55 protein-coding genes (1 of these 55 only partly in view) are annotated in these 56,076 nt (G+C 67.3%); 36 read left to right on the top strand and 19 right to left on the bottom strand.

Annotation, left to right across the window (positions count from 1 at the left end; translation table 11 throughout):
• Together miaA and dapF are read left to right on the top strand one after the other, a co-directional pair.
• Positions 1 to 729, top strand: the 3' portion of a protein-coding gene (gene miaA, locus WKB88_RS17715) for a tRNA (adenosine(37)-N6)-dimethylallyltransferase MiaA (protein ID WP_341395882.1). The gene continues 240 nt to the left of window position 1, outside the view; 729 of the gene's 969 nt are visible here — the last part of the coding sequence; its start codon lies off the left edge, out of view; it ends in the stop codon at positions 727 to 729.
• Between the two features lie 20 nt (positions 730 to 749).
• The gene (dapF, locus tag WKB88_RS17710; protein ID WP_341395892.1) at positions 750 to 1,691 is read left to right on the top strand and encodes a diaminopimelate epimerase; all 942 of its coding nucleotides are present in this window, start codon (positions 750 to 752) and stop codon (positions 1,689 to 1,691) included.
• Between the two features lie 138 nt (positions 1,692 to 1,829).
• Here dapF and WKB88_RS17705 read toward each other — a convergent pair whose 3' ends face one another.
• On the bottom strand, positions 1,830 to 2,450 hold the full coding sequence (locus WKB88_RS17705; protein ID WP_341395881.1) for a class I SAM-dependent methyltransferase: 621 nt from the start codon (positions 2,448 to 2,450) through the stop codon (positions 1,830 to 1,832).
• Between the two features lie 120 nt (positions 2,451 to 2,570).
• Between WKB88_RS17705 and hflX the strand changes: the two genes are divergently transcribed.
• Positions 2,571 to 4,139, top strand: coding sequence for a GTPase HflX (gene hflX / locus WKB88_RS17700; RefSeq protein WP_341395880.1), 1,569 nt, complete (start codon positions 2,571 to 2,573; stop codon positions 4,137 to 4,139).
• Positions 4,132 to 6,183 carry an ATP-dependent DNA helicase gene (locus tag WKB88_RS17695; protein WP_341395879.1) on the top strand — a complete coding sequence of 684 codons (2,052 nt, stop codon included), beginning with the start codon at positions 4,132 to 4,134 and terminating at the stop codon, positions 6,181 to 6,183. The genes hflX and WKB88_RS17695 overlap by 8 nt, the downstream gene beginning before the upstream one ends.
• A gap of 75 nt (positions 6,184 to 6,258) precedes the next feature.
• Here the strand turns inward: WKB88_RS17695 and lexA are convergent, their stop codons facing one another.
• Positions 6,259 to 7,095 (bottom strand): transcriptional repressor LexA, encoded by an 837-nt coding sequence (lexA, locus tag WKB88_RS17690; protein ID WP_341395878.1) that lies wholly within the window; start codon positions 7,093 to 7,095, stop codon positions 6,259 to 6,261.
• Between the two features lie 387 nt (positions 7,096 to 7,482).
• On the opposite strand from lexA, the gene WKB88_RS17685 reads away from it, so the two are divergent.
• The 8 genes from WKB88_RS17685 (at position 7,483) to WKB88_RS17650 (ending at position 13,620) form a co-directional block, all read left to right on the top strand.
• Positions 7,483 to 7,917, top strand: coding sequence for a LysM peptidoglycan-binding domain-containing protein (locus WKB88_RS17685; RefSeq protein ID WP_341395877.1), 435 nt, complete (start codon positions 7,483 to 7,485; stop codon positions 7,915 to 7,917).
• Positions 7,918 to 8,014: 97 nt separating this feature from the next.
• Positions 8,015 to 9,124, top strand: coding sequence for a histidinol-phosphate transaminase (locus WKB88_RS17680; protein ID WP_341395876.1), 1,110 nt, complete (start codon positions 8,015 to 8,017; stop codon positions 9,122 to 9,124).
• A gap of 59 nt (positions 9,125 to 9,183) precedes the next feature.
• Positions 9,184 to 9,801: an imidazoleglycerol-phosphate dehydratase HisB gene (gene hisB, locus WKB88_RS17675; RefSeq protein WP_341395875.1), complete on the top strand. Its 618-nt coding sequence runs from the start codon at positions 9,184 to 9,186 to the stop codon at positions 9,799 to 9,801.
• Positions 9,798 to 10,436 carry an imidazole glycerol phosphate synthase subunit HisH gene (gene hisH / locus WKB88_RS17670; protein WP_341395874.1) on the top strand — a complete coding sequence of 213 codons (639 nt, stop codon included), beginning with the start codon at positions 9,798 to 9,800 and terminating at the stop codon, positions 10,434 to 10,436. The genes hisB and hisH overlap by 4 nt, the downstream gene beginning before the upstream one ends.
• A gap of 4 nt (positions 10,437 to 10,440) precedes the next feature.
• Positions 10,441 to 10,599, top strand: a complete 159-nt coding sequence (locus WKB88_RS17665) for a hypothetical protein (RefSeq protein WP_341395873.1) — start codon at positions 10,441 to 10,443, stop codon at positions 10,597 to 10,599.
• 85 nt (positions 10,600 to 10,684) lie between these two features.
• Positions 10,685 to 11,434, top strand: coding sequence for a bifunctional 1-(5-phosphoribosyl)-5-((5-phosphoribosylamino)methylideneamino)imidazole-4-carboxamide isomerase/phosphoribosylanthranilate isomerase PriA (gene priA / locus WKB88_RS17660; RefSeq protein ID WP_341395872.1), 750 nt, complete (start codon positions 10,685 to 10,687; stop codon positions 11,432 to 11,434).
• 5 nt (positions 11,435 to 11,439) lie between these two features.
• Positions 11,440 to 12,288, top strand: coding sequence for an SseB family protein (locus tag WKB88_RS17655; RefSeq protein WP_341395871.1), 849 nt, complete (start codon positions 11,440 to 11,442; stop codon positions 12,286 to 12,288).
• Positions 12,289 to 12,324: 36 nt separating this feature from the next.
• Complete coding sequence (locus WKB88_RS17650; protein ID WP_341395870.1) at positions 12,325 to 13,620, top strand: MFS transporter; 1,296 nt, start codon at positions 12,325 to 12,327, stop codon at positions 13,618 to 13,620.
• Here WKB88_RS17650 and WKB88_RS17645 read toward each other — a convergent pair.
• Entirely contained in the window at positions 13,606 to 14,256 is a 651-nt protein-coding gene (locus WKB88_RS17645) for a DnaJ family domain-containing protein (protein ID WP_341395869.1), read from the bottom strand. The genes WKB88_RS17650 and WKB88_RS17645 overlap by 15 nt on opposite strands.
• A gap of 119 nt (positions 14,257 to 14,375) precedes the next feature.
• Positions 14,376 to 14,804 (bottom strand): DUF1844 domain-containing protein, encoded by a 429-nt coding sequence (locus WKB88_RS17640; protein WP_341395868.1) that lies wholly within the window; start codon positions 14,802 to 14,804, stop codon positions 14,376 to 14,378.
• A gap of 386 nt (positions 14,805 to 15,190) precedes the next feature.
• Between WKB88_RS17640 and infC the strand changes: the two genes are divergently transcribed.
• The 4 genes from infC (at position 15,191) to WKB88_RS17620 (ending at position 18,221) form a co-directional block, all read left to right on the top strand.
• On the top strand, positions 15,191 to 16,189 hold the full coding sequence (gene infC, locus WKB88_RS17635; RefSeq protein ID WP_445818955.1) for a translation initiation factor IF-3: 999 nt from the start codon (positions 15,191 to 15,193) through the stop codon (positions 16,187 to 16,189).
• A 113-nt stretch (positions 16,190 to 16,302) separates the two neighbouring features.
• The gene (gene rpmI / locus WKB88_RS17630) at positions 16,303 to 16,497 is read left to right on the top strand and encodes a 50S ribosomal protein L35 (protein ID WP_104055427.1); all 195 of its coding nucleotides are present in this window, start codon (positions 16,303 to 16,305) and stop codon (positions 16,495 to 16,497) included.
• A gap of 123 nt (positions 16,498 to 16,620) precedes the next feature.
• Positions 16,621 to 17,268 carry a 50S ribosomal protein L20, sunset domain variant gene (rplT, locus tag WKB88_RS17625; protein WP_341395867.1) on the top strand — a complete coding sequence of 216 codons (648 nt, stop codon included), beginning with the start codon at positions 16,621 to 16,623 and terminating at the stop codon, positions 17,266 to 17,268.
• A gap of 20 nt (positions 17,269 to 17,288) precedes the next feature.
• Entirely contained in the window at positions 17,289 to 18,221 is a 933-nt protein-coding gene (locus WKB88_RS17620) for a TrmH family RNA methyltransferase (protein WP_341395866.1), read from the top strand.
• Between the two features lie 102 nt (positions 18,222 to 18,323).
• Here WKB88_RS17620 and WKB88_RS17615 read toward each other — a convergent pair whose 3' ends face one another.
• Entirely contained in the window at positions 18,324 to 19,565 is a 1,242-nt protein-coding gene (locus WKB88_RS17615) for an MFS transporter (RefSeq protein WP_341395865.1), read from the bottom strand.
• A 419-nt stretch (positions 19,566 to 19,984) separates the two neighbouring features.
• Between WKB88_RS17615 and WKB88_RS17610 the strand changes: the two genes are divergently transcribed.
• Positions 19,985 to 20,413, top strand: coding sequence for a (deoxy)nucleoside triphosphate pyrophosphohydrolase (locus tag WKB88_RS17610; RefSeq protein ID WP_341395890.1), 429 nt, complete (start codon positions 19,985 to 19,987; stop codon positions 20,411 to 20,413).
• Between the two features lie 96 nt (positions 20,414 to 20,509).
• Here WKB88_RS17610 and WKB88_RS17605 read toward each other — a convergent pair whose 3' ends face one another.
• A complete protein-coding gene (locus WKB88_RS17605) occupies positions 20,510 to 21,571 on the bottom strand; it encodes an Rv2578c family radical SAM protein (protein WP_341395864.1) in 1,062 nt (353 codons plus the stop codon).
• Positions 21,572 to 21,748: 177 nt separating this feature from the next.
• Positions 21,749 to 22,252, bottom strand: a complete 504-nt coding sequence (locus WKB88_RS17600; protein WP_341395863.1) for a hypothetical protein — start codon at positions 22,250 to 22,252, stop codon at positions 21,749 to 21,751.
• 190 nt (positions 22,253 to 22,442) lie between these two features.
• Between WKB88_RS17600 and pheS the strand changes: the two genes are divergently transcribed.
• Together pheS and pheT are read left to right on the top strand one after the other, a co-directional pair.
• Complete coding sequence (pheS, locus tag WKB88_RS17595) at positions 22,443 to 23,525, top strand: phenylalanine--tRNA ligase subunit alpha (RefSeq protein WP_341395862.1); 1,083 nt, start codon at positions 22,443 to 22,445, stop codon at positions 23,523 to 23,525.
• Positions 23,526 to 26,069 carry a phenylalanine--tRNA ligase subunit beta gene (pheT, locus tag WKB88_RS17590; protein WP_341395861.1) on the top strand — a complete coding sequence of 848 codons (2,544 nt, stop codon included), beginning with the start codon at positions 23,526 to 23,528 and terminating at the stop codon, positions 26,067 to 26,069.
• Between the two features lie 75 nt (positions 26,070 to 26,144).
• Here pheT and WKB88_RS17585 read toward each other — a convergent pair whose 3' ends face one another.
• Together WKB88_RS17585 and WKB88_RS17580 are read right to left on the bottom strand one after the other, a co-directional pair.
• Positions 26,145 to 27,818, bottom strand: coding sequence for a thiamine pyrophosphate-binding protein (locus WKB88_RS17585; protein WP_341395860.1), 1,674 nt, complete (start codon positions 27,816 to 27,818; stop codon positions 26,145 to 26,147).
• Positions 27,815 to 28,591, bottom strand: coding sequence for a cyclase family protein (locus WKB88_RS17580; protein ID WP_341395859.1), 777 nt, complete (start codon positions 28,589 to 28,591; stop codon positions 27,815 to 27,817). Before WKB88_RS17580 ends, WKB88_RS17585 begins: the two co-directional genes overlap by 4 nt.
• 198 nt (positions 28,592 to 28,789) lie before the next feature.
• On the opposite strand from WKB88_RS17580, the gene WKB88_RS17575 reads away from it, so the two are divergent.
• The gene (locus WKB88_RS17575; protein ID WP_341395858.1) at positions 28,790 to 29,545 is read left to right on the top strand and encodes a class I SAM-dependent DNA methyltransferase; all 756 of its coding nucleotides are present in this window, start codon (positions 28,790 to 28,792) and stop codon (positions 29,543 to 29,545) included.
• Between the two features lie 53 nt (positions 29,546 to 29,598).
• Positions 29,599 to 30,180, top strand: coding sequence for a shikimate kinase (locus WKB88_RS17570; protein ID WP_341395857.1), 582 nt, complete (start codon positions 29,599 to 29,601; stop codon positions 30,178 to 30,180).
• A 52-nt stretch (positions 30,181 to 30,232) separates the two neighbouring features.
• On the opposite strand, the gene WKB88_RS17565 is transcribed toward WKB88_RS17570, so the two are convergent.
• The 9 genes from WKB88_RS17565 to WKB88_RS17525 form a co-directional block, all read right to left on the bottom strand.
• Entirely contained in the window at positions 30,233 to 30,706 is a 474-nt protein-coding gene (locus WKB88_RS17565) for a DUF6176 family protein (protein WP_341395856.1), read from the bottom strand.
• A gap of 52 nt (positions 30,707 to 30,758) precedes the next feature.
• Positions 30,759 to 31,559 (bottom strand): MerR family transcriptional regulator, encoded by an 801-nt coding sequence (locus WKB88_RS17560; protein ID WP_341395855.1) that lies wholly within the window; start codon positions 31,557 to 31,559, stop codon positions 30,759 to 30,761.
• Positions 31,559 to 31,903, bottom strand: a complete 345-nt coding sequence (locus WKB88_RS17555; protein WP_341395854.1) for a transcriptional regulator — start codon at positions 31,901 to 31,903, stop codon at positions 31,559 to 31,561. The genes WKB88_RS17560 and WKB88_RS17555 overlap by 1 nt, the downstream gene beginning before the upstream one ends.
• Positions 31,903 to 32,358, bottom strand: a complete 456-nt coding sequence (locus WKB88_RS17550) for a hypothetical protein (protein ID WP_341395853.1) — start codon at positions 32,356 to 32,358, stop codon at positions 31,903 to 31,905. Before WKB88_RS17550 ends, WKB88_RS17555 begins: the two co-directional genes overlap by 1 nt.
• Before the next feature lie 76 nt (positions 32,359 to 32,434).
• Positions 32,435 to 33,262: an endo alpha-1,4 polygalactosaminidase gene (locus tag WKB88_RS17545; RefSeq protein ID WP_341395852.1), complete on the bottom strand. Its 828-nt coding sequence runs from the start codon at positions 33,260 to 33,262 to the stop codon at positions 32,435 to 32,437.
• Positions 33,259 to 33,945, bottom strand: coding sequence for a spherulation-specific family 4 protein (locus tag WKB88_RS17540; RefSeq protein WP_341395851.1), 687 nt, complete (start codon positions 33,943 to 33,945; stop codon positions 33,259 to 33,261). The genes WKB88_RS17545 and WKB88_RS17540 overlap by 4 nt, the downstream gene beginning before the upstream one ends.
• On the bottom strand, positions 33,942 to 35,273 hold the full coding sequence (locus WKB88_RS17535; protein WP_341395850.1) for a hypothetical protein: 1,332 nt from the start codon (positions 35,271 to 35,273) through the stop codon (positions 33,942 to 33,944). Before WKB88_RS17535 ends, WKB88_RS17540 begins: the two co-directional genes overlap by 4 nt.
• Positions 35,270 to 36,793: a GT4 family glycosyltransferase PelF gene (gene pelF, locus WKB88_RS17530; protein ID WP_341395849.1), complete on the bottom strand. Its 1,524-nt coding sequence runs from the start codon at positions 36,791 to 36,793 to the stop codon at positions 35,270 to 35,272. Before pelF ends, WKB88_RS17535 begins: the two co-directional genes overlap by 4 nt.
• A gap of 202 nt (positions 36,794 to 36,995) precedes the next feature.
• On the bottom strand, positions 36,996 to 37,961 hold the full coding sequence (locus tag WKB88_RS17525) for a quinone oxidoreductase family protein (RefSeq protein WP_341395848.1): 966 nt from the start codon (positions 37,959 to 37,961) through the stop codon (positions 36,996 to 36,998).
• Between the two features lie 168 nt (positions 37,962 to 38,129).
• Here WKB88_RS17525 and argC point away from each other — a divergent pair, with 168 nt between their 5' ends.
• The 12 genes from argC (at position 38,130) to WKB88_RS17465 (ending at position 50,170) form a co-directional block, all read left to right on the top strand.
• Complete coding sequence (argC, locus tag WKB88_RS17520; protein ID WP_341395847.1) at positions 38,130 to 39,161, top strand: N-acetyl-gamma-glutamyl-phosphate reductase; 1,032 nt, start codon at positions 38,130 to 38,132, stop codon at positions 39,159 to 39,161.
• Entirely contained in the window at positions 39,161 to 40,378 is a 1,218-nt protein-coding gene (argJ, locus tag WKB88_RS17515; RefSeq protein WP_341395846.1) for a bifunctional glutamate N-acetyltransferase/amino-acid acetyltransferase ArgJ, read from the top strand. Before argC ends, argJ begins: the two co-directional genes overlap by 1 nt.
• Positions 40,379 to 40,389: 11 nt before the next feature.
• Entirely contained in the window at positions 40,390 to 41,313 is a 924-nt protein-coding gene (argB, locus tag WKB88_RS17510; RefSeq protein ID WP_341395845.1) for an acetylglutamate kinase, read from the top strand.
• Complete coding sequence (locus tag WKB88_RS17505) at positions 41,310 to 42,593, top strand: acetylornithine transaminase (RefSeq protein ID WP_445818954.1); 1,284 nt, start codon at positions 41,310 to 41,312, stop codon at positions 42,591 to 42,593. Before argB ends, WKB88_RS17505 begins: the two co-directional genes overlap by 4 nt.
• Entirely contained in the window at positions 42,590 to 43,555 is a 966-nt protein-coding gene (gene argF, locus WKB88_RS17500; RefSeq protein WP_341395844.1) for an ornithine carbamoyltransferase, read from the top strand. The genes WKB88_RS17505 and argF overlap by 4 nt, the downstream gene beginning before the upstream one ends.
• Positions 43,552 to 44,088, top strand: coding sequence for an arginine repressor (locus WKB88_RS17495; RefSeq protein ID WP_341395843.1), 537 nt, complete (start codon positions 43,552 to 43,554; stop codon positions 44,086 to 44,088). Before argF ends, WKB88_RS17495 begins: the two co-directional genes overlap by 4 nt.
• A 79-nt stretch (positions 44,089 to 44,167) precedes the next feature.
• Positions 44,168 to 45,376, top strand: a complete 1,209-nt coding sequence (locus tag WKB88_RS17490; protein ID WP_341395842.1) for an argininosuccinate synthase — start codon at positions 44,168 to 44,170, stop codon at positions 45,374 to 45,376.
• A gap of 2 nt (positions 45,377 to 45,378) precedes the next feature.
• Complete coding sequence (gene argH / locus WKB88_RS17485) at positions 45,379 to 46,836, top strand: argininosuccinate lyase (protein WP_341395841.1); 1,458 nt, start codon at positions 45,379 to 45,381, stop codon at positions 46,834 to 46,836.
• A gap of 235 nt (positions 46,837 to 47,071) precedes the next feature.
• Positions 47,072 to 47,590, top strand: a complete 519-nt coding sequence (locus WKB88_RS17480) for a pyridoxine/pyridoxamine 5'-phosphate oxidase (protein ID WP_341395840.1) — start codon at positions 47,072 to 47,074, stop codon at positions 47,588 to 47,590.
• Positions 47,591 to 47,762: 172 nt separating this feature from the next.
• Positions 47,763 to 48,488 (top strand): maleylpyruvate isomerase family mycothiol-dependent enzyme, encoded by a 726-nt coding sequence (locus WKB88_RS17475; protein ID WP_341395888.1) that lies wholly within the window; start codon positions 47,763 to 47,765, stop codon positions 48,486 to 48,488.
• 111 nt (positions 48,489 to 48,599) lie between these two features.
• Positions 48,600 to 49,448 carry an SRPBCC domain-containing protein gene (locus WKB88_RS17470; RefSeq protein ID WP_341395839.1) on the top strand — a complete coding sequence of 283 codons (849 nt, stop codon included), beginning with the start codon at positions 48,600 to 48,602 and terminating at the stop codon, positions 49,446 to 49,448.
• 71 nt (positions 49,449 to 49,519) lie between these two features.
• The gene (locus WKB88_RS17465) at positions 49,520 to 50,170 is read left to right on the top strand and encodes a DNA-3-methyladenine glycosylase (RefSeq protein WP_341395838.1); all 651 of its coding nucleotides are present in this window, start codon (positions 49,520 to 49,522) and stop codon (positions 50,168 to 50,170) included.
• Positions 50,171 to 50,227: 57 nt separating this feature from the next.
• Here WKB88_RS17465 and WKB88_RS17460 read toward each other — a convergent pair whose 3' ends face one another.
• Complete coding sequence (locus WKB88_RS17460) at positions 50,228 to 51,220, bottom strand: aldo/keto reductase (protein ID WP_341395837.1); 993 nt, start codon at positions 51,218 to 51,220, stop codon at positions 50,228 to 50,230.
• A gap of 261 nt (positions 51,221 to 51,481) precedes the next feature.
• On the opposite strand from WKB88_RS17460, the gene WKB88_RS17455 reads away from it, so the two are divergent.
• The 3 genes from WKB88_RS17455 to tyrS all read left to right on the top strand — a co-directional run bounded on the left by WKB88_RS17455 (position 51,482) and on the right by tyrS (position 55,813).
• Entirely contained in the window at positions 51,482 to 52,039 is a 558-nt protein-coding gene (locus WKB88_RS17455) for an adenine phosphoribosyltransferase (RefSeq protein ID WP_445818953.1), read from the top strand.
• A gap of 173 nt (positions 52,040 to 52,212) precedes the next feature.
• Positions 52,213 to 54,480, top strand: coding sequence for a HelD family protein (locus WKB88_RS17450; protein WP_341395836.1), 2,268 nt, complete (start codon positions 52,213 to 52,215; stop codon positions 54,478 to 54,480).
• Positions 54,481 to 54,493: 13 nt separating this feature from the next.
• The gene (tyrS, locus tag WKB88_RS17445) at positions 54,494 to 55,813 is read left to right on the top strand and encodes a tyrosine--tRNA ligase (RefSeq protein WP_341395835.1); all 1,320 of its coding nucleotides are present in this window, start codon (positions 54,494 to 54,496) and stop codon (positions 55,811 to 55,813) included.
• The last annotated feature ends 263 nt before the right edge of the window (positions 55,814 to 56,076 follow it).

Genomic DNA, 56,076 nt, shown 5'->3' with positions numbered 1-56,076 from the left:
GTTCCGCACCACCTGCTGGACATCATGGACGTCACCGAGGAAGCCAGCGTCTCCCGGTTTCAGGAGCAGGCGCGCGCCCTGATCGCCGAGATCCGTTCACGCGGCCGCTATCCGATCCTCGTGGGCGGTTCCGGCCTGTACGTCCGGGCTGCACTGGATGTTCTCGAGTTCCCCGGCACCGACCCGGTGCTGCGGGCCGAACTTGAACGCGAACTCGAAAAGACGGGTCTGGAGGCGCTGCGGCTGCGGCTGCGCGAGGTGGATCCGGTGTCAGCGGACCGGCTTGGCGACGGACGCCGGGTAGTTCGGGCCCTTGAAGTCCACCGGCTCACCGGACGCCCCTTCAGCTCCTTCATGCCCACCCGCGAGTACTTCCAGCCCGCTGTCCAGCTCGGCCTGACCGTGGAGCGCAGCCTGCTGCACCGGCGCCTGGCCGCCCGGGTGGACAGGATGGTGGAGCAGGGCCTGCCGGCGGAAGTGGAAGCGCTGGCGGACCGCGGCCTGCGCGAGGGCCGGACGGCCGGCCGCGCCCTGGGGTATGCCCAGTTCCTGCGCGTGCTCGACGGCGAGTCGACGGTGCCCGCGGCGGTGGAGGAGACCGTGGTGGCCACCCGGCAGTTCGCCCGCCGCCAGCTGACCTGGTTCCGGGCCGACCCGAGAATCACCTGGTTCGACTGGGACGATCCCGAACTGACCGCCCGTGCCGCCGCCGCTATCCTTGAACAGTGAACACAAGACTCTCCGCCCCCTTGTCCGATTCCGGATTCTCCGCATCCGGCCTGCCCGCCTCCCTGGCCGGTCTTTCCTTCGCCAAAGGCCACGGCACCGGAAATGACTTCGTGCTGGTCGCCGATCCCGACGGAGACCGCGTGCTCGCTCCGGCCGAGGTAGCCGCCGTATGCGACCGGCACCGCGGGATCGGCGCAGACGGTTTCATCCGTGCAGTCCGCTCAGCCCGTCTTCCCGAGGGCCGGGCCCTGCTGCAGAGCGACCCGGGGGCCGAATGGTTCATGGACTACTACAACTCCGACGGAAGCGTCTCGGAGATGTGCGGCAACGGCGTGCGCGTCTTTGCCCATTTCCTGCTCGCCGAAGGCCTCGTGCAGCTGACCGAGGGCGAAACCCTGACCGTCGGCACGCGGGCCGGGACCAAGACAGTCACCCGCGTGGACAGCGGCTACGCCGTGGACATGGGCCCCTGGGAGTTCATCCATCCGGACCATGCTGCCGCCAAGGCCATGGACGCAGTGGTCAACGCCGACGGGCTGGAGGTTCCGCGCCCCGGCCTCTCGGTCAGCATGGGCAACCCGCACACCGTGGTTGCGCTGGCGGAGCTCTCGGAACTGGCCGCCACCAATCTCACGGCCGCACCGTCCGTGCAGCCCGAACCGGAGAACGGCACCAACGTTGAATTCGTGGTGCCCGCCGATCCGCTGGTGGTTGACGGGGTGGGGCTGCTGACGATGCGCGTGCACGAGCGCGGCGTGGGGGAGACCCTCTCCTGCGGCACCGGCGCGTGCGCGGCTGCCGCCGCCACCCGTTTCTGGGCCGGACGTGAGGCCCCGAACGAATGGGCTGTCACGGTGCCGGGCGGCGTCGTTGGCGTGCGTTTCCTGACCGCCGAAGACGGCCGCGAACACGTTGAGCTCAGCGGCCCTGCCGTCCTCGTGGCGCGCGGCACGCTCCTCTAGCGTCTAACCTCCAAGCCTCTGGCCCCGGCCCCGCCGCCGGAGTCCCGGAACACGGAAAACCGCCTCCCCGGAACGGAATAATCAGCCCGGGGAGGCGGTTGAACCAAGCATGGAAAGAACCACTGACAGTTTCGGCGGCTAGCTCACGCGGGCTTTGCGCTCGACCTTGATGATCCGGAAAGACTTGGCAGTGCTGTGGCGGGACACGGAGAAACCGTCGCCGAGCTGCTCGGCCATCCACTTCTGCAGCGAGTCCGCCCCCAGATTCTTCTGGACAACCAGCCACGCGGTTCCTTCGGGAGCCAGGCGCGGCAGCCACAGCAGCAGCAGGGCATGCAGTTCGTCCTTGCCGATGCGGATGGGCGGATTGGACCAGATGGTGTCGAAGCGCAGGTCGGGGTCCACCTCATCGGGCCGCGACGCCGTGACATTGCCCAGGCCCAGGGCGGCGGCGTTGTCGCGGGTCAGGCCCAGGCAGCGCTCATTGACGTCCACGGCGAACACCCGGGCGTCCGGGGACTTGAGTGCCATGGTGAGGGCGACCGGCCCCCAGCCGCAGCCAATGTCAAGGAGGTTGCCGGCAGGGGCGGGCGCAGGAACTTCGTCCAGCAGGACCACGGTTCCCTTGTCTATGGCGTCGGGGCTGAAAATCCCGCCGGACGTGACGAGTGTGCGCTCCCGGCCGTCAAGAGTGACATGAAGCGGCCGGCGGACCTCGGGGCCCGAGGGCTGTGAACTGAAGTAATGGTCTGAACCCATAACAAACCAGAATAGTGGGTCTGTGGCAGGCTGCAGAAACCGGATGGAACGGCGGGAAGATCACGCCCCCAAATGTCCGTGCACTGACTTACCATGGAGAACACGGCTTATAAGGAGATTATGACGATCAACAATTCCCGCCCTGGCACATCCGGTTCCGCCCAGCCCAATACGGAGCTGAGCCCGGAGGACATCCAGGGGGTCATTGACAGGATCCTCGCCAAGGAGAGCGCCGCGGAGGCCAAAGCCCCCGGCGGCAACGCCCCGCGCGGCAGGGCCCAGGCCCTTTCTGACGACGTCGGGCATTCATCGCACGACGGCGACCAGGAAGACCTGGCCGACCGCCACGCACTGCGTCGCGTGGCCGGCCTGTCAACCGAGCTGGAAGACGTTACCGAAGTTGAATACCGCCAGCTGCGCCTGGAGCGCGTAGTGCTGGCCGGCCTGTGGAGCGAAGGAACGGCGGCCGACGCCGAGAACTCCCTGCAGGAGCTTGCTGCCCTCGCCGAGACGGCGGGCTCGGAGGTGCTTGACGGCATCATCCAGCGGCGCCTGAAGCCGGACCCCGGGACGTTCCTGGGCTCGGGCAAGGCCCAGGAACTCAAGGACATCGTGATGGCCACCGGTGCCGACACGGTCATTGTGGACAGCGAACTGGCCCCGTCACAGCGGCGCGGCCTGGAAGACATTGTCAAGGTCAAGGTCATCGACCGGACTGCGCTGATCCTTGACATCTTTGCCCAGCACGCCAAGTCCCGCGAGGGCAAGGCCCAGGTGGAACTGGCACAGCTGGAATACCTGCTTCCGCGCCTGCGCGGCTGGGGCGAATCCATGTCCCGCCAGGCCGGCGGCCAGGTCGGCAGCGCCAGCGCAGGCATGGGCTCGCGCGGCCCCGGTGAAACCAAGATCGAACTGGACCGCCGGAAGATCCGCACCCGCATGGCGAAGCTGCGCCGCGAAATCGCAGGAATGAAACCAGCCCGGGAAACGAAGCGCGCCAACCGGCAGCGCAACGAGGTTCCGTCGGTGGCCATTGCCGGCTATACCAACGCCGGCAAGTCTTCGCTGCTGAACCGGCTCACGGATGCCGGCGTCCTGGTGGAGAACGCACTGTTCGCCACCCTGGACCCCACCATTCGCAAGGCCCAGACCGAAGACGGCATCGGCTACACGCTGGCGGACACGGTTGGCTTTGTCCGTTCGCTGCCCACCCAGCTTGTGGAGGCGTTCCGCTCAACGCTTGAGGAAGTTGCCGACGCGGATTTGATCCTGCACGTGGTGGATGCCTCGCATCCGGACCCCGAGGGCCAGATCGCCGCTGTCCGCACTGTCCTCACGGATGTGGATGCCCGCAACATTCCGGAGATCATCGTCCTGAACAAGGCCGACGCCGCTGATCCGTTTGTCCTGGAACGGCTGCGCCAGAAGGAACGCCGCCACGTTGTGGTCTCCGCCCGGACCGGCCAGGGCGTCGACGAGCTGCTGCAAGCCATCTCCGAAGGCATTCCCCGCCCCGGCGTGGACCTGCACCTGCTGGTGCCCTATGACCGCGGTGAGATTGTCTCCCGGCTGCACAGCTCGGACACGGAAATCCTTTCCGTGGAACACGCCGAGGCAGGAACCCGCCTGCACGTGATGGTCCGCGAGGGCCTGGCAGCTGAACTGGAGCCCTTCGTCACCCATGAGTAAAGACACCACCGGCGAAGTCCTGGATCTGCTGGACACCGCCGTAGCCGGCATGGGCGGCCAAAACCGCCCGGGCCAGCACGAAATGGCCCGCCAGGTCACGCAGGCCATTGACGAGGGACAGCATCTGCTGGTTCAGGCGGGCACCGGAACCGGCAAGTCGCTGGCCTACCTGGTGCCGCTGATCCACCACGCGCTGGACAGCACCAAGCCCACGCTGGTCTCCACCGCCACGCTGGCGCTGCAGTCCCAGATTGTGGGCCGGGACCTGCCGCGCCTGCTCAAGACGCTCAAGCCCAAGCTGCCGCGCGAGGTCGACGTCGCGCTGCTCAAGGGCCGCAGCAACTACGTCTGCCTGCACAAGACCGGCGGGGGATTCCCGGAAGAGGAGGATCCCGCCGGTGCTCTGTTTACGCTCGGCGAAGACCGCGCCGTGGGCCATCCCGCACCCTCGCCCACCTCGGCGATGGGACGGGAAGTGGTGCGGCTGCGTGAATGGGCCGAGGAGACCGACACCGGAGACCGCGACGACCTTGTTCCGGGCGTGAGCGACAAAGCCTGGCGCCAGGTTTCAGTGACGTCCATGGAGTGCCTGGGCGCCCAGAAATGCCCGATGGCCGCCGAGTGCTTCAGTGAACGCGCCCGTGCCCAGGCTGCGGTGGCCGACGTCGTCATCACCAACCACGCGATGCTGGCCATCGCCGCGTTCGAGGGTCTGGCTGTGCTGCCGGACTATGACGTGGTGGTCATCGACGAGGCCCATGAGCTGCAGGACCGGGTGACCGGCGCCGTCACCGGCCAGCTCTCCGGAACCGTAATTTCCGCCGCTGTCACCGCGGCGCGCAAGCACACCTCCGCCAGCGTCGAAGAACTGGCCCAGGCCGGGCGCGCCTTCGACAAGTCCCTGGAAGGCATTCCGTCCGGGCTGCTGGCCAGCGGGCTGAACGAGGAACAGGAACAGGCGGTGGGCCGCGTCCGCGAGGCCTGCCGGGTGGCCCTGTCCGATTCCAAGCCGGAGCCCGGGGAAACGGCCGACGGCGGGCGCCAGACCGCCAGGTCCCGCCTCATGGCCGTGCTGGGCATCTGTGAGCGGCTCGTTTCCGCCCCCGATGCCGGGGAAGTGATCTGGGCGTCACGGCCCAGCTCCTTCTCGCCGTCGGGCGGCTACTCCCCGCCGGATGAGACCGCTCCGGCCACCCTGAACGTTGCGCCGCTGTCGGTGGCCGGGAGGCTGCGTGAAGGACTCTTTGACGGCCACACGGTGGTTTTGACCTCGGCAACCCTGGCCATCGGTTCCGAGTTCGGTCCGGTGGCCGGCGCGCTGGGGCTCCTGGGCCCCGGGGCACCCTCCTGGACGGGCACCGACGTCGGCAGCCCCTTCGACTATCCGCGCCAGGGTGTGCTGTACGTGGCCAAGGATCTGCCCAAGCCCGAACGGGGCACCTCCGAGGCGCAGCTGGACGAAATCGAGGCGCTGCTGAAAGCATCCAACGGCGGGGCGCTGGGACTGTTTTCCTCACGCCGGGCCGCCGAAGACGCGGCCGACGCAATGCGGACCAGGGTGGATTTTCCGATCCTGTGCCAGGGGGAGTCCTCGATGTCCTCGCTCGTCAAGCAGTTCTCCGAGGAGCCCGACACCTGCCTGTTCGGCACCATGTCGCTCTGGCAGGGCGTTGACGTGCCGGGAACCGCCTGCCGTCTGGTGCTCATTGACCGGATCCCGTTCCCGCGTCCGGACGACCCGCTCATGACGGCCCGCACCCGCGCGGTGGCCAAAGCCGGCGGGAACGGGTTCATGTCGGTGGCTGCAACGCATGCCGCAGTCCGGCTGGCGCAGGGGGCCGGGCGGCTGATCCGCGCCGCCGGAGACCGCGGAGTGGTGGCCATCCTGGACTCCCGGATGGCCACTGCCCGCTACGGCAGTTTCCTGCGGGCCGCTCTGCCGCCGTTCTGGTCCACGACGGACCGTTCCGTGGTCCTGTCGGTGCTGGGCCGCCTGGCCGAGCAGTCTGCGGCGCAGGAGAAGGTTCCCGGAGCCCGGAAGTAGAACAGAAGACAAGCAAAAGGGCGGCCGGAAAGAATCCGGCCGCCCTTTTGTGTGCGTCGTCTGGCGTGTGTCGGGCTAGAGGGAGCGCATGACCGAGACGACTTTGCCCATGATGACGGCGTGGTCGCCCACGATGGGCTCGTAGCGGGTGTTCTGCGGCAGCAGCCAGGTGTGGCCGTTGCGCTGGCGGAACGTTTTGACCGTGGCCTCGTCGTCCAGCAGGGCGGCTACGATGTCGCCGTTCTCGGCTGTGGGCTGGCGGCGTACCACCACCCAGTCACCGTCGCAGATGGCGGCGTCCACCATGGAATCACCCGAGACCCGGAGCATGAAGAGGTCACCGTGTCCCACGAGCTGGCGCGGCAGCGGCATGATGTCCTCAACCACTTGCTCGGCCAGGATGGGCCCGCCGGCAGCGATCCGGCCGACCAGGGGAACCATGGCAGTGTCCACGGAGGTGGAGAGCTCGGTGACCGTGGCCAGGCCCGCGGAGGCGACCTCACCCTCGGCGGAGCGGCCGCCTGCACTGCCGGAGCCGCCTGCGGCCGGGAGCGCCGGCTCGGTGCGGCGTGGGCTGTCCGAAGGCTCCCCGTCGGCGCCGGGGGAAGTCGGCTGTCCGTCGCGCAGCATCAGCGGAATGAGGATTTCCATGGCGCGGGGGCGTTTGGGGTCGCGGCGGATGTAGCCGAGCTTCTCCAGCTGCATGAGCTGGTGGGTCACGCTGGACAGACTCGCCAGACCCACGGTGTCCCCGATTTCCCGCATGGTGGGCGGGTACCCGTTGGTGCTCACGGACCGCTGGATCATCTCAAGGACGGTTTTCTGCCGCGGAGTGAGGCCTTTCGCGCGCGCACGGGTGCCGGTCGCAGCTGGCTGATTGGTGCTGTCTTCGGAAGCAGTCCTGCGGGCCACGTGGGGTTCCCTTCGGGTCAGCTGGTCCGGGCGGTGCCGGAGCTGGTCGGGCGGATGTCTGGGCCGGAACGCTGTGCAAGCCGTGCCGGCGGGAATGTCAGAGGCAGCTGATTCAGTGGTCCTGTTCGAACCGTTCCGGGGCCCGCGCCCCGCACCGGCCCGGTGTGAACCGCCGAACCCTCTTCCTCTGGACTCAACGCTAGGCGAGGGGAGCGGCCTTTTCAAACATTTGTTCGAGCGAGTCTCGACTTTATTAGTAGATAGGTGCTAGAAATGAGTTCACAACCTTCGAACATAGTTTCGAAATCTTCACTCCGCACCGCTTTCACTTATTCGAATACAGCTTCGGCTCTGCCGTTGCTGCTCTCGAACCGGAAAGGTATTTCCATGCCAGCCCACGCATTATCCACACTGTCCCGGACCTCTGCCCCCTTCGCCCAGGCTCCGGCCCGGCCCGCAGCCGGGCCGGAAGCTGTTTCGCCCGCCGCAGCCTCCGGAGACCAGGCTCCGGCGGCCCGGCTCCGGCTCACGCGGCGGGGCCGGCTGGTGTTTATCGGCTTGCCGCTGATGCTCACGGCCGCTGCCGCGCTAACCGTGCTGGGCTTCTTCACCGCCCCGGCCGTCGCCTCGAACGGCGGGCCGGACGTCACGCGGACCCTTCAGGTGAGCGTCACTCCCGGTGACTCCCTCTGGGCCCTGGCCGAGGAATTCGCCCCGGAACGCGACCCCCGGGATGTGGTCGCCGACATCATGGAACTGAACAACCTGCCCAGCGAGCGCGTGCCGGCCGGAGTGCAGCTGTTCATTCCGGTCCAGTCCTGAATCCCGGGTCCGTTCCAAGCACAACTCAGAACGTAACAACCCGCTGCTGCGACACGGGGATTCTTCCCGCCCCGCCTTGGAGTCTTAAGCTGTAGTGGTGACTGAACAGCTGGAGAGACTGAACCGACTTCCCCTGCGCGATGACCTTCGCGGACTTGCGCCTTACGGTGCTCCGCAGCTTGACGTGCCCATCCTGCTCAACGTCAACGAGAACACGCACGGGTTGCCCGAGCAGGTGCGGAAGGCCATCGCCGCCTCCGTTGACCGGGCCGTGGCAGGCCTGAACCGCTACCCGGACCGCGAGTTCACCGAACTCCGGGAGCGCCTCGCCGCATATCTCGGCCACGGCCTGGGTACGGAAAACATCTGGGCGGGCAACGGCTCAAACGAGGTCCTTCAGCAGATCCTCCAGGCCTTCGGCGGCCCCGGACGGACAGCTATGAGCTTCCCGCCCACCTATTCCATGTATCCGCTGCTGGCCAGCGGCACCGGCACCCGCTACGTCACGGGCCTGCGCAGCGAGGACTTCACCCTCACGGCAGACGCCGCAGCGGACCAGGTCCGCGAGCAGGCTCCGAACATTGTCTTCCTCTGCACGCCCAACAACCCCACCGGCACGGCGCTCTCGCTTGATGTCATCGAAGCCGTCTATGAAGCCGGCGCTGCCTCGCAGGCGATCGTGATCGTGGATGAGGCCTACGCCGAGTTCTTCCACGCCGGAACCCCCAGTGCCCTGCAGCTGCTGCCCGGACGTGAGCGCCTCATCGTGTCCCGGACGATGAGCAAGGCCTTCGCGCTGGCCGGAGCGCGGGTGGGCTATATGGCGGCAGCTCCCGAAGTCACCGATGCGCTGCGCCTGGTGAGGCTGCCGTACCACCTCTCCGCCGTCACGCAGGCCACCGCCAACGCGGCCCTTGAGCACGCCGACGCCCTGCTCGCCAACGTCGAAGCCATCAAGGTCCAGCGGGACCGCATCGTCGCCGAGCTGCTGACCCTCGGCCTGAAGCCGGCGCCCTCGGACGCCAACTTTGTCTTCTTCGGCGGGCTGGAGGATCCGCGCGCAGTGTGGGAGGGCCTGCTGGAAGCGGGAGTGCTGGTGCGCGACGTCGGCATCACCGGCCACCTGCGCGTCACCGCCGGCACGGAAGCTGAAACCAGCGCCTTCCTGACCCGGCTGCGCGAGCTGCTGGCTGCCGGCGTCCGCTAACGCACCCGGGCGCAGCCACTAAACTGTTAGCAGAGACCACCTTCTTTCAAAGGAAAACCATGACCGTGGAGACCACCACCGGCCGCACCGCACGCCTGGAACGGGTGACCAGCGAATCCTCAGTGGTCGTTCAGCTGGATCTGGACGGAACCGGCCAGTCGGATATCAGCACGTCCGTGCCGTTCTACGACCACATGCTGACGGCGCTGGCCAAGCACTCCCTGATCGACCTCACGGTCCAGGCCACCGGCGACACCCACATCGATGTCCACCACACCGTGGAGGACATCGCCATCAGCATCGGCGAGGCACTCAAGACCGCGCTCGGAAACAAGGCCGGCATCCGCCGCTTCGGCGAAGCCACGGTTCCGCTCGACGAGGCCCTCGCCAACGCCGTCGTCGACATCTCCGGACGCCCCTACCTCGTGCACTCGGGCGAGCCGGCGGGCCAGGAATACCATCTGATCGGCGGGCACTTCACCGGATCGCTGACCCGGCACGTCTTTGAGGCCATCACGCTCCACGCCCAGATCTGCCTGCACATGACGGTGCTCGGCGGCCGGGACCCGCACCACATCGTGGAGGCCCAGTTCAAGGCCTTCGCCCGCGCTCTGCGCGCAGCCGTGGAACCGGATCCCCGGGTTGAGGGCATCCCCTCCACGAAGGGAGCACTGTGACCGCCCGCAACGTCACCGTCCTGGACTACGGTTCCGGCAACATCCGCTCGGCCGTCCGTGCCCTGGAACACGTCGGTGCCACCGTCACCCTGAGCGCCAAATCCGACGACGTACTGAACGCCGACGGACTGCTGGTGCCCGGAGTCGGCGCCTTCGCCGCTGTCATGCAGGGGTTGAAGGACGTTGATGCCCTGCGCCTGATCGGCCGGCGCGTTGCCGGCGGACGCCCGGTCATGGGCATCTGCGTGGGACTGCAGGTCCTCTTCGACGAGGGCGTGGAGCACGGCGTCCGCACCCCCGGCATGGGGGAGTGGCCCGGCGTCGTTGAACGGCTGAAAGCCGACGTGGTGCCGCACATGGGATGGAACACCGTCCAGCCTCCGGAGGATACCCAGCTGTTCGCCGGCATCGAGAACGAACGCTTCTACTTTGTGCACAGCTACGGCGTGCAGAAATGGGACTTCGACGTCACCCAGCCGGCCATGCGCGCCCCGCAGGTCACCTGGGCCGAACACGGCAGCCGCTTCGTTGCTGCGGTGGAAAACGGGCCGCTGACGGCAACCCAGTTCCATCCGGAAAAGTCCGGTGACGCCGGTGCGGCGCTGCTGGAAAACTGGCTGAAGACGCTGGGCTAGGGCCATGTGGAGCCTCATTCTCATGGGTCTGGCGGGACTGCTGATCGGCGGCGCCATCTCCTTCCGCAGCCAGGGCATGTCCAAAATCATCACGGTCAGTTTCTGGGTCCTGGCAGGAATGGCGCTCCTCGGCGCGTACCTCCTGATCGACACGTCCGCCTAGCCGCCACCTGAGCAAAACCTCCGCCCGGCAACCCCGCCGGGCCCCGCACGCCCTCTCCGGACTGAACCCCACGGAAAGCAGAACCATGTCACTTGTTGAAACACCCATCCTTGAACTGCTGCCCGCCGTGGACGTCGCGGACGGCCAGGCAGTGCGCCTGGTCCAGGGCGAAGCCGGCAGCGAAACCAGCTACGGCGATCCGCTCGAGGCAGCCATGGCCTGGCAGAACGACGGCGCCGCCTGGGTACATCTGGTGGACCTGGACGCAGCCTTTGGCCGCGGTTCCAATCTTCCGCTGCTCAAGCGCGTGGTAGAGGAACTCGACATCAAGGTGGAGCTCTCCGGCGGCATCCGCGACGACGCTTCGCTGGACATGGCCTTGGAGCTGGGCGCCAGCCGGGTGAACCTGGGCACCGCAGCCCTGGAAAACCCGGAATGGACCGCCAGCGCCATTGCCCGCTACGGCGAGGCCATCGCCGTCGGGCTCGACGTTCGCGGCACCACCCTGGCCGCCCGCGGCTGGACCAAGGAAGGCGGGGACCTCTGGGAGGTCCTGGCCCGCCTGGAGGACGCCGGCTGCCCGCGCTACGTGGTCACCGACGTCACCAAGGACGGAACGCTGCGCGGCCCCAACCTGGAACTGCTGCGCGAAGTCCTCAAGCGCACCGACCGTCCCGTCGTCGCCTCCGGGGGCATCTCCAGCCTCGACGACCTGGCCGCCCTGCGCGAACTCGTTCCGCTGGGCCTGGAAGGCACGATTGTGGGCAAGGCCCTCTACGCCGGCGCCTTCACCCTGCCGCAGGCCTTCGACATCGCCGGACATCCGGAGCGCTAGGACCCATGGCTGAGCGCGCCCTCCCCGGACACATCGCCGCCGCCCTCGCCGGGGCCGGGGGACCGTCCGACTCCGCCGGGCAGCCCTGGTCCGGCCGGGATCTTTCCGGCGACGGCAACCCGCTGCACAATTTCGACGCCGACGACGGCGCCGCCGACGCAGGCTACCTCGAAGCCCTGGCGGCGCTGGAAGCCGGCACGGGCACCGAAGCGGACGTAGTGGCTGCGCTGGCCACCGCCCGCGTGTTTGTGCCCATCATCGCCACCCTCGGCGCCGAAGCGCAGTCCGAACACGGACTGACCGCGGACAAGGAGGCCGACATGGCGTTGGTCACCCTCACCGCGCCGGACGGGCGCAAGGCGCTGCCGGTCTTCACCTCCGTGCCGGCGCTGCAGCAGTGGCACCCGGAAGCCCGGCCGGTGGCGGTCTATGCCGCCCGCGCCGCCCTCTCCGCCGTGTCCGAGGAAGCGCAGCTGCTGGTGGTGGATCCGGGCGCCGACGTGACCTTCGTGGTGCGCCGGCCGGCCATGTGGGCGCTGGCCCAGCAGCGGACCTGGACGCCGTCGTACGCCGACCAGGAGGTGGCGCAGGTTGTCTCCGCCGCCGTCGGCGCGGAACCCGCAGTCACCGCAGTCCAGCTGGCTCCGGGGCCGGGAACAGTGACACGTTCGGCGCGCGGGACGGCGGTGGCCGGAGGAGGCGCCGGTCCTGAGCTTAGAATGGTTCTTCACCTGGCACCGGGACTGGACGCGCAGGCGGTGCAGGGCATCGCCGGACTGCTGCAGCAACGGCTCGCTGCCGATCCGTTATTCGTTGAGCGCGTGGATTCCCTGGAACTCAAAATCACGCGCTGACCTTGCTGGGCGGGGGACCGCCGGAAGTGAAGTGCCGTGAATTTTTCCGCCTACGGGGAGTTGCTCCGCGTCGCCCCGATCCGCCGGCTGCTGCTGGTGGGCATGATCGCCCGGTTCCCGCATTCCGCGGCCGGGGTGCTGCTGACCCTGCACGTGGTCCTGACCATGGACATGGGTTACGCCAAGGCCGGCGCGGTCGCCGCCGTCGTCACCATTGGCATTGCCTTCGGCGCCCCCTGGCGCGGCCGCCGGGTGGACAATGTGGGCCTGCGCCGGGCCCTGATTCCCTCGGTGATCTCCGAGGCCGTGATTTGGTCCATCGCCCCGCACGCCAGTTATGAGTGGCTGCTCGTCCTGGCGCTGATCGGCGGCGTGTTCACGCTGCCGGTGTTCAGTGTGGTCCGGCAGTCCCTCGGCGTGCTCGCCACCGGCGACCAGCGCCGCACCGCCTTCGCCCTGGATTCAATTGCCACCGAAGTCGTCTTCATGGGCGGACCGGCCCTGGGTGCCGTCCTGGCCACCCAGCTGTCCTCGGTGGTCGGGCTGACCCTGGTGGGCATCACGACGTCGCTGGCCGGACTGCTGCTGATCTGGTTCAATCCGCCCACCCGGTCCGAGAACCCGCGCGACGCCGCCACCGCCGTCCAGGAGCGCGAAGCAGCCAACGCCGCCGTGGTCGCGGCCGCTCCTGCACACCTGTCCGAAGCCTCCGCGGAACTGCAGCCGCTGGCGGTCCTGGGCCGCGGGGCGCGCCTGCGCTCGGGGTTCTCCTGGTTCACGCTCAGCGTGGCAGTGGTCTTTGCCGTGGCGGTCGGGGCAGGGCTGCTGCTCTCCAGCTCCGACGTCGGCATCGTGGCCCTGGTGGAGCATACGGGCGAGCCCGGGCAGGTGGGGATCGTCTTCGCTGTCTGGTGCGCGGCCTCCGTGGTGGGCGGCCTGATCTACGGAGCGATGCAGCGGCGCATCTCACCCATGCTGCTGCTGCTCGCGATGGCTGTCCTGACACTGCCGATGGCGCTGGCCACCGACACCATCAGCCTCGCGCTGCTCTCCATCCCCGCCGGGCTGCTCTGCGCTCCGGTGCTGTCCTCCGCCTCCGAGCGCGTCGCGGACCTGGTGTCCGAGGAGCGGCGGGGCGAGGCCATGGGCTGGTACGGTTCGGCCCTAACCTCGGGCACGGCACTCGGTGCACCGCTGGCAGGCGCGGCAATCGATTTCATCGGGCCCTGGGCAGGCTTCATCTTCGCCGGGGCCTCCGCGGCGCTGCTGGTTGCGGTGACGCTGAGCGTACGGAAGTTCAGCCGGCGTCCGTCGCGGCTAGCGGCCCGGTAGGGCAGCGAACAGCGCACGCAAACGGCGAAGCCAGCTGCGCGGGCCGGACCTGTGCCGCGTTTCCGGTGCAGCGCCCGGTGGAGGAGCCGTGCCGGACTCCGCGGCTGGCGGCAGGCCCCTGCGCTGCCGCCAGCCATGGACCTCGGCCTCCTCATCGCGCAGCTTCGTCACCACCGGCGGGCCGCCCAGCAGCTGTCGCCGCGCCTCGATAACCCGGGTGTTGAAATCGGCGACGGCGTCGCGGACCTGCCGCTCGGACGGCAGCCGGTCCAGCCGCGCGTCAAATTCCTCGTCCTCCACCCGCAGCAGCAGCGCGGGCGGCCCCAGGCCGGAGATGTTCTCGCGTTTGATCAGGCGCTTGAGCCACCAGTCCGGGTCCGGATCATCCAGGCCGGGGATCGGCTTGCCGGCGTAGCGCAGGTTGTCGAAGTCCCCGCGGTTCATGGCGTCGCGGATGAGATAGTCGGCCTTGTCCGCCGCGCTGACTTTCCGGCGCTTCGCCTCCAGCTCATCCTCTTCGGCACCGCCGAGGCCCTCGGGCAGCTTGTAGCCCGCATTCTCCGGCGTTCCTGCAGCCTTGAGCCGCGCCGCCTGCTCCAGCCTCTTTTTGTAGGCTTCGGCACCCCTGCCGCCCATCGAGCGTCACCGCCTTCCGTTCAACGTCCCGTACAGGTTACGCAATCCTTCCGGGCAGAAAAAAGCCCGGGAGGCTTGCCGCAGCGGCAATCCTCCCGGGCTTTCGTGATGCGGGGAAACTAGTTGACGGGGCCGGTGAACTTCTCGCCCGGGCCCTTGCCCGGCGCATCCTGAACCAGGGAAGCCTCGCGGAAGGCCAGCTGCAGGGAGCGCAGCCCGTCGCGCAACGGACCGGCATGCTGGCTGCCGATCTCCGGGGCTGCGGCGGTAACAAAGCCGGCCAGTGCCGTGATCAGCTTCCGGGCCTCGTCCAGGTCCTTCAGCTCCTCGGCGTCGTCGCCTTCGGCGAGGCCGCACTTAACGGCGGCGGCGCTCATCAGGTGTACGGCGGCGGTGGTGATAACTTCGATTGCGGGGACCTCGGCGATGTCGCGCATCTGGGCCGCCACTTCCTGCTCTTCAGCGGAAGGGGCATGCACCTCTTCCGTGGTGCCTGGGAAGGAATGGCGGGTGTGCTCGCCCGCCGGGTTGCTCTGTGGGGTACTCATACTGGTAAGCTTGTCACAGACCAACTGGTTGTCGTTACTTTCAGCGCCCTTCACGGAGCGGTTGTTGACTGTCTCACATCAGCCAGTATGCAAGCGGAGAATCCTCCCACCCGCGTCAGCCTGAATCTTCAGTCCACGTGCCCTCGGGCCCTTGTGCAGAAGACAGAGTTGCCGGGTATGGTCGGCCCCCGGTGTCGGGTCCAGGTACAGCCTGGCCGGTCATTTCGGGAGGTTGCTGCTGATGCAGCTCCCGCCGACCCCTCGAGGCCTCCGATTGCGCGTGCAATTGGAGGCCTTCTTCAGTTGCAGGCGGTAGCCGTTTTGAAGAAATCAGGAGCTGCAACATTAGCGAGCCAAGAATCAATGATCGAATCCGCGTCCCTGAGGTGCGGCTGGTAGGACCGGCTGGAGAGCAAGTTGGGGTTGTCCGTATCGAAGACGCCCTGCGTCTGGCAGCCGAATCCGACCTGGATCTTGTTGAGGTGGCACCGCAGGCAAAGCCTCCGGTGTGCAAACTAATGGACTTCGGCAAGTACAAGTACGAAGCCGCTGTCAAGGCCCGTGAGGCACGCAAGAACCAGACGAACACCGTTCTGAAGGAAATCCGTTTCCGTCTGAAGATTGATACTCACGACTACGAAACCAAGCGCGGGCACGCCATGCGCTTCCTGGCAGCCGGTGACAAGGTCAAGGCCATGATCCAGTTCCGCGGCCGTGAACAGCAGCGTCCGGAAATGGGCATGAAGCTGCTGAACAAGTTCGCAGCCGACGTCGCCGAGGTGGGCGTGGTGGAATCCACTCCCCGCATCGACGGCCGCAACATGGTCATGGTTATCGGACCGCTGAAGAACAAGGCGGAAGCCAAGGCCGAAGCACGCCGCGCGTCGCAGCGTGCGGATGCCAAGGCAGCCAACGAAGCGGTGAAGAACGGCGAGGCACCTGCACGGGTGGACACCTCCGCCGAGAACAAGGCGCCTTTGACGCAGAGCCTGGCAGATCTTCTGCCGGACGGCCTGCGGCTCGGTTCCTCCGCTGCCGAGGCTGACAAGGCCCGCGCAGAGAAGGAAAAGGCTGACAAGGAAATGGCTGAAAAGCGTGCACAGGCGGCTGCCGAAAAGGCAGCAGCAGACGCACGCCGCGCGGCAGAAGCTGCCAAGGCTCCGGCTCCCGCGCCGGTTGCAGCGGCTCCCGCCGCAGCTCCGGCTCCCGCTGAGTCGAAGCCGGCACCGGCCCCCAAGCCGGCCGCTGTGCCCAAGCCCACGGCCATGAAGCCGGCGCCGAAGCCTGCTGCCCGGCCGAAGCCGGCTGCAGCATCCAAACCTGCTGGCAAGGCTGCTCCTTCACGGGGCGCAGCAAGCCAGAGCAAGCCCGGAACTGCGGAGTAGAACTCAGCTTTTCCCCGCAGGACGTCCCGGCGTCCAGTAAACCCCCGGCACTGCAAGGTGCCCAAAGCCCCGCAGGCTCTGAGCCTGCGGAAACCCAAAGGAGATCGGTAGTCATGCCGAAGATGAAGACCCACAGTGGCGCCAAGAAGCGCTTCAAGCTCACCGGTACCGGCAAGCTCAAGCGCCAGCAGGCCAACCGCCGCCACTACCTCGAGCACAAGCCGTCCACGCTGACGCGCCGCCTCGCCAGTGACAAGCTTGTTGCCCCGGCAGACGCCAAGGTCATCAAGAAGATGCTGGGCATCTAGTCTTTCCCCCTCGACAGGCGGCCCGTTCGGGCTTCCGTCACACCACCAAGCTTTTCCGGGCCTGAGTAGCAGGCCGAGCGCCCCAAGCAGGCGCACGGAAGATTTATCCAAAGGAGTACGCACGTGGCACGTGTGAAGCGGGCGGTAAACGCCCACAAGAAGCGTCGGGTTATTCTCGAGCGCGCCAAGGGTTACCGCGGACAGCGTTCACGCCTGGTCCGCAAGGCCAAAGAGCAGCTGCTGCACTCGTTTGTGTACAGCTACGGCGACCGCCGCAAGCGCAAGGGCGACTTCCGCCGCCTGTGGATCCAGCGCATCAACGCTGCATCCCGCGCCAATGGCCTGACCTACAACCGCCTGATCCAGGGCCTGAAGGCTGCCGAGATCCAGGTTGACCGCCGCATGCTGGCAGAACTGGCCGTCAACGACGCCGCTGCTTTCGCCACGCTGGTTCAGATCGCCAAGAACGCGCTGCCGTCCGACACCTCCGCTCCGGCCGTCGCCGCCGCTCCCGCTGCAAAGGCTGCTCCGGCTGCCTCCAAGCCGGCCGCTGCCGTTGCCGACGCCAAGGGTGGCTTCAAGGCTTCCGAGGGCGACGCTCCCGAGGGCTTTGTCATCAAGGGCAACCTGGGCTCCGGCAAGTACCACGTTCCGGGTTCCACCTGGTACGAGCAGACTGTCGCCGAGTACTGGTTCAACTCCGTCGAAGCCGCCAAGGCTGCCGGCCTGGAGCCTGCTGGCGGAGAATCCCGCCAGAAGTTCCAGGGCTAGAAATCGGTTATTAACCGATCATGAACACTGTTGGGCGCCCGTCGGCTCCGCCAATGTCCAATCCCCGAGCAGATCGGGTACGGGACGTGGCGAAGCTGGCCGGGCGCCCGGCACGTTTAAAGACCGGCCGCTTTGTGGCCGAAGGGCCGCAGGCCGTCCGAGAGGCTCTGCTGAGCCACCGGGCGGATGCCTCCGCCGGCGGCTCCGGCGTCGTACTTGAAGTCTTCGCCACGCAGGCGTGCCTCGAGCGGTTGCCGGAACTGGCGGAGCTGGCCGCCGAGCTGCCGCTGCGCCTGGCCACAGACGAGGTCATCGCCGCCATGGCCACCACGATTTCCCCTCAGGGCGTCGTTGCGGTGTGCCGCATCACCGACTATGACCTTGACGATGTGCTGGCATCCGGAGCGCAGCTGGTTGCAGTGCTTTGCGAGGTCCGCGATCCCGGCAATGCCGGAACGATCCTGCGGGCCGCTGACTCCGCCGGTGCCGATGCCGTTATCCTCACCTCCGCCAGCGTTGACATCCACAATCCCAAAGCGGTGCGCTCCACCGCAGGGTCCCTCTTCCATCTTCCGGTTGTCACCGGCGTTGACTTTGACTTTGTCATGGCGGCCCTGCATGCCCACGGCCTGACCGTCCTGGCCGCCGACGGCTACGGCGACGTGGACCTTGACCGGCTCCAGGACGAAAGCGCGGTCCGCCGGCTGGCGCCCGCGCTGGCCCCGGCCGGCGCCGTCCCCGACGAGGCCGCCGTCGTCGAACCGTCCCAGCCGCGGCTGGAAAACCCCACCGCGTGGCTCTTCGGCAATGAAGCCCAGGGCCTCAGCGACGCGCAGCTGGCTGCTGCCGATCACCGCGTGGCAGTCCCCGTGTACGGCCGCGCTGAAAGCCTGAATGTGGGAACCGCGGCCACTGTGTGCCTGTACGCCTCGGCGCGCGCCCAAAACCGCTAGCACGCCGCGCGCCAAAGGCCAGCGCCGTCGTGCCGGCAGCGAAAACCAAGTCCCTGCTGCGGCCGTCAACAGCGCCGAGCAGGGGATCCCCCCCAGCAGTTCCTATTGCACGGGCGATTTACCCGGACCCTGACGGGTATGCCCAGCGGCCTGAGCAGCTTGCTTCGGGCCGCGCCGGTCCAGCCAGCCGCTCATCAGGGCAATGCCCAGTCCCAGCAGGGCCAGGACGGCGCCGACGACGGCGGGCGAGCGGTAGCCCCAGCCCCAGGCAATGACCACGCCGCCCAGCAGGGCCCCCAGGGCGTTCGCCATATTGAGCGCCGCGTGGTTCAGCGAGGACGCCAGGGACTGGGCACCGGGGGAGGCATCAAGGAGCCTGGTCTGGAGCGGCGGAACCAGCATGGAGCCTATTGCCCCGACCAGGAAGACCAGCACCAGCGCGCCCGCCTTGTACTGCACCAGCCAGGCATAGCCGGCCAGAATGAGTACGGTGCCCAGCAGGATGGCGTAGATGCTGCCCATCACGCTGCGGTCGGCCAGCCTGCCACCGGCGATGTTCCCAAAGACGTTCCCCAGACCGTACAGGCCAACAATCAGCGGGAGCATTGACGTCTCGAAGCCGGCCACATTGGTCATGGTGGGGGAGATGTAGGCATAAACGGCAAAGAACCCGCCGAAGCCCACCGTGCCCACCAGCAGCGCCAGCCAGACCTGGATTCTGCGCAGGGCTCCGAGTTCGCGGCGGATGCTGGCCTCGGGATGGGCGGGCTTGAACGGAACGAACCGGGCCGTGAGGGCCACCGTGAGCAGTCCGATGGCCCCGACCATCACGAACATCCAACGCCACCCGGCCTGCTGTCCCAGCCAGGTGGCAAAGGGGACACCCACCACGTTGGCAATGCTCAGGCCCAGCATGACCATGGAAATGGCGCGGGCCCTGCGGGTCGGGGCCACCAGGGAAGCGGCAATCACCGCCGCGACGCCGAAAAATGCGCCGTGGGGCAGCCCGGACAGGAAGCGGGTGACCAGCAGCCACTGGTAATCAGGGGCAAAGAAGGATGACAGGTTGCCCACGGTGAAGAGCACCATGAGGCCCACTGCCATGGTCTTGTGGGGAATGCGTGCGCCCAGCGCGGCGAGGACCGGGGCACCGACCACCACGCCAAACGCATAGGCAGAGATGACGTGTCCGCCGGCCGGCACCGAAATGCCCAGATCCGTGACCATCTCCTGGAGCAGGCCCATAATGGCGAATTCAGTGGTGCCGATGGCGAATCCGCCGACGGCAAGGGCGAAGACGGCCAGCGATGCCCGCTTGGCCTGGAGTGCGGGGGTTAAAGACATCAAACTCTTTCAGAACTTAGCTTCGTGTACGGTGCCGGACGGCGCGGCTGCCGCTTGGTTCAAATCTGCCGTGGCCGGGGCGGCCCCTGGCTCCCTTGGTCCGAGTGAGGAGGCCCCGGATATCGGATGGCCGCTGCCTGCCGGCTCAGCTGCGTCCTCCAAGGGGCCCAAAACTCCCGCTGACGGGGTTGTTGCCATATTCGCGCGGGACGGCCGGGGCCGGTCAACATGCCTGTGCCGGGAGGACGGTCAGGGCCGCAGGAAAGCACGGCAGCTGGCTCCGGGCGGGAGCCGGCGGGCACTGAAACGGGAAGGAGCGCAGAATCCGCGGCGGGAAAGCCTGCCGGGGCTGCGGTTAACCGCAACGGTGCGCTCGCTCCAGTTTAGGCCAGCCGGGCCCGTAGACTCGATTCGTGTCTATTCTCGAACTCAAACAAGTTGTGGGCGCTGCCCTCGTGGACAGTCTTGCTGCCCCCACCAAGATGCTTGCCGCCCGCCGCACGGCGCCGGAGCAGTTCGCCGGCATGTGGGAGTTCCCCGGCGGGAAAGTAGAGCCCGGGGAAAGCTGTGAAGAGGGCCTGCACCGGGAACTGCGCGAGGAACTGGGAGTGGAGGTCCTGCTGGGCGCCGAGATTTCCGGCCCCGGCCCCCAGGGGTGGCCGCTCAACGACCGGGCAGCGATGCGCGTGTGGCTGGCGGAGGTCACCCGCGGTGTTCCGGCACCGCTGGAAGATCACGACGAGCTTCGCTGGGTTGCCCTTGATCCGAAGGAACTGGCCGCATTGGACTGGATTCCGGCCGACCTGCCGATTGTCTCGGCCATGCTCGACGCCGCAGGGCCTCACTAGCCCGCTCTGCCGTTATCCCGGGCTCCCGTTCAGGAACGCTGCCCTTGCGGGGCGCGGCCGCCAAGGGCCTTGACGGCTCAGCGCCGGACGTCTCCGTTAAAAAAGCGGTTCCGTGCCTGCTGCGCCGGCAGCCGCTGCCGCCGTCGTTCTTTCCGGAACCGCCGCTGAAGCACTGCTGTCCGTCCCGGACCGCCGCAGCGGCATGAACTCCGCCCGGGAGGTAAAACCGTGCTTTTTCTTAAAGAAGTTCACCCGCCCGGCCAGCCATTGGCGGTACTCCTTGGAAGCATAGGTTCCGCCGCCGTACAGCCGGGCATACTTGCCGGACAGGTGGGGGTAGTCGCGGGCAATGAAGGCCAGATACCACTCCCTTGCTCCGGGGCGCAGGTGCAGCGCCCCGGCAGTCACTCCGGTGGCGCCTGCAGCGGCAAGAGCGGAAAAGAGTGCGTCCAGCGACTCGTCCCCGTCAGTGAGCCAGGGCAGGATCGGCATGGCCATCACTGAACAGGGGAGCCCGGCGTCCCGCAGCCGGCTGATCAGCTCAAGCCGCGCCTTGGGTGCGGGCGTCCCCGGTTCCACCCGGTGCGCCAGATCGGGATCGAGCAGCGCCAGCGAAATCCCCATGCCGATCTCGGTGTCCTGGCCGGCGCTTTTGAGCAGGGGGATGTCGCGCGCCAGCAGCGTGCCCTTCGTCAGGATGGAGAACGGTGTTCCGGAAGCGGCCAGTGCCCGGATGATGTCCGGCATCAGTTTGTACCGGCCTTCGGCCCGCTGGTACGGGTCCGTGTTGGTGCCCATGGCCACATGCTCGTGCTGCCAGGAGGGCCGGGCCAGCTCACGCCGAAGCACCTCGGCCACGTTGGTCTTCACGACGAGCTGGCTGTCGAAGTCCATGCCCGCATCCAGGTCCAGATAGGTGTGCGTCTTGCGGGCGAAACAGTAAACGCAGGCGTGGCTGCACCCGCGGTAGGGGTTGATGGTCCAGCTGAACGGCATGCCGGATGTTTTCCCGACCTTGTTCAGGGCCGACTTCGATATCACCTCGTGAAAGGTAATGCCGGCAAACTCCGGTGTTTTCACGCTGCGCACCACGCCCTGCAGGGCCAGAAGAGCGTCCTGTGCTCCGGCCGCCTTCGGTTCCTGCGCTTCCCATCTCATGCCGTCCATTAGAACACATGTACTAATAGCCCGGGTAGTCCCGCTGGCATTCCCTCCACCCCGCGAAATGGCACAAAGTGCTCTTCCCGGCCCTCAAAAGGCACACTTTCTGCCATCTCGGCGGGTCAGGACGGTGGGTCAGGGCGGCGGGTCAGGACGGTGGGTCAGGGCGGCGGGTCAGGACGGCGGGTCAGGGCGGCGGGTCAGGACGGGCGGTCGGCGGGTCACATAGCCGCCGTCCTCCAGTCCTGCCAGGCGCTCAAAGACATTGCCCGACGCCGGATCGCCGGTGCGGAGCGTGGAGATTCCGGCGGCGAGGAAATAGAGCGGCAGGAACACCGGGCCGAGTGCCGCGTACTGGCTGCTGTGCCGGGCCTCGTGCCGCAGCAGGGCGCTCCGGCCTGCGTCGCCGGGTGCGGGCACCGAAGACAGGGGCCGGAATGAAGGAGCGACCCGGGAGCGGTACAGAATCACGTTGCCGACGGTGAAGGCCGCTGCCCGGGGCAGCGGCCAGGTCCAGCCGCCGGCCAGGAGCAGTCCGTCCGGGCCCCGGGAAATGCGGCATTTGCCTGCCCGGGCCAGGGCGAGCCCGGCAGGGGTGCTCAGATTGATGACGTTCAGTACCCGGCGGATCCCGGCGAAAAACGCGGGGGAGGGGGGAGCTGCGCGGCGGAGGTTCACGCTGCCAGTGTAGGGACGCGGTTTGCGCTGCGTCACGTGCGGATCATTCCGGGTCATCAGCCGTTGCCGTGCCCGGGTCACAGTCAGGGTTGGTTAGACTGGAAGCTACGGGCATTTTCCCTCGTTTTTCCACGATCAACGCCCATCATAACGTCCATCAACAGGGCCGGAAATAGGTAAAGAACTGTACATGTCGAACTCCATACCGGGGACACCGTCCCCAGACACCGTCCCCGAGCCGCCCAACCCGCTGGATGAAGCGGCCGTTGCCGCCGCCGTCGAGGCAGCGCTCGCCGCCATCACTGCCGCCGCTGACCTGGATGCCCTCAAGGATGTCCGCATCGCCGTCGCCGGTGACAAGTCGCCGCTGAGCCTGGCCAACCGCACCATCGGTTCCCTCCCCAAGGACCAGAAGTCGGCCGCGGGCAAGCTCGTCGGACCGGCCCGCGGGCGCATCAATGCCGCGCTCGCCGCCCGCACCGTGGAACTGGAAGCAGAGCGCGACGCGCGGATCCTGGTCGAAGAGGCCGTGGACGTCACCGCAGCTCCGCGCCGCCGCCGCATGGGCGGACGCCATCCGCTCTCCACCCTGCAGGACCGCGTCAGCGACATCTTCGTGGGCATGGGCTGGGAAATCGCCGAAGGCCCCGAGGTGGAATCGGAGTGGTTCAACTTCGATGCGCTGAACTTCAAGCCGGACCACCCCGCCCGTGAAATGCAGGACACGTTCTTTGTCGAGCCGCCCGAGGCCCACCTGGTGATGCGCACGCACACCTCGCCGGTCCAGGTGCGCTCCATGCTGGAGCGCGAGCTGCCGATTTATGTGCTGTGCCCGGGCAAGGTGTTCCGCACCGATGAGCTCGACGCCACTCACACCCCGGTCTTCCACCAGTTCGAAGGCCTGGCCATCGACAAGGGCCTGACCATGGCTGACCTGGTTGGCACGCTGGAGCACTTCACCCGCGTGCTCTTCGGCGATGAAGCCAAGGTGCGCCTGCGCCCGAACTACTTCCCCTTCACCGAGCCCAGCGCCGAGCTGGACATCTGGCACCCCGGTGCCAAGGGCGGTCCGCGCTGGATCGAGTGGGGCGGCTGCGGCATGGTCAATCCGAACGTGCTCCGCGCGGCCGGCATTGACCCCGAGGTCTATTCAGGTTTTGCCTTCGGCATGGGTATTGAGCGCGCACTGATGTTCCGCAACGAAGTGGGGGACATGCGCGACATGATCGAGGGCGATGTACGTTTCAGCGAACACTTCGGGATGGAGATCTAAGTGAGAATCCCACTTTCCTGGCTGCGCGAGTATGCCCAGGTTCCGGCGGACGCAACCGCCGAAGACGTCATGGCGGAACTGGTCAAGGTAGGCCTGGAGGAAGAGGACGTCCACCGTCCCGCCGACGAGCTTTCCGGACCGATCGTCGTTGGCCAGGTGCTCTCCATGGAGCCCGAGCCGCAGAAGAACGGCAAGACCATCAACTGGTGCACCGTCCGCGTGGTGCCCGAGGGTGCCGGGCAGACGCTCGACGGCGACGGCATTGACCCCTCCGGAGTCCAGGGCATTGTCTGCGGCGCCCACAACTTCGCCGTGGGGGACAAGGTTGTTGTCACCCTGCCCGGCGCCGTGCTGCCCGGGGACTTCCGGATCAGCCCGCGCAAGACGTACGGACATGTTTCCGCCGGGATGATCGCCTCGGTGCGCGAACTGGGCATCGGCGATGACCACGACGGCATCCTGGTCCTCTCCCGCCTGGGCCTGGACCCCGAGGTCGGCACCGACGCGATGGACCTGCTCGGCCTGTATGACCAGGCAGCGGAAATCAACGTCACCCCCGACCGCGGCTATGTGTTCTCCATCCGCGGCGCTGCGCGCGAGTATGCCCACGCCACCGGAACGGAATTCACCGACCCGGCCAACGCCGTCGTCGTCCCCGTTGCGGACGGCAAGGGCTACGGCGTGCGCCTGGAAGACGGCGCACCGATTTACGGCAAAGCCGGCTGCGACCGCTTTGTGGCGCGCACCGTCCGCGGCGTGGACCCCACGCGCCCGACGCCGCCGTGGATGGCTTCCCGGCTGCGTCTGGCCGGAATGCGCTCGATCTCCCTGATCGTGGACATTTCCAACTACGTGATGCTCGAGCTCGGCCAGCCGCTGCACTTCTATGACCTGGACAAGCTCTCCGGTGACATCGTGGTGCGCCGCGCCGCTGCGGGGGAGACCCTCAAGACACTGGACGAGAAGGTCCGCACCCTCGATCCCGAGGACCTGCTCATCACCGACGACTCCGGCGCGATCGGAATCGCAGGTGTGATGGGCGGGGCAGCCACCGAGGTTTCGGACACCACCAGCAACATCCTGATCGAAGCCGCGCACTTCGAGGAAGTCAGCATCGGCCGCTCCCGCCGCCGGCATCGCCTGCCCTCGGAAGCGTCCAAGCGCTTCGAACGCGGCGTGGACTGGAACATCGCCGACGTCGCAGCGCAGCGCGCCGTGGACCTGCTGGCCGAACTGGCCGGCGGCACCGCCGACGCGTCAGTGACCGACGCCGGAACCAAGCCCGAGGCGAAGGCCATCGACCTGCCGGCGGACTTCGCGTCCAAGCTGATCGGCTATGACTTCACCGAGGACCAGATCACCGGAACCCTGCGTGACCTGGGTGCCGACGTTGCCAAAACGGCTGCCGGCTACTCGGTGACCCCGCCGAGCTGGCGCCCGGACCTGGAAACGCGCGAGGATCTCACCGAGGAAATCATCCGCCTGGTGGGCTACGAGCACATTCCGTCCACGCTGCCCACCGCTCCTCCCGGCCGCGGCCTGACCCGCATCCAGCAGCAGCGCCGCCGCCTGCAGCAGGCGCTCGCCGCCGCCGGCCTGACCGAGGTGCTGTCCTATCCGTTTGTCACGGAAGAGGACAACAACACCTTCGGAACGCCCGACGCCGGCACCTCGCCGGCCGCGGTCAAGCTGGCGAATCCGCTCAGCGCGGAGTTCGGCTACCTGCGCACCTCGGTGCTGCCGGGGCTGTTCGACGTGGCCAAGCGGAACCTCTCGCGCGGCTTCCGCGACCTGGCGCTGTTCGAATCAGGTTCCGTCTTCCTGCCCGGCGAGCAACTGGGCACCGAAACGATTCCGCCGCTGGGCGTCAAGCCCTCCGAGGAAGTCCTGGATGCTCTGTACGAGGGTGTTCCGGACCAGCCGCTGCACATCGGCGTGCTGTTCACCGGCCATGAATCGCAGCCGGGCGCCGGTTACGCGCCGCGTGCCTGGGACTGGGCCGATGCCGTGGACACCGCCTGCCTGATGGGCGACGTGCTGGGCGTGGAACTGGTGGTGAGCCAGGGCGAGCACCAGGCCTTCCACCCGGGCCGCACCGCCAAGCTGTCGCTGCGCAGCGGCGAAACCGTGGGTTACGCCGGCGAGCTGCATCCCAAGCTGCTCGCAGCCAGGGACATGCCGGCCCGCACGGTGGCATTGGAACTCGACGCCGACGCCCTGTTCGACGCCGCGCCCGAGGTGATTGTGGCCCGCGACATTTCCTCGTTCCCGGCCACCACCCAGGACGTGGCCCTGGTGGTGGAGGCAGGCATTCCTGCCGAGGCCGTCCTGGAAACCCTGCGCGAGGGTGCCGGGGAGCTGCTCGAAGACATCTCGCTGTTCGATGTCTACTCCGGCAAGGGCATTGAGGAAGGGCGCAAGTCCCTGGCCTTCGCCCTGCGCTTCCGCGCTCCGGACCGGACACTGACCGCCGATGAGGCGTCGGAGTCCCGGGCCGCCGCCGTCGCGCTGGCTGCCGAGCGGTTTGGTGCCGTGCAGCGCTAGCTGATTCAAGCCGCAGAAGGCAGCAGGTCCCGTCCGGAATCCCGGCGGGACCTGCTGCTTTTTCCAGCGCGGAGGTCAGTGCCCCTGGAAAGCCTCGGCGAGCCACCAGGATCCGCCGTCGGACGCAATTTTCGCATCGATCACCAGCGGACGGTCCTGGATACCCTTCTCATAGGCAGCAATCCACGCTTTGACGGACTGCAGGTCCTCCACCGTTCGAACCGTGACGGCTTCAGCACCGAATCCCCGGGCAATTGCTGCAATATCGGTGTCCGGGAAGGTGACGCTGCCAAGGTCGGTGTTCTCGGTGCCGTGGCCGAAATGGTGGACTTCCGCGCCGTAGGCCGCATCGTTGTAGACAATGCACACCAGCGGCAGGCCCAGCCGGACTGCGGTCTCCAGTTCGCTGATTCCCATGAGGAATCCGCCGTCGCCGGCACCCAGGACCGGCAGCCGCTGCGGCTGCGCAATGGCCGCCCCGATAGCTGTGGAGAGCCCCAGTCCGACCGCCTGAAATGCCTGCGTGAAGCAGAATCCGAATTCATCGGGCACTGCCAGATACTGGCTGGGATAGCCCATGAAGTTTCCGGAGTCCACGGACACTATGCGCTCAGCCGGAAGGAGGGCGTCGAGTTCCCTGCTCAGGACCCGCGGATCGATCAGCGCGGGTGTCGAGAGGTCGGGCGTCCGGACGTCCCGCCAGCTGGAGGACTTGAGGATCAGCGCGTTTTCCGGGCTGCGGTACTTTTGCGCCGCCGCCGGCTGCACTTTTTTAAGCAGTTCCAGTGCGTCTTGGGCGGTCAGAGCCGCGTCGCCCAGCACGCCCAGGGAAATCGGCCGGTTGGCTCCCAGGGACGCGTCCTCGACGTCGATTTGGACAACTTTGGCATCTGGGGAGATCAGCCTGCCGTGCCGCATGGTCCACATATTCAAGGTGCAGCCCCAGCCCACGATCAGGTCGGCGCCGGAGATGAGATCGGCTGTCACCGGAGAGGAGAAACCTCCGGAAATACCGAGGCTGAACGCTTCGCCGTTGAAGAGCCCGTTGGCCACAGCGGAGGTGGCTACGAGTGCACCGCAGTGCTCGGCAAGGGCAAGAATTTCATCACGGGCTCCCCGGCCGCCGCGTCCGGCCACAAAGACCGGGCGTGCGGCGCCCCGCAGCAGGTCCACGAGCTGTTCAACACCGGCGGAATTCGGACGCAGGCGGGCGGGCGCCGGCAACTGAACACTCTCACCAGGGACCGGGGCCTGCTCCTTCTGCACATCCAGGGGAAGGCTCAGCACCACCGTCCGGCGTTCATTGAGTGCGGTGCGGAAAGCCCGCACAGTGTCAGCAGCGGCGGATTCGGCCGAATGCACCCGCTCGGCGACGGCACCGACGCTGCGGGCCAGCGCGTCCTGGTCAATCTTGAAGTTCGAGCGCACGGCCGCGCCCTGGGTATCGGCCGTCAACACGATCAGGGGTGTCCGGCTCTTCGCGGCCTCACCGATCCCGGTGACTGCATTGGTCAGCCCGCAGCCCTGATGGGTGCTGACCACGCCCACCCTGTTGGACATCCGCGCGTACGCGTCCGCCATGGTGGCGGCACCGCCTTCATGGCGGGCAGCCGTGAACGGCACCCCGGCGCTGCGGAGGGCGTTGACGACGTCGAAGTTTCCGCTGCCAACAACTCCAAAGACGTGTCCGACGCCGAGACCCGCCAGAGTCTGCCCCACAAGAACGGACACCGGCACGGTTTCGCTCATGAGGCCTCCACGAGGGCGAAGACCCGGGCCGGGCTTCCGGTTCCGCCGACAATCGGCAACGGGGCAACAACCAGGGTGGCGCCGGTTACCGGCAGCTTGTCGACTTGGCGGAGGGACGTGATCCCGTACTTGTCCGCCCCCAGAAGAAACCAGTGGACGGGGAACATGGGATCGAAAGCCGCGGCCTGCCCCGCGTCTATGCCCACGGTTTCCACCCCGAAACCGCTGACGCGCTCGTTGGCCGCAATCCAGCGGGCACCGGCCGGCGAGACGCCCGGCGTGTGGGAGCCGCTGTCATCGGCGTTAATAAAGTCTGCCGCATTGCTGCCCCGTGCTGACCAGCCGGTGCGGAAGATGATCCAGCAGTTGTCCGGGAGCGGACCGTTCTCGTCCTCCCATTGCTCAAAATCCGCCGGCTCCAGCAGGAAATCCGGGTTCCTGGCGACCTCCGCGGTTTTATCAATCACCACGGCGGGGCCAATGAGCCTCGCAGGCTCAATCTGGTCCACTGACTTGCCGTCTCGGCCCGAGATCCAATGCACCGGAGCGTCGAGGTGGGTCCCCGCATGCTCTCCCACAGTCATGTCGTTCCAGGCCCAGCCGGGCCCGGCGTCGTCGAAGCTGCTCACGGCGGAAAGACTCAGCCCAACGGTGTTGGCGAAAGGCTCCGGGAGGCTGAGGATCGGAGTCTCCCTGCCCAGCGGAGTCGTGAGGTCCAGGAACTCCACCGACCCGTCCCCAAGTGCCATCGTCAGTTTCTCTACTACGGACATTGCTCTCCGATCGGGTTGGCTTCCTGCGCAGGATGCGGGTGGGGGCGGCGCGGGCATCATCCCTGATGCTCATCCGGTGAAGTCGAGTCTAACCATCCGGTCAAAATCCGTGTCGGAGCATTTTTGACCGGCGCCTTCGGTCCGGACCGCCGGGGAGAAACCCCGGACCGGCGGAGAGCCCTGTGCAATAGTGGCCTGATGAGCAACCAGCAGGAGCTGTGGGACAGCGACGCCGCACAACGCTATGACACCCCGGGGGAGGGGATGTTTGCTCCCGGGGTACTGGGGCCAACGGTCGAGGTGCTGGCAGAGCTGGCGGCCGGCGGGCCTGCCGTCGAGTTTGCCGTCGGCACGGGACGGGTGGCCGTCCCGCTTGTTGAGGCCGGCATTGCGGTCAGCGGCATTGAACTGTCGCACGCGATGATTGCGCGGCTGCGCGAGAAGGCCGATGAGGCCCGCATCCCCGTGGTGCAGGGTGACATGGCCGAGGTGACGGCGGGAAGCGGCTTCTCCCTCGCGTTCCTGGTGTTCAACACCATCGCCAATCTGCTGACACAGGAGGAGCAGGTCCGGTGTTTCGAAAACGCCGCCCGCCACCTCGCACCCGGCGGATGCTTCGTCGTCGAGCTCTGGGTGCCGCAGCTGCGCTCGCTGCCGCCGGGCCACGGCGGAACGGTCGAGGTCAGTGAACCGGGGTATCTCCTGGTGGACACCTATGACGTGCTGCAGCAGCACGTCATCTCCCACCACCTGCGTTTCGGGCCGGAACTCTCGGACGGCCGTGCTGCGCGGATCACCCGGACCCCGCACCGGTACATTTGGCCCGGGGAGCTTGATCTGATGGCCAGGCTGGCCGGGTTCGAGCGGGAAGCCAGGTGGGCGGACTGGGACCGCAGTCCTTTCACTGACCAGTCCCGCAGCCATGTGACGGTGTACCGGCTCCGAGCAGACTAGATCAGGTCCGGGCTCGGGTCCTGGCCCGGTACGAACTGTGGCAGGATCTGCCTATGTCATCCCCGCCCTCCCTGGTGCTGATCGGCCCGGCTGCCGCCGGTAAAACCACCGCCGGCTCGCTGGCGGCGGCCATCCTCGGGGTGTCCTTCGTGGACATCGACGACGTCGGCGGCCGGTACTACGCAGAGGTTGGCTGGAGCATCGACCGCCTGGTGCGCCGCAGCAAAGAGGCGGGACGCGTTGCGGCGGAGCGGGACTGGGAGCCGGCGCGCGCCCACGCTGTTCGCCGCGCCGTCGCAGACCATCCCGGAGCAGTGCTCGCTCTGGGCGCCGGGCACACCTCCTACACGGACCCCGGGTGCCGTGCAGAGGTCAGCGCCGCGCTCAGCAGCGTGCCGCGGGTTGTCCTGCTGCTGCCCTCGGAGGACCGCGGGACCGCACTGACTGAGCTGCGGCAGCGCTCGCGTGCGTCAAAGGGGACGGACTGGATCAGTTCCGGACATGATTTCCTCGCGGAGTGGCTGGACGACGAGGGTCTGCGGTCCCTGGCGACGGACACCGTCCTGACCGCCGGCCGGCAGCCGCAGGAGACGGCCGAACAGGTTGCCGCCTTGCTGGGGCCGACCGCCCGCTGAGTAGACCAGACCGGCTCCTGACACCAGGGTCAGCTGCGGGCCGGATGTACGTTCAGAATCCCGTGGCCCCGGGCAGCGGCTCTTTTCCGGTCTCGCCCCATTGGACCATCGCATCGCGGATGTGGGCCGGGGTCAGCATGAGTTTGGGAATCAGTTCCTCCCAGCCCCGTTCCTTCACCCGCCGGTTGTAGTCAGCGTGGGCGGCGTCAACGGGGTGGCTTTCATCCAGTCCGGCGCCGTCCCTCCCCATCAGGCTCAGATGGTAGATCCAGGTCGTGCCGTCTGCCTCTTCGTGGCGGAACGTCGCCTCAAACACCGCGCGCTCCGCCGGCAGCGTTTCGAGGCATTCGTCGTAGCGGGTGTTGAGCATGGACATCCACTCGTCGAACTCGTTCTCTTTGCCATCCACGATCCGGGACCGGCTGAGTTCAAGGCGTAACCCTTCCGGGACTGAGTCGGGCATGGGGTGGCCGGGAAAGTCCCGGGGCAGCGGACGGAACGGAGTGTACGGTGCGGGATCATTCATGCCGGCAAGTCTTGCACCCTTCGCATTCCCCGTCGCGGCCAAAACGCTGTCGTCAGCCCCAGACCGCGGTGGCCGGATCGACGCCGCGGGCGAGCGCGTTGGCATTGATGACTTCCTGTATCCAGGCAGCCAAGCCTGGCTCGGTGAGTTCATAGGACGCTGTGAAGTCTGGCTCCGCGGTGAACAGGGAGCCGATGAGTACGTGCATGGAGACAATGCAGTGGAAGTAGGCGCTCATTGCCTGCCGGTGCTGCTCGGCCAGGGCGTTGGCCCCGGGACTGCCCGGAACCAGCCCGGCGCGCATCCCCGCGGCCAGCGCCTGAACTGCTTCAGCGGTGGCCGCTACAATTTCCTGCCACTCCTCAGGAGTCCGGTCCGCGGAACGTTCCGCGTACTCCGCCCACTGGGGCGAGTCTGCCCAGCGCTCGCGGGCAGCCGCGGCACGGCCCGGATCCCAGCCGGCGCCCAGAAACACGTCCGCTTCCGGTCCGGACAGGAGAACACCCGTTGCGTCCGCGGCGAGGAGGCGGTCCACTGACACAACCAGCTCTTCGAGCTGCCTGATCCGGGACTGCACCTCTTCGCGGCGGGTTGTCATCTCTTTCCGCCGGTCAGCGGCAGGCAGGGAGAGGAAGTCCCGAATGTCGGCGAGGGGCATGCCCAGCTCGCGGAACAGCAGGGTGCGGCGTGCCCATGCCACGTCCGCCTCCGAATACACGCGGTATCCGCCGGGAGTCCGGCCGGACGGAGCAACGACGCCGAGATGGTCCCAGTGGTGCAGCGTGCGAACGCTGATGCCAAGCAGGCGGGCAACCGTGCCCACCGTCTGCCCGGGGTGCTGATCCGGCGCCATCACGGAGCAGCGGAATCCCGGGACCGGCCGGCCGGCTCCCCGGTGCCGGGGCCGGCGTCGATCACCTGGTGCAGGAAAGCAACGTGGCCGTCGAACGCAGCCCGCCCCTTCGCCGTGAGGTCGGCCCAGGTGTGCGTGCGGCCGCCCGGGCCGGGGCCTTTGGCCAGCTGCACGTATCCCGCCTGCTCCAGCTGCTTCAGGTGTTTGCTCAGGGTGGGGTTGCTGACCTCCAGCGAGTCGCGGAGCAGCGCGAATTCGCTGCTGCCCAGCCGGGCCAGCATTCCGCAGATGCGCAGCCGGACCGCCCCGTGCACCAGCTCATCGAAGCGCGGCTTCGGCAGCATCAGACGCCGTCGAGGATGGAGCGGACAAAGGCCCGTTCCATCCGGATGCCGAGAACGAGGACGACGGCGAAGGTCAGCAGAACTGCCGCGGCCAGCAGTGCGGGCGGGCTGTCCGGATCCACTACGACCATGGCCACCCCGACTATCACCGTCAGGAAGGCAACCAGCACGGCACCGACTTTGAGCGAGTGCCGGAATGCCCAGGGACCGGCGCGCGTACCGGTAATCAGGGGACGCAGCGCCCCGAGCAGGGCCAGGGCTGCGGCGGCGGCCGCAAAACCCATGGCCTGCCAGCGGCCGAAGCCGAAGGACAGCACGAAACCGGCGCAGCACAATGCCTGCACCACCAGATACCAGCGCGGTGCAGCGGACCGCCGGCCCGCGGCGACGGCGTCGGCCTGCAGCGTACTGAGCTGTTGCCGGGCGCTCCCCGGGCTGAGATCCTCTGTTTCCATGTTGGCAACCCTAGACTTGCCGAACCGGAAAGTCGAGGGTTTTGGCGAGCGGACCGGAGGGGCACCCTTTTCCGGTTCAGCAGGAGGACCTGGGGGCGGACAGATCCGGTGGTTTGATCATGGAGGAGAACCCTCTGAGTCCGGACTCTGCGCAAAAGCTCAGGTCCCCGCTGTACTCAACATGCAGAACTGCTTTGCCGGCGTCCGTAAAGGGCTTGTACAGCCCGCACTCGTCGTAACGGGCGCATTCCTCGTTGATGGCGAAGTCGAAATCCTCTACTAATCCGGCAATCTGGTCAACGTCGTTCTTCAGCGCTACGGACAGCCCCCGCTCATGGGCCAGCTCGGCCACTGCTTGGTTATAGGCGAGCTGGTCGTCCGCGTCCAGCGGGAACCCCGTCTCGTTGAGGTACCCGTCCACGTTGTCGGGTTCAACGGCGTCAAACCCCTTATCCGCGCATGTGTCCATCCGTGCAGCCATGATCGGAAGGAGTACATCCCTGCGGCGGATGTCGAGCCACTGTTCGTCCGGCCAGCCGGACATCGTGCTGCCCCGGACGGACGCGGGAAAATCGTCGGCATCGCCCCGGAAGTCCTCCCGCGAGCCGACCGAAAGGTAACAGACCGTCCGCCGCCCCTTCTGCTTCAGTGCATCCACTTCCGTTGCCGTCGTTTTCTCGTAGTCGACATCGAAAATTTCCGCTTCCACCCCGAGGTCCAGGCGGCCGCTGAGCTGCCACTGCCAGCTGGCACCGGGGGAAGGCGTCCACCGAGCGGATGTCGCCGTCGGACCTGGATTGGTCCGGGCGGCTGCCGGTTCCGGAGAGGGCTCCGTTGAGCCGCAGGCCCCCAGCGCCAGGGAAAAACCGAGACCGCCGGCCAGCAGCCAATGCCGGTTTCTCACGGCCGGGCCGTGCCGCGCACCGGCAGGAGGCGGGTGGATTGCGGGGTCGGCAGCCCAAGCCACGGATTGGGAAGCGAACGGTCGGTGGCGAAAACATGGCCGGCGCCGCGGTCACCCGCAGCACGGCCTGCCGTCCGGATCTGCTGAGAGTTGCACTCGTACACCAGGTGCCACAGGCTGGACGGCCGGAGATTCCGTGCCCAGCGGGGGTGCTCAAAGGTTGCGTAGGCACGGGCAGGCCCTTCAAAGACGGCAGTGACGTCAAAAAGGTCCAGATGCGACGGCGAAGGGAAGGCACCGGGATTTGCTGCCAGAAAGGAAACCCCTGCGGCACGGGCGGCGCCGGCGTACTCCGAGCAGCGGCCAAAAGTCTCCGGTGCCGTCGGGACTTCGTCGAACATAATGCCTCCCACCGGATACCGCCTGAGCCAGGCGTGAATATCGTCAGTTACATCTTCAAGCGGCCGGCGGCCGTAATCCACCCTGACGTAACCGAGCAGCCTGAGTCCCCGCAGCAGGGCAACCGCATCCGGGTAGTACTCGTCGTTGTCCGCGCCCGGACCGTTGTGCACGTTGATGACTGCGAAGGAAACATTTCGGTGCGGGGCAGCCAGCCAGGCCCAATCGTGCGGGGCAAGCGTCGGATGAACGTACCAGGGGAACGCCAGTTTCGCCGTCGTCATACGTAGGCCCGCGGGTCGGTTACCCGGGCCAACAATACGGCTATCCCGGCCACCAGGAATGCCAGGGCAATGAGAATCCCGGGAATGTCTCCGACCAGTATCCAGGCGACCGCGGAAAGGGATGCAGCAAAGGCAAAGATGACGCCGCCTCTCGGCAGTCCAAACGCGTTGAGCGTGGTGGAGGTGGTGGCAAGCGAACTGAAGGCCGCGGCGACAATAACGGTGGTGGCCAGCCGGGTGTCCTGTACGAGAAAGATGACCACCAGAGTGGAGACGGTCGCGGAGATGAAGACGATGGCCGCCGAAAGGCCCATGGTCAGGATCCAGGCATTCCGTGCTGCATGCCGCAGGAGCGGGGTCCGTCTGGATGACCACATGAGCCGCTGGCGCATGAGCACCAGTGCCGGGTCCGTGGCTGCAGCGGCGACGACCGTGGCCACGATCAGGGCTGTTCCCTCCCATGCAGGCAATCCGGTGAGCGCCACCGACAGGGCAGCGGCCAGGAACCCGGCCTGGGCTGCCGGCGCGAGGGCAGTGCGCCAATCGCTGCGGTCGAGGATGCGCCGTTCCCGGATTCCACGCACAAGCCTGGCCAAGGCCAGCGTCACTGTTCCCAGGACAAGGAAGGCGACAATGACAACAGCGGCGGGGGAGCCCCGCCGTCCAAGCACCAAGGCCAGCGTCACAGCGGATACAGCAAGGGAGAGGACGGCGAGCAGAAACCGGGAGCGCCCCAGAATAACGAGCATCGAGACGATGCATGAATACCAGCACCAGGCCATGGTGAGGCCGGCCAGGGTCGCGTCATGGCTTGGCAGCACCAGCGAAACCATCATGTAGCAGGTGAGGACCGCTGTCACGAGAAGCGTCGCAGCAGCACCCCGGGCAATGCCGCGCTTCAGCTGGCCGGCCCCCGCATATGCCCACACAATGCCCGACACCGACTGGCCGACGACCCACGCGCTGATTCCGGCGATCAGGACGTCCCTGGTGTTGGCAGTCAGCACCGATGCTGTCAGTCCGCCCAGAACGGCGCCAAGAATGAGAACAACACCGCGCCGGACAGCCTCCAGCAGAGCATCCACGCCAAGCCAGCCCTCGGGCACCTGCGGGGCCAATGCCGAGCTCCGCACCTGGACCAGGGACTGCGCATAGGCGAAGACGTCCGACACGCCGTGGCGCCGCCGGACGGTTCGGTCGCTGAGGCCGGAGGCTTCGAGTCTGGCGGTAATCTCGAAGGCATCAACAGCATCGACGGCGTGGTGCTCGTTTCCGTAGTCCGGCAGCGGTTCGCCGGAACCGGGAATCATAACGCTGTCCGCGCTCATACCGGCAACTCGGCGGCCGCCTCATGCAGGTTCAGGGGCGCCACCGCGCTCACCAGCCCGGCGGGGCCCGGTTCGCGTCTCAGCGGACGTCGGTGGTGGGCGGCGTCATAAGCCTCCCGGTACCGTGCCAGGCATCTTTCCAGGGTGAATTCCGCCAGGGCACGGCGTCGGGCGTTGGCACCCATGGCTCTCCGCAGCTCCTGGTCGGTTAACAGCGTGACGCAGGCATCTGCGAACGCTGCATAGTCCCTGGCCGCAACGAGCATGCCGGTTGTCTGCTGCTCGTCAAGGCATTCGGAGACACCGCCGACATCAGTGTTGACCGTGGCCCGTCCGCACATCATCGCTTCGAGCAGCGTAAAGGGCAGTCCTTCGGAGACGCTGGACAGTGCCACCAGGTGCCCGGCCTCAATCGCCGGCCGGCTTCCCTTGCTGGGGCCTTCCCAGTGGACGGCCCCAGCAATGCCGAGACTGCCGGCAAGGTCGATCAACCTGGCCTTGTAGGAAGCGTTTTCTACGGGCGTGGGTCCAAATATGCGCAGCTGGGCCCGTGGCACCCGCCCGCGCACCAGCGCAAAAGCGGATATGAGGGTCTCCAGGTCCTTGAGGGGATCGATGCGTCCGACAAAACTGATGGTGGGAACGTCCGGTTCGCTGGTGACCGGGGGAAACTTTGCCGGGTCCACCCCGTTGGGGATGGTGTGGATCCGCCGCGGGACGGCACCGAGCCGCCGCTCCCATCGGGCGTTGAACTGGTTCACGGGCAGGACCAGATGTGCGTGGGCATGGACTATCTGGGACAGCCTGCGGAGGAAAGCGGTTGCAGCGCGTCTCACCGGCCAGGACATCTTGGCGCCGTGCAGGGCCAGATACCGTTCGCGCAGATATACGCCGTGTTCGGTTAAGAGGATCGGGGTTCCGTGCCGCCACGACTGCGCGAGGGCCAGCAGGGATGAAGGGCCGTTGCTGGAAGCATGAATGACATCCACCTTTCCAAGCTTGTGGTCGACGACGGCGAGAGCCCGGTCAACAAGGCTGGCGGCCAGCACCGCATCGGCGACAGACATGGGCGGCTCTCCGGCGCTGACACAGTGGCGCGTCCAGGCATCGAGTATGGGTGCAACGGATCCCCGGGTGGCGAGCGCGTGAGACAGACCGATCCGGTCGCTGATGCCTACGAGGCGGAGCAGGGCGTTGGCAGTGCTCCCCAGCGGATCGTTGTCTTCCGGCCCCAAGGCGGCATCCCACAGTTGGGTGAGTGCTTTCTGCGTGGCCTCCACCCAGGTGCGGCGCCGGGGGCCCGGATGAAGCACGGCCGCCGGAGGCCCCCAGACCGGAATCAACCGGACTGTTCCCACGTTCGGAGGCATATCCCAGACGACCCGGTTCATGCCGGTTCCGGTGAGCGCGATGACGTCAAAATCATGCTCGGGCAGCCCGACAACAAGCTGGTCGCACCATGTGCTGACTCCGCCGGTTACAACCGGGTAGGTTCCTTCGGTAATGAGGGCGATCTTCATCGTCCGGCCTCCTCGGCTCGCGGAAAACCGCAGCTTCCTACAGCGTCCGTGAGCGGGGATGATCACGTCCACCGTAGAGATCTCGGGAAAGACGCCGGGGCGTCCAACACGATAATGGAGGTCCAGTAGATACGCTCCCGGCGGCGGATTCACGAGTACCGGCTGCCTGCCGGGTACCTAAGCCGGCGCGGACATCGCCGGGTTAGGGAAGCAGCAGCACCTTTCCGGTGGTCCTGCGGCCCTCAAGGTCCTGCTGGGCGCGGGTGGCCTCGGCCAGCGGATAGGTGGCGCCGATCCGGACATCCAGCGTGCCCTCGCGGACCATCTCGAACAGCTCGTGGGCGCGCCACTGCCGTTCTTCGGGGGTGAGCAGGTAGTCGCCCAGGGTGGGACGGGTCAGGAACAGCGAGCCCGAGGAGTTCAGCCGCTGAATGTCGAAGGGTGGCACCTGCCCCGAGGCGCCGCCGAAGAGCACCAGCATGCCGCGCTTGCGCAGGCTGGCCAGGGAGCCGTCAAACGTGGCCTTCCCGACGCCGTCGTACACCACGTCCACACCCTTTCCGTCGGTCAGGTGGCGGACCTCCTCGGCAAAACCGTCATAATCCAGCGCATGGTCGGCGCCGGCGGAGCGCGCCAGGTCCCGCTTCTCCTCGGAGGAGGCGGTGGTGATGACCCGGGCGCCCTTGGCTTTGAGCAGCTGGATCAGCAGCAGCCCTACGCCGCCGGCGCCGGCGTGGGTCAGGACGGTCTGGCCCTCTTCCACGGGAAAGGTGGAATTGCAGAGGTAATGCGCCGTCATACCCTGCATCGGCAGCGCTGCCGCCACTTCCTCGCTGACGCCCTCGGGAATGGGCAGCGCCTTGTCAGCCTCCATGATCGTGTATTCCGAGTAGGTGCCGCCGCCTTCGGCCGTCGCCACCCGTGAACCCTCGCGGAATGCGGTCACGTCGCGGCCTGCCGCCACTACGGTTCCGGCCGCTTCGGCGCCGGGAATGAAGGGATAATCCATGGGGTAGACACCGCTGCGCTTGTAGGTGTCGATGAAGTTCACGCCCGCCGCCGCAACCCGGACCAGCAGTTCCTTGGGCCCGGGCTCGGGCAGGTCGACGTCTTCGTAGCGCAGGATTTCCGGCCCGCCGGGGGCGGGGACCACAATAGCTTTATGCATGGATTGTCTCTTCTGTTGCAGGCATCGGTGTCGCTGCCATCGTAGGGCACCGTCCGTGCCGGCGCACCGGAGCTTCCCCACCAGTTGCCGCAGGCGGCGAAATCAGCAGCCGCGTCATCTATGCATAATTATGAAGGTGTATGCATAAATCTACTGTAGGGTGAAGCCATGACCATTTCAGTTGCTGTCTCAGGAGCCTCCGGATACGCCGGAGGTGAAGTGCTGCGCCTGCTGGCCGGACATCCCTCCGTCACTATCGGCGCCATCACAGCCCACAGCAACGCCGGTTCCCGGCTGGGCGAGCTGCAGCCCCATCTGCATGCGCTCGCCGACCGGGTCCTCGCTGACACCACGGTGGAAAACCTGGCCGGGCACGACGTCGTTTTCCTCGCCCTGCCGCACGGCGCCAGCGCCGCCATCGCCGCGCAGCTTGATCCGTCCGTGCTCGTGATTGACGCCGGTGCCGACCACCGGCTCGAAGATCCGCTGGCCTGGGAGAAGTTCTACGGCTCGCCGCATGCCGGTTCCTGGCCGTACGGGCTGCCCGAGCTGCCCGGCCACCGCGACCGCCTCAAGGGCGCTACCCGCATTGCCGTTCCGGGCTGCTATCCCACGTCCTCGCTGCTGGCGCTGACGCCGGGCTTCTCGGCCGGGCTGCTGGAGCCCGACGACGTCGTCATCGTCGCTGCCTCGGGCACCTCGGGTGCGGGCAAGGCAGCCAAGCCGCACCTGCTCGGGTCCGAAGTGATGGGCGGAATGAGCCCCTACGGCGTGGGCGGCGGACACCGCCACACCCCCGAAATTGAACAGGGCCTCTCAGCCGCAGCCGGCGAGAGCGTTGCCGTGTCCTTTACGCCCACCCTGGCGCCCATGTCCCGCGGCATCCTCACCACCGCCACGGCCAAGGTCCGCCCCGGCGTCAGCGCCGGACAGCTGCGGTCCGCATGGGAAGAGGCATACGGCGGCGAGCACTTTGTCCGGCTGCTTCCCGAAGGCCAGTGGCCGGCCACCAAGATGGTGGTGGGGTCCAACTATGCAGCGCTGCAGCTGGCGTATGACGCCCGCGCCAACCGCGTGATCGTCACCTGCGTGATCGACAACCTGAACAAAGGCACCGCCGGCGGCGCGGTGCAGTCCATGAACATTGCCCTCGGCCTGGAAGAAACCGCCGGACTGACAACGCAGGGAGTTGCCCCGTAATGAGCACCACCGACAACAGCACGGCACCCGGAAGCACCTCCGAAGCCAACGGCACGGGTGCCGGCACCGGGATCACCGCTCCGGCAGGATTCCGCGCCGCCGGCATCACCGCCGGCCTGAAGCTCTCCGGCGGACGCGACATGGCGCTGGTGGTCAACGACGGCCCGTCGAAGGCCGCGGCAGCGGTCTTCACCCGCAACCGGGTAGCCGCCGCACCCGTGCACTGGTCCCGCCAGGTCATCTCGGACGGACGCGCCGACGCCGTCATCCTCAACTCCGGCGGCGCGAACGCCTGCACCGGCCCGCAGGGCTTCCAGAACACCCACGCCACCGCCGAAAAAACCGCCGAAGTCCTGGGCCTGTCGGCGTCCGACGTTGTGGTCTGCTCCACCGGCCTGATCGGCGAGCAGCTGCCGATGGACAAGATCCTCCCCGGGGTGGAGGCAGCAGCCAAGGCCCTGGCCGCCGACGGCGGCGCCTCCGCGGCCGAAGCCATCATGACCACCGACACCGTCTCCAAGCAGGCCGTCTTCACCGGCAGCGGCTACAGCATCGGCGGCATGGCCAAGGGCGCCGGCATGCTGGCTCCGGGCCTGGCCACCATGCTTGTGGTGCTGACCACCGATGCGCTGCTGCCGGCCGCCGAGTTGGATGCCGCCCTGCGCGCCGCCACCGCCGTCACCTTCGACCGCACGGACTCGGACGGCTGCATGTCCACCAATGACACCGTGGTTCTGATGGCGTCCGGCGCCTCCGAAACCGTTCCGGAGGCCGGGGAGTTCACCGCCGGCCTCACCGAGGTCTGCCATTCCCTGGCCCAGCAGCTGATCACCGACGCCGAGGGCGCCAGCCACGACATCGCCGTCACCACTGTGAACGCCGCCACCGTCGCCGACGCCGAAACCGCCTCCCGCGCCGTCTCCCGTTCCAACCTGTTCAAGACCGCCATCTTCGGCAACGACCCCAACTGGGGCCGGGTGCTCTCGGCCGTGGGCACCACGGATGCCGCCTTCGAGCCGGACCGGATCAACGTCACCATCAACGGCGTGCAGGTCTGCCGCGACGGGGGCATCGGTGATTCCCGGGACCTGGTGGACCTGACCGGCCGCCGGGTTACGGTGGAAATCGACCTGAACGCGGGCACGGAAAGCGCCACCATCTGGACCAATGACCTGACCACGGACTACGTCCACGAAAACTCGGCCTACAGCAGCTGATCGGGGACATCATGAGCACACCCACAGAAGCCAAAGAACAGCTGGCCGCCCAGGACAAGGCCGCCACCCTCATTGAGGCGCTGCCCTGGATCCAGCGGTTCGCCGGTTCCATCATGGTCATCAAATACGGCGGCAACGCCATGGTCAACGATGAGCTGCGGCAGGCCTTTGCCGAGGACATCGTCTTCCTGCACCACGTGGGCGTCCACCCCGTCGTCGTGCACGGCGGCGGCCCGCAGATCAGCGCCCTGCTCGAACGCCTGGGCATCAAGTCCGAATTCAGGGGCGGACTGCGCGTCACCACCCCCGAAGCGATGGACGCCGTGCGCATGGTCCTCACCGGGCAGGTGGGCCGCGAGCTGGTCGGGATGATCAACGCCCACGGCCCCTACGCCGTCGGGCTCTCCGGTGAAGACGGCGCGCTCCTGCGGGCCGAACGCATCGGCGCGGTGGTGGACGGCGAGGAGGTTGACCTCGGACTGGTCGGTGAAGTCACCGGCGTGAACCCCGGCGCCATCGTGGACCTGCTGGAAGCCGGGCGGATTCCCGTCATCTCCACAGTGGCTCCTGAAGTAAACGACGACGGCGCGCCCACCGGCCAGGTGCTGAACGTCAACGCCGACACCGCGGCGGCAGCCCTGGCCGTCGCCCTGGGCGCCTCGCGGCTGGTGGTGCTCACCGACGTCGAAGGCCTGTACGCGGACTGGTCGGACAAGTCGTCGCTGATTTCCTCGCTCACCGCCGGTGAGCTGCGGGGCATGCTGCCGTCCCTGGAAGCGGGCATGATCCCCAAAATGCGGGCCTGCCTGGCCGCGGTCGACGGCGGAGTGGACCGCGCCGCCGTCGTGGACGGCCGGATGGCCCACTCCATGCTGCTGGAAGTCTTCACCACTGCCGGCATCGGCACCCAGGTTATTCCGGAGGAGAAGCAGTGAGCAGCGCCACAAGCAAACACATCGAAGCCGACGCCGCCCTGGCGGAACTGACGGGCACCTCGCAGGACTGGCTGCGCCGCTACGGATCTTCCCTGATGGGCGTCTTCGGCACTCCCCAGCGCGTGCTGGTCCGGGGCAGCGGCTGCACCGTCTGGGACGCCGACGGCAAGGAATACCTGGACCTGCTCGGCGGCATTGCCGTCAACGCGCTGGGCCACGCACATCCCTTCCTGACCTCGGTGATCAGCAGCCAGCTGGCCACCCTGGGCCACGTGTCGAATTTCTTCACCAGCCCCACGCAGGTGGCGCTGGCGGAAAAGCTGCTGCAGCTGGCCGGGGCGCCGGAGGGCTCGAAGGTCTTTTTCGCCAACTCCGGCACCGAAGCCAATGAAGCGGCGTTCAAGCTCGCCCGCCGCAACACCGGTTCCGCTGCAACCGGCGGCGCCGTGCGGCGCACCCGGATCCTTGCCCTCGACGGCGCGTTCCACGGCCGGACCCTGGGTGCGCTGGCGCTGACCGCCAAAAAGGCCTACCGGGAACCGTTTGAGCCGCTGCCCGGGGGAGTCGAGCACATCCCGTTCGGGGACGTGGACGCCCTGCGCGCCGCCGTGGATGACACTGTTGCCGCCGTCTTTGTCGAGCCGATCCAGGGTGAAGCCGGGGTGCGGCCGCTGCCTGCGGGCTACCTGCAGGCAGCGCGGGAGATCACGGCCGCCGCCGGTGCGCTGCTGATCGTGGACGAAGTGCAGACCGGTATCGGCCGCACCGGACAGTGGTTCGCCTCGGAGGGTGTGCTGCCCGACGCCATGACCCTGGCCAAGGGCCTGGGCGGCGGCTTCCCGGTGGGCGCGCTGATCACCTTTGGCGAGACGGCGTCGTCGCTGCTCTCCGCCGGCCAGCACGGAACCACGTTCGGCGGAAACCCGGTGGCGACCGCCGCTTCGCTGGCGACCCTGCACGTCATCGAATCCGCCGGACTGCTGGATCAGGTCCGGGACACCGGGGCGTACCTGAGGGCCGCACTGGCAGCCGTTCCCGGCGTTGCCGAGGTGCGCGGGGAGGGCCTGCTGATCGGCTTCGACCTGGACCGGGATGTGGCCCCGGCCGCCGTGGCCGCCGCACTGGACGCCGGATTCATCATCAACTCCACCGGACCGCACACCCTGCGCCTGGCCCCGCCGCTGATCCTCACCCGCGGCCAGGCCGACTCATTTGTGAACGCACTGCCGGGGATCCTGGCCGCCGCCCGGTCCGCCGCAGAGACAGAAGGACAATCATGACCCGCCATTTCCTGGTCGACACCGACCTCACCCAGGCCGAGCAGACCGAAGTGCTGGACCTTGCCGACGCGCTGAAGCAGGACCGCTACAAGTACCAGCCGTATGCCGGTGCATCGACCGGCCGCAAGACGGTGGCGGTTATTTTCGACAAGACCTCCACCCGCACCCGCGTGTCCTTTGCCGCCGGGGTGGCCGATCTCGGCGGCGTGCCGCTGATCATCGGCGCGGGGGAGTCCCAGCTCGGGCACAAGGAAAGCGTCGCGGACACCACCAAGGTGCTCGAACGCATGGTCTCCACCATCGTCTGGCGCACCTACGCGCAGTCCGGGCTGGAGGAAATGGCGGCGAATTCCGGCGTGCCCGTCATCAACGCGCTCTCCGATGACTATCATCCCTGCCAGCTGCTGGCGGACCTGATGACCATCCGCGAGCACAAGGGCGCCCTGGCCGGCCTGACCCTGACCTACCTGGGGGACTGCGCCAACAACATGGCCAACTCCTACCTGCTGGCCGGAGTCACTGCCGGCATGCACGTCCGGGTGGCCGGGCCGGTCGGCTACCTGCCCGATCCGTTGATTGTCGACGCCGCCGCGACCCGTGCCGAGGAAACCGGCGGTTCGGTAATGATCACCACCGATCCGGCTGAAGCGCTGGCCGGAGCCGACGTCGTTGCCACGGACACCTGGGTCTCCATGGGCCAGGAAGATGAAAAGGCTGCCCGCTCCGAGCTTTTCCGCGATTACGCGGTGGACGGCACAGCGATGGCGCAGGCCGCGGAAGACGCCGTCGTGCTGCACTGCCTGCCGGCCTACCGCGGCTACGAAATTTCCGCAGACGTCATTGACGGACCCCAGTCAGTGGTCTGGGACGAGGCCGAAAACCGGCTGCACGCGCAGAAGGCACTGATGGTGTGGCTGGTGGCGCGCTCGGGCCTGACCGGCGTTCCGGAGGGCAAATCATGAGCATGCCGGCCACCAAAACCGCACGCCAGGCGCGCATCCGCGCCCTGCTGACCGGATCCTCGGTCCGGTCCCAGGCGGAACTCGCCGCCCTGCTGGCCGACGACGGCGTCCAGGTCACCCAGGCCACGCTGTCCCGGGACCTGGTGGAACTGGGAGCGGTGCGGATGCGCGGCAAGGAAGGGGTGCTGGTGTACGCGGTGCCCTCCGAGGGCGGCGAACGCGCACCGAAGTCCGGGGTGACCCAGGAAGTCCTCGACGCCCGGCTGGCCCGGCTCTGCGGCGAACTGCTGGTCACCGCGGAGGCCTCCGGCAACATCGTGGTGCTGCGCACCCCGCCCGGCGCCGCGAACTTCCTGGCCCTGGCCATCGACCACTCGGTGATGCCGTCCATTCTGGGCACCATCGCCGGTGACGACACGGTGGTGATGGTCACCCGGGAGCCCGACGGCGGCGCCGACGTCGCGGCCCGCTTCCTGCGCATAGCGGATGAAGCCACGGCCAACGGCCAGGCTCCGGACAGCCGCATCCTGTAGCTGTCCCCACAAAACTTTCCACCTACCTTCATCAACAAGCAGCCTGCAGAGGCTGCACCAAGCAAGAGGAGCGTATTTCGTGAGCGAACGCATTGTTCTGGCCTACTCCGGTGGCCTTGATACATCGGTGGCCATCGGCTGGATCGCCGAGGCAACAGGTGCCGAAGTTATCGCCGTGGCGGTCGACGTCGGACAGGGCGGCGAGTCCCTGGAAACCATCCGCCAGCGCGCCCTCTCCTGCGGCGCCGTCGAGGCCTATGTTGCCGATGCCCGGGACGAATTCGCCTCCGAGTACTGCATGCCGGCGCTGAAGGCCAACGGCCTGTACATGGATTCCTACCCGCTGGTTTCGGCGCTGTCCCGCCCGGTGATCGTCAAGCACCTCGTCGCAGCCGCCCGCCAGTTCGGGGCCACCACCGTGTCCCACGGCTGCACCGGCAAGGGCAACGACCAGGTCCGCTTCGAGGTCGGCATCCAGACCCTGGGCCCGGACCTGAAGTGCATCGCACCGGTCCGCGACCTGGCCCTGACCCGCGACAAGGCCATCGCCTTCGCTGAGGAAAAGAACCTGCCGATCGTCACCACCAAGAAGAACCCGTTCTCCATCGACGCCAACGTCTGGGGACGCGCCGTGGAGACCGGTTTCCTGGAAGACATCTGGAACGGCCCCACCCCGGATGTGTACGAGTACACCTCCGATCCCGCCGCCGGCCTTGCCGCCGACGAAGTGGTCATCACCTTCAAGGAAGGCATTCCGGTAGCGATCGACGGCAAGCCCGTCACCCCGCTGCAGGCCATCGAGCAGATGAACCTGCGCGCCGGTGCCCAGGGCATTGGCCGCATCGACATCGTCGAAGACCGCCTCGTGGGCATCAAGAGCCGCGAAATCTACGAAGCCCCCGGTGCCATGGCGCTGATGGCTGCCCACCGCGAGCTCGAAAACGTGACCGTGGAGCGCGAGCAGGCCCGCTTCAAGAAGACTGTTGGCCAGCGCTGGACCGAACTGGTCTACGACGGCCAGTGGTTCTCCCCGCTGAAGAAGTCCCTGGACGCCTTCATCGAGGACACCCAGAAGTACGTCTCCGGCGACATCCGCATGACGCTGGAAAGCGGCCGTGCCGTAGTGACCGGACGCCGGTCCGACACCTCGCTGTACGACTTCAACCTCGCCACCTACGACACCGGCGACAGCTTCGACCAGTCCATGGCCCGCGGCTTCATCGAGCTGTTCGGGATGTCCTCCAAGGTGGCCTCCGGCCGCGACCAGCGTGCGGCGGAAGGTAAGTAGGAATGGCTAACGGCAAGCCGCCGGTTGAACCGGCCGGAACCGCAGCTGCGGGTTCCACCGTCCAGGGTGCCCTGTGGGGCGGCCGCTTTGCAGGCGGTCCCGCCGACGCCCTCGCGGCGCTGAGCAAGTCCACCCACTTCGACTGGCGGCTTGCCGGCTATGACATTGCCGGTTCCCGGGCGCACGCCCGCGTGCTCCACACCGCCGGTCTGCTGGATGACGCAGAGCTGGACGGCATGCTCGCAGCCCTGGACGAGCTCGACGCCGATGTCCGCTCGGGTGCCTACGCCCCGGCGGAGTCCGATGAGGATGTCCACGGTTCCCTGGAACGCGGCCTGATTGAGCGTGCCGGTCCGGCGCTGGGCGGCAAGCTGCGCGCCGGCCGGTCCCGCAATGACCAGATCGCCACGCTGGGACGCATGTACCTGCGCGACCACGCCCGCATCATTGCCGCCGGTGTCCTGGCGACGGTTGATGCCCTGGTGGAGCAGTCCGAAAAGCATCTGGGGGTGGCCATGCCCGGCCGCACCCACCTGCAGCACGCCCAGCCGGTGCTGCTCAGCCACCATCTGCTGGCCCATGCCTGGGCGCTGCTGCGAGATGTGCAGCGGCTCATGGACTGGGACAAGCGGGCCGCGGTGTCCCCGTACGGTTCCGGTGCCTTGGCCGGTTCCTCGCTGGGCCTGGATCCCAACGCCGTTGCCGCCGAACTCGGGTTTGAGTCCGCCGTCTGGAACTCCATTGACGGCACCGCCTCGCGCGATGTCTATGCGGAGTTCTCCTGGGTGGCGGCCATGATCGGCGTTGACCTGTCCCGGATCAGCGAGGAAATCATCATCTGGGCCACCAAGGAGTTCTCCTTTGTGACCCTGGATGATGCCTTCTCCACCGGGTCCTCCATCATGCCGCAGAAGAAAAACCCCGATGTGGCCGAGCTGGCCCGCGGCAAGGCAGGCCGCCTGATCGGTGACCTGACCGGACTGCTGGCCACGCTCAAGGGACTGCCGCTGGCGTACAACCGGGACCTGCAGGAAGACAAGGAGCCGGTGTTCGACGCCGCAGACACCCTGGAAGTCCTGCTTCCGGCGGTCTCCGGAATGATCGCCACGCTGACGTTCAACACTGAACGCATGCAGTCCCTGGCACCGCAGGGTTTCGCCCTCGCCACGGATATTGCCGAGTGGCTGGTCCGCCAGGGGGTTCCGTTCCGCGAGGCGCATGAGCTTTCGGGTTCGGCAGTAAAGCTGGCCGAGGGCCGCGGCGTCGAGCTGTGGGACCTGACGGATGAGGACTACGCCGGCATTTCCGAGCACCTCACCCCGGAGGTCCGGACGGTGCTGAGCACCGAAGGTTCGCTGGCCAGCCGCAGCGCGCAGGGCGGCACCGCCCGGTCCGCCGTGGAGCAGCAGCTTGCCGCGCTGAAAAACGAGCTGCAGACGGCCCGCAGCTACACGGCCTAGCCCAGCTGCGCGGGGGTACGGCCCGGGGCTCAGCCTGGCTGTCGCCGGCGGCGTCGGCTGGGCAGTATCCCCCAACCGGTGCCGGCACTGCCCCTGCGGAGATTTCCGCAGGGGCAGTGCCGTGTTCGGACGTGGTCCACCCGTTCCGCCGCCGGAATTTCCACGAGCGGTCATTTGGGTGTGGTTGCGGAGGTTTCAGGCCTGCCTTTTCATGTCCCGCCGCTACCCTTGGCCCATGAGCGACTCCTTCCGGCAGATGCTGCGCGCCCTGCCCGACTTCCCGAACGACCTGCCCGCCTTCGACCCGGCCTCGGCACCGTCCGATCCGGCCGAGCTGTTCCGTTCCTGGTTGGACCAAGCCCTCGACCTCGGAGTCCGGCAGCCGCACGCCTTCTCCCTGGCGACGGCAGATGCGGGCGGAAACATCTCCTCGAGGATGCTCATCCTGAAAGGGCTCGACGGCGACGGCTGGCACTTCGCCACCTCCCGCGCCTCCCGCAAAGGCCTGGAACTGTCGGAGAACCCGCGGGCCGCCATGAATTTCTACTGGTCGGAAATGGGGCGCCAGATCCGGGTCAGCGGCGCCGTCGTGCAGCTGTCCGAGGCTGCCTCGGCGCGGGACTGGGCGGAGCGTCCGTCCGCCGACGGCAGCGCAAACCCCGATTGGCAGCTCTATGCCGTTCAGCCTCGGGAGATCGAATTCTGGCAGGCAGACCCCGGCCGCCGGCACATCCGGCACCGCTACGAGCTGTAGCCGCGGCGGCAGCCACCGACACCGGTCAACCGCGGGTTGCACGCTGCCCTGTTTCCCGGGGACTTCCGCCTAGTGTGGGTCCATGACTGGTCTCCCCGATTCTTCCCGCCCCGGTTCTTCCCCCGCCTCTTCCGCCCCGAAGCCGGCACCCCGCCCCTCGCCGCCGCAGCTCATGGCCGGCATGGAAGCGGCCGCGGCAGCCCTGCAGGAGCACATAAAAAACCTTTCGGACGACGACGTCCGTGCTCCCTCCCGGCTCCCGGACTGGACGCGCGGCCATGTGCTGGCCCACGTGGCCGGCGTCGCCGACGGCATGGCCCGCCAGCTGGAGTACGCTGCCGGCGGAGAAACGGTAGAGCTCTACGACGGCGGTGCCGATGGCCGGAACCGGGCCATAGAAGAAGGCGCGGTCCGCAGTGCCGACAGGCACCGCCGGGAACTGAACGACTCGCTGGAACGTGTGCTCGCGGCCTTCCGCGGGCTGCAGCCAGCGGACTGGAACGCCCCCATTTCCTACCGCAGCGGCGTGGTCCGGGACGGCGGCCTGGCAATGTGGCGTGAGCTGGTGATTCACCTGACCGACCTGGACGTCGGGGTCGACGCCGACACATGGTCGCCGCAGTTCTGCGAGCACCTGTTCGGGTTCCTTGCTGCCCGCGTGCCGGCGGGAGTCCGGCTGAGGCTGCAGCCTCTCGCGCTGCCTCCGAGGGTCCTGGGCAGTTCCGCCCCGGGAGAGCCGGCCTCCACAACTATTTCGGTGAACGGCATGGCAACGGACATCGCTGCCTGGCTGGCCGGACGTACTCCCAGCCTCGGCAGCCTCCGCGCGGAAGCCGCCGCCGACGGCGTGGAACTTCCGACGCTCCTTCCCTGGCCCTCGGCGCTGCCGGCAAAGTAGCGAGAGGACCGCCTCTGCGGCGCAACGGCCCGGAAGCCTTACGGACCGTTCGCGCCGGACGCTACGCTGGAACAAGTCCAACCCGGCTGCTCCCGGACAGGAGGACATCCCATGTCGGCACGCTTCAGCGCGGCACCGGTCCCCGAGGGCCGCATTGAGAAACTCACGGACGGATACTGCGTCGCGTTCGACCGTCAGCTCGACTATCCGACGGCGCACATCTGGGACATCCTGACCAACCCCGTAAAAGTCTCGCGCTGGCTGGGACAGGTGACGCCCGGCTGGCAGCTGGGCAAGGAATACACGCTGGACATGGAGGGCGGCAGCAACTCCGGAACCGTCCTGCAGCTTGAACCGCGTTCCAGCCTGCAGATCACCTGGGAAGACGAGCTGGGGCTGGAATCAGTCCTGGAATGGCAGGTGCTGGAAAGCGGCGGGGGAGCCCTGCTGCAGTTCCGCTCCCGGACCGACAGCCCTGATTTCCTCGCTGAAGGCAGTGCGGGGTGGCAGGGCATTTTGCACTCGTTTGCCAACGTGGCAGCAGGGCGGGACCCGGACCCGGACAGCACGGCGGACTGGCTGGCGCTGCGTGACGCCTACGCGAGGGACTTCAATGTGTCGCCGAGCATGGGGGTTGTGTCGGGCACGGGAGCCGACGCCGAGTTGGTCTTCGAGCGCTGGTACCGAGCTCCCGGCGAGGACGTGGAAGCCGCGCTCGACGCCGTCAGCCGGAGCCGGGGCATTGGCGGTGACGCGCAGCTGGAGATGGCTGCGCACGGCGAAGAAACCCGGATGGTCATCCGTGAACCTGTCCCGGAAAGCCCGGACGAGGCCGCCGGACTGCTGGCAACCTGGCATGCCGCGCTCGATTCCGTGTGCGACCGGCTCGACGGCAACACTCCGCACCCCAACTCGCACCGGCTTGCAGCGCTGCAGCGTTTCTACCGCTCCATGCTGTAGGCGCGCGTGCGCAGAACCCCGCCCCCGCACCAATTCCTCGGCGCGGGCCCGGTCTTGCTACGGTCGAAGACATGGAAGAGACAGGCGAACGATCACGGCTTGCAGTGCCGGCCACCGAGGCGGCCCGCCTCCTGCTGGGGTCCACCCTCACGCACGACGGCGGCGGGGAGCCGGTAACCGTCCGCGTCACCGAAGTGGAGGCCTACATGGGAGACGTGGACCCCGGATCACATGCCTTCCGCGGACGCACCGCCCGGAACAACACCATGTTCGGTCCGGCCGGGCACTTGTACGTGTACTTCACCTACGGTATGCACTACTGCGCCAACGTGGTCTGCGGCGAGGACGGGCACGCCACCGGGCTCCTGCTGCGGGCGGGGGAAATCATCAACGGCCGCGAAACCGCCAGGGAGCGCCGCGGCAACCCGCGCACCGACCTGGACCTGGCCCGCGGCCCGGCCCGGCTGGCACAGGCGCTGGGCATCAATCGTGCCCTGGACGGCGCCGACGTGTTCGCCGCCCCGCTGCGGCTGGAGCTGCCTGCCGCCCCGGTGCCGGAGCAGCTGGTCTCCACCGGCCCCAGAGTGGGCGTGAGCGGGCCGGGCGGCAGTATCGAATATCCCTGGCGGTTCTGGCTCACCGGGGATCCCACCGTTTCCAAGTACCGCCCCGCACAGCCGCGGCGCCGGACGGCCGCAGGAGCGACGGCCCTCCGGCCCTGAACGCACAACGGCGTTCGGGATGAGTGCCATCCCGAACGCCGCCCGTGAAGCAAGCTGTCAGGAGCGCGGAAGCGGAGCCTGTGCTGAAATGAGCTTGTTTTCCAGCAGCTCGTCCCAGAAGGCACCCGGGATTTCAGCCTTCATGGCGGCAATATCCTCCACGACGCGTTCGGGCCGGCTGGAGCCCGGGATGACCGCAGCCACAGCTGGGTGGGCGGTGGAGAACTGCAGGGCAGCGGCCTTGAGGCTCACCCCGTGCCGGGAGGCGATGGAGGTCAGTTCAGCGATCCGTGCCTTGACCTGCGGGGGGATTTCGGCGTAGTCGAAGTAATCGCCGCCCAGCAGTGCGCCGGAGTTGAACGGTCCGCCGACCACGATGCCCACGCCCTTCTCCAGCGCAGCGGGCATCATGCGCTGCAGGGCACGCTCGTGCTGCAGCAGCGTGTACTGCGTGGCGGAGAGGCTCATGGTCGGAGCAGCCTCGTCCATGTCCATCGCCAGCTCGATGGGCTCGGTGGTGTTGACGCCGAGGCCCCACCCGTTGATGACGCCCTCGTCCTGCAGCCGGGCGAGGACCCGGAACGCGCCGGTCCTTGCCTCGTCGAACTTGCTGACCCATTCATCCCCGAGGAAATCCCGGGACGTGTCATGGATGAACACAAAGTCCAGCCGGTCCGTCTTCAGCCTGTTTAGGCTCTGCTCGATGGACCGCAGGGTCGCATCCGCGGTGTAATCCGTGGCGATCTTGTTCGAACGCCCATGGTTGAAGAGGCCGGAGCCTTTCTCCTCCTCTTCATCCAGAATCAGCCGCCCTACTTTGGTGCTCAGCGCATACTCATCGCGGTTGTACTGCGAGAGGACCTCGCCCAAGCGTGATTCCGCCAGGCCGGCTCCGTAGAAGGGCGCGGTGTCGAAGTAGCGGATGCCTGCGTTCCAGGCGGCTTCCACCGTTGCCAGCGCTTCCTCCTGGGGAATGTCGCGGAACATGTTTCCCAGCGGGGCCGTGCCGAATCCAATCTTGTTCTGAAGCACTTCGTGCAGGTTAGCCATATGTGTTGCAATCCTTGACTGTTGGTGCCGTTAGTTCCAGTGCCCTGTCCAAAGGGCACGCAACATGCCAACCGGCGCCTGCGGCCCCTTTATTCCTCCAGCCTTTCCTCCAGCCGGTTGCCCCGCTCGGCTCCACGGCCGGCCCGGAGCCGGTCGCGTGTGTGCCCCGCCCGCCGTCCGGGGGACGGCGGGCGGCGAGACAAGTGCCACAGGTGTCCGCACAGCTCGGGCCGGAGCGGATGCAGCCGGTAAGGTGGATGGGTGAAAGAAACGCCCGCGGATGCCGCACAGAACACTGAGTCAATAGCCGACACCATCGAACGCCTCGGAGCGGTTGTGCCGGACTACCCCAAGCCCGGCGTCGTCTTCCGGGACCTGACCCCCGTTTTTGCCGACGGACCGGCCTTCCGGGGTGTCGTGGACTCCCTGCTGGCCGAGTACGAAGGACGCTTTGACTACGTCGCGGGCATCGAGGCCCGCGGATTCCTCCTGGCGGCAGCCGCCGCTTATGCCGCCGGCAAGGGCGTCCTGACCGTCCGCAAGCCCGGCAAGCTGCCGCGCGAGGTGTTCTCGGAAAGCTACTCGATGGAATACAACGAGAACACGCTCGAGGTTCACCAGGATGATTTCCCCGCCGGCTCGCGGATCCTCATTCTCGACGACGTTCTCGCCACCGGCGGAACGCTCGGCGCCACGGCCCGCCTCATCGAGAAGGCCGGCGGAATTGTTGCCGGTTTCGGCGTCGTGCTCGAACTGCGCGACCTCGGCGGCCGCCGGGCACTGGACGGCTACTCCGTCCATGCCCTGACCACTTACTAAACACACTCCAGTACATGGCCGGGCGCCCCCGCAGGGCGCCCGGCTGTCGCGCACTTACGGTGCATCATGACCATCCCGGCAAGGGTCGGTTTCACCCGGCTAGCTCAATGCGTGGAAAAAGTCCAAATGCACGCTAAACTTGACGGTCTGCCTTTGCGAGAGGGAACGCGAACATGCCTGAAACGTCTTCTGCCCACCACGAGCTGGAACATGAGCGACACTATGTCGCCGGTTTGTACCAGCGACTCGATGAACTCCGCGAGGAAAAGCGCGAACAGCTGGCCCAGGTGCGGCGCAGCCACTCGGCCGGTTCACACCAGAACCGCTCCGAGCGCGACGCCTTTGCCACCATGTACGAGGACCGCCTGGCACAGCTGAATGCGGTGGATGACCGGCTCGTTTTCGGCCGGCTGGACCTCGACGACGGGGAGGAACGCTACATCGGCCGCATCGGCCTCTCCACGGAGGACCTTCAGCGGCTGATGGTCGACTGGCGGGCGCCCGAAGCGGGCACCTTCTACCAGGCCACCGCATTTGAGCGCCAGGGCGTGCGCCGCCGCCGCCACCTGATCCTCAAGGGCCGGAACGTGCAGGCCATCGAAGACGATGTGCTGGACTACACCATGCTCGAAGAGGAGGAGGCGCTGCAGGGCGAAGGCGCGCTGCTGGCGGCCCTGAACTCCAAGCGCACCGGGCAGATGTCGGACATCGTCGGCACCATCCAGGCCGAGCAGGACCGCATTATCCGTGCACCGCTGGCCGGCACCCTGGTGGTCCAGGGCGGCCCGGGCACGGGCAAGACCGCCGTCGCGCTCCACCGTGCCGCCTACCTGCTGTACACCCACCGCGAACGGCTGAAGTCGGCCGGCGTCCTGCTGGTGGGCCCCTCCAACGCCTTTATCCGTTACATCGAACGCGTGCTGCCCTCCCTGGGCGAGACCGGCGTCGTCATGTCCAGCCTCGGCCAGCTGATGCCGGGCATCAGTGCCGTGCCGGAAGAGAACGCCCACGTCGCCGAGATCAAGGGCCGGATCGGCATGGCGCAGGTGGTCGCCAACGCCGTCGCCAACCGCCAGCGCCTGGTGCTCGAACCGCGGCGGCTGAACGTCGAGGGAACCATCCTCACGCTGACGCCCAAAATGGTGCAGCGGGCGCGCGACAAGGCCCGCGCCACCGGTAAGCCGCACAACGAGGCGCGCGTCACGTTCGTCAAGATCCTGCTGCGCGAGCTCACCGAGCAGCTGACCGAGCAGCTGGAGGAATCAGCCGGCGCCGGCAACAGCACCGACCGCGCCTACCTGGCCGAAGACGTACGCAGCTCCCGCGATGTGCGCGTGGCCCTGAACCTGTGCTGGATGCCGATGACCCCGGAGAAACTGCTCTCCGAACTCTTCAGCAAGCCCGGCCACCTCGAGGCCGCTGCTCCCGGACTGAGCCCGGAGGAGCTTCGCCTGCTGCGCCGCAGCCCCGACGCGCCGTGGACCGAATCGGACATCCCGCTGCTGGACGAGGCCGCCGAGCTGCTGGGGGAGCTTGACGCCTCCGCCGGACGCGACCATGCCCTGCGCGAGGAACAGCGCAAGCGGGACCTGGCCAACGCCGAGCGCGCCATCGAGAACACCGAAGGGTTCCTCGAGGACTCCGGCGCCCACGGCATCCTGTCCGCCGAGGACCTCGCGGACCACAACACGGTGGGGGAGGCGCGCCTGACCGCAGCCGACCGCGCCGCCGTCGACCGCACCTGGGCGTTCGGGCACATCGTGGTGGACGAGGCGCAGGAACTTTCGGCGATGCAGTGGCGCCTGCTGATGCGCCGCTGCCCGCTGAAGTCCTTCACCGTCGTCGGGGACATCGCCCAGACCAGTTCCGCCGCCGGCGCCACTTCCTGGCAGCAGGCGCTGACGCCGTTCGTGGGGGAGCGCTGGACGCTGGAAGAGCTGACCGTGAACTACCGCACCCCGGCGCAGATCGCCGAGGCGGCAGTACGGATGGCCAACGCTGCCGGGCTGGTGGTCTCCGCACCCAAGGCAGTCCGCGAAGGCCGCTGGGCGCCGTTCATTGACCAGGTGCCGGAGGGCGGGCTGGTAACACGCCTCATGGAGGTCCTGCCCGAGGATTTGGAAGCGCTGGAAGGCGGCCTGCTGGCCATCATTGCCGAGGAACACCACCTCGACGCCGTGCGCCGCGCAGTTGGGGCCGAGTACGGCCGGCGGCTGGGCACCGGTGCCGGCGGGATGGAACAGGACATAGTGGTGACGTCACCTCGGGAGGCCAAGGGCCTGGAGTTCGACGGCGTCGTCATTCTGGAACCTGAAGAGCTGCTGACCGCTGCGGCCGGGAAGGTCGGGGACCTGTACGTGGCGATGACCCGCCCGACGCAGCGGCTGCGTCTTATTGCCGCCGGCCCGATCCCCGCTGGCATTGTTGACGAAGAAGCCTGATATTTTGGAAACCGTGACTACTGAAACCCCAGCGGGCCTGCGCGCCCAGAAGAACGATCCGACTTTCGACAACATTTGGCAGGAACTGAAGTGGCGTGGATTGGTCCACGTATCCACTGACGAGGCCGAACTGGAGAAACTGCTCGCCGGGGATTCGATCACCTACTATTGCGGCTTCGATCCGACGGCGCCGAGCCTGCACCTGGGCAACCTGGTGCAGCTGCTGACCATGCGCCGGCTGCAGCTGGCCGGGCACCGCCCGCTGGCCCTGGTGGGAGGCTCCACCGGCCTGGTGGGGGACCCGCGCCCGACGGCGGAACGCACCATGAACACCAAGGAAACCGTCTCGGAATGGGTCGGTTACCTGCAGGGACAGGTGCAGCGCTTCCTCAGCTTCGAGGGGGACAACGCCGCGCAGATGGTCAACAACCTTGACTGGACTGCACCCATGAGCGTCCTGGACTTCCTGCGGGACGTGGGCAAGCACTTCCGGGTGGGCACCATGATCAAGAAGGAGATTGTCTCCTCCCGGCTGAACTCCGACGAAGGCATTTCCTACGCCGAGTTCAGCTACCAGGTGCTCCAGGGCATGGACTACCTCGAGCTGTTCCGCAACTACAACTGCGTGCTGGAAACCGGCGGCTCCGACCAGTGGGGTAACCTCACGGCCGGCACCGAACTGGTGCGCAAGGTGGAGGGCAAGAGCGTCCACGCCATGGGCACGCCGCTGATCACCAATTCCGACGGCACCAAGTTCGGCAAGAGCGAGGGCAACGCCATCTGGCTGGACGGCAGCATGACCAGCCCGTACGCGATGTACCAGTTCTGGCTGAACACCCCCGATGCCGACGTCGTGGACCGGCTCAAGGTCTTCACCTTCCTGACGAAGGCGGAAATCGAAGAGCTGGCACGCTCCGTAGCGGAGGAGCCGCACAAGCGGGCGGCCCAGCGCCGGCTCGCGTACGACGTCACTTCGCTGATCCATGGATCAGAGGCAACAGACAAGGTGATCGCGGCTTCCGCGGCACTCTTCGGCCAGGGCGAACTCGACGGCCTGGATGAAGACACCCTGACTGCGGCCACCGCCGAGCTCCCGCGGGTGGTTGTGGACGGCAGCAGCCTGGGCATCGTTGACCTGCTGGTGGCTTCCGGGCTTTCGGCGAGCAACTCCGCTGCGCGGCGGACCGTTGCCGAAGGCGGCGCCTACGTTAACAACCGCAAGGTCACGGATGCTGAGGCAGTGATCGGCGGCGGCGAGCTGCTGCACGGCCGGTACCTGCTGCTGCGCCGCGGGAAGCGGACTCTTGCAACCGTGGAAGTCTCCGCCGTATAGTTTTAACGGCCCGTTTGAAGGCTGGTTTCCCCTCCACCGGTTCCGGAATCTTCGGAACCTGGGGGCGGGGAGCCGGCTTTCTCCGTTCCGGGAGCATCCTTCGAAAGGGGATCCGCGGAAGGGCCGCCGGGAGGCCGGTGCAGCGTGCAGGAGGTCACACTCCGGGGGTTTGCGCCGACCGCCGAGGATGTGTAAAGTTGAGTGAGTTGCCCCGGTGAGCGCCTGACAGACACTGCGAAGTGTATCTGCAAGTGAGACTCCCG

This window comes from Arthrobacter sp. G119Y2 (assembly GCF_038069765.1).
Classification (GTDB): domain Bacteria; phylum Actinomycetota; class Actinomycetes; order Actinomycetales; family Micrococcaceae; genus Arthrobacter_B.
Note: the sequence above shows the minus strand (reverse complement) of the source record. Positions and strands in the feature narration are given on the sequence as shown.

What these genes read in the sequence shown, in the direction of transcription:
- WKB88_RS17705 (WP_341395881.1), bottom strand. Translation starts at nt 2,450, where the DNA reads ATGGGTTCAGACCATTACTTCAGTTCACAGCCCTCGGGCCCCGAGGTC.
- hflX (WP_341395880.1), top strand. Translation starts at nt 2,571, where the DNA reads ATGACGATCAACAATTCCCGCCCTGGCACATCCGGTTCCGCCCAGCCC.
- WKB88_RS17695 (WP_341395879.1), top strand. Translation starts at nt 4,132, where the DNA reads ATGAGTAAAGACACCACCGGCGAAGTCCTGGATCTGCTGGACACCGCC.
- WKB88_RS17685 (WP_341395877.1), top strand. Translation starts at nt 7,483, where the DNA reads ATGCCAGCCCACGCATTATCCACACTGTCCCGGACCTCTGCCCCCTTC.
- hisB (WP_341395875.1), top strand. Translation starts at nt 9,184, where the DNA reads ATGACCGTGGAGACCACCACCGGCCGCACCGCACGCCTGGAACGGGTG.
- WKB88_RS17665 (WP_341395873.1), top strand. Translation starts at nt 10,441, where the DNA reads ATGTGGAGCCTCATTCTCATGGGTCTGGCGGGACTGCTGATCGGCGGC.
- priA (WP_341395872.1), top strand. Translation starts at nt 10,685, where the DNA reads ATGTCACTTGTTGAAACACCCATCCTTGAACTGCTGCCCGCCGTGGAC.
- WKB88_RS17655 (WP_341395871.1), top strand. Translation starts at nt 11,440, where the DNA reads ATGGCTGAGCGCGCCCTCCCCGGACACATCGCCGCCGCCCTCGCCGGG.
- WKB88_RS17645 (WP_341395869.1), bottom strand. Translation starts at nt 14,256, where the DNA reads ATGGGCGGCAGGGGTGCCGAAGCCTACAAAAAGAGGCTGGAGCAGGCG.
- WKB88_RS17640 (WP_341395868.1), bottom strand. Translation starts at nt 14,804, where the DNA reads ATGAGTACCCCACAGAGCAACCCGGCGGGCGAGCACACCCGCCATTCC.
- rpmI (WP_104055427.1), top strand. Translation starts at nt 16,303, where the DNA reads ATGCCGAAGATGAAGACCCACAGTGGCGCCAAGAAGCGCTTCAAGCTC.
- WKB88_RS17620 (WP_341395866.1), top strand. Translation starts at nt 17,289, where the DNA reads ATGAACACTGTTGGGCGCCCGTCGGCTCCGCCAATGTCCAATCCCCGA.
- WKB88_RS17615 (WP_341395865.1), bottom strand. Translation starts at nt 19,565, where the DNA reads ATGTCTTTAACCCCCGCACTCCAGGCCAAGCGGGCATCGCTGGCCGTC.
- WKB88_RS17605 (WP_341395864.1), bottom strand. Translation starts at nt 21,571, where the DNA reads ATGAGATGGGAAGCGCAGGAACCGAAGGCGGCCGGAGCACAGGACGCT.
- pheS (WP_341395862.1), top strand. Translation starts at nt 22,443, where the DNA reads ATGTCGAACTCCATACCGGGGACACCGTCCCCAGACACCGTCCCCGAG.
- WKB88_RS17585 (WP_341395860.1), bottom strand. Translation starts at nt 27,818, where the DNA reads ATGAGCGAAACCGTGCCGGTGTCCGTTCTTGTGGGGCAGACTCTGGCG.
- WKB88_RS17580 (WP_341395859.1), bottom strand. Translation starts at nt 28,591, where the DNA reads ATGTCCGTAGTAGAGAAACTGACGATGGCACTTGGGGACGGGTCGGTG.
- WKB88_RS17575 (WP_341395858.1), top strand. Translation starts at nt 28,790, where the DNA reads ATGAGCAACCAGCAGGAGCTGTGGGACAGCGACGCCGCACAACGCTAT.
- WKB88_RS17570 (WP_341395857.1), top strand. Translation starts at nt 29,599, where the DNA reads ATGTCATCCCCGCCCTCCCTGGTGCTGATCGGCCCGGCTGCCGCCGGT.
- WKB88_RS17565 (WP_341395856.1), bottom strand. Translation starts at nt 30,706, where the DNA reads ATGAATGATCCCGCACCGTACACTCCGTTCCGTCCGCTGCCCCGGGAC.
- WKB88_RS17560 (WP_341395855.1), bottom strand. Translation starts at nt 31,559, where the DNA reads ATGGCGCCGGATCAGCACCCCGGGCAGACGGTGGGCACGGTTGCCCGC.
- WKB88_RS17555 (WP_341395854.1), bottom strand. Translation starts at nt 31,903, where the DNA reads ATGCTGCCGAAGCCGCGCTTCGATGAGCTGGTGCACGGGGCGGTCCGG.
- WKB88_RS17550 (WP_341395853.1), bottom strand. Translation starts at nt 32,358, where the DNA reads ATGGAAACAGAGGATCTCAGCCCGGGGAGCGCCCGGCAACAGCTCAGT.
- WKB88_RS17540 (WP_341395851.1), bottom strand. Translation starts at nt 33,945, where the DNA reads ATGACGACGGCGAAACTGGCGTTCCCCTGGTACGTTCATCCGACGCTT.
- WKB88_RS17535 (WP_341395850.1), bottom strand. Translation starts at nt 35,273, where the DNA reads ATGAGCGCGGACAGCGTTATGATTCCCGGTTCCGGCGAACCGCTGCCG.
- pelF (WP_341395849.1), bottom strand. Translation starts at nt 36,793, where the DNA reads ATGAAGATCGCCCTCATTACCGAAGGAACCTACCCGGTTGTAACCGGC.
- WKB88_RS17525 (WP_341395848.1), bottom strand. Translation starts at nt 37,961, where the DNA reads ATGCATAAAGCTATTGTGGTCCCCGCCCCCGGCGGGCCGGAAATCCTG.
- argC (WP_341395847.1), top strand. Translation starts at nt 38,130, where the DNA reads ATGACCATTTCAGTTGCTGTCTCAGGAGCCTCCGGATACGCCGGAGGT.
- argJ (WP_341395846.1), top strand. Translation starts at nt 39,161, where the DNA reads ATGAGCACCACCGACAACAGCACGGCACCCGGAAGCACCTCCGAAGCC.
- argB (WP_341395845.1), top strand. Translation starts at nt 40,390, where the DNA reads ATGAGCACACCCACAGAAGCCAAAGAACAGCTGGCCGCCCAGGACAAG.
- argF (WP_341395844.1), top strand. Translation starts at nt 42,590, where the DNA reads ATGACCCGCCATTTCCTGGTCGACACCGACCTCACCCAGGCCGAGCAG.
- WKB88_RS17495 (WP_341395843.1), top strand. Translation starts at nt 43,552, where the DNA reads ATGAGCATGCCGGCCACCAAAACCGCACGCCAGGCGCGCATCCGCGCC.
- argH (WP_341395841.1), top strand. Translation starts at nt 45,379, where the DNA reads ATGGCTAACGGCAAGCCGCCGGTTGAACCGGCCGGAACCGCAGCTGCG.
- WKB88_RS17480 (WP_341395840.1), top strand. Translation starts at nt 47,072, where the DNA reads ATGAGCGACTCCTTCCGGCAGATGCTGCGCGCCCTGCCCGACTTCCCG.
- WKB88_RS17475 (WP_341395888.1), top strand. Translation starts at nt 47,763, where the DNA reads ATGGCCGGCATGGAAGCGGCCGCGGCAGCCCTGCAGGAGCACATAAAA.
- WKB88_RS17470 (WP_341395839.1), top strand. Translation starts at nt 48,600, where the DNA reads ATGTCGGCACGCTTCAGCGCGGCACCGGTCCCCGAGGGCCGCATTGAG.
- WKB88_RS17465 (WP_341395838.1), top strand. Translation starts at nt 49,520, where the DNA reads ATGGAAGAGACAGGCGAACGATCACGGCTTGCAGTGCCGGCCACCGAG.
- WKB88_RS17460 (WP_341395837.1), bottom strand. Translation starts at nt 51,220, where the DNA reads ATGGCTAACCTGCACGAAGTGCTTCAGAACAAGATTGGATTCGGCACG.
- WKB88_RS17450 (WP_341395836.1), top strand. Translation starts at nt 52,213, where the DNA reads ATGCCTGAAACGTCTTCTGCCCACCACGAGCTGGAACATGAGCGACAC.